The following is a 57,671-nucleotide window of genomic DNA, read 5'->3' on the forward strand; positions in this document are numbered from 1 at the left end:
GTGAGCGACGTTGGCAGTCCCTTGATGATCAGCGTGCCGGCTTCTTCGTCGTACTCGATTTTCGAACCCAGCAGGTGCGCTTCGAAGCTGATGGACAGGCCTTCGGCGCGGCCGGTGAAACGGCGGAACTGGTTCAGGGTGCGTTTATCAGCCGGGATTTCTGGCGACAGGCCGTAGTCCTTGTTGCGGATATGGTCGTAGAAGGCTTTCGGGCGGTCTTCGTCAATCAGTTCCGATAACTCTTCCAGGCCCATCGGTTCGCCGAGCTTGGCCTGGCTGCTGGCGTAATCCACCAGGGTCTTGGTTTTCTCGCGCGCGTCGTCTTCGGGCAGGTCTTCGCTTTCGACGAAGTCACTGAAGGCCTTGAGCAGGGTTCGGGTTTCACCGGGGCCGTCAACGCCTTCCTGGCAACCGATGAAGTCGCGGAAATACTCCGAAACCTTTTTGCCATTCTTGCCTTTGATGAACGAAATGTACTGCTTGGACTGCTTGTTGTTCTGCCACTCCGACACGTTGATTCGCGCCGCCAGGTGCAACTGGCCCAGGTCCAGGTGACGGGAGGGGGTCACGTCCAGTTGTTCGGTCACCGCGACGCCTTCACTGTGGTGCAGCAGGGCGATCGCCAGGTAATCGGTCATGCCTTGCTGATAGTGGGCGAACAGCACGTGGCCGCCGACCGAGAGGTTGGACTCTTCCATGAGTTTTTGCAGGTGTTCCACCGCCACGCGGCTGAAGGCGGTGAAGTCTTTGCCGCCATCGAAGTACTCCTTCAGCCAGCCGCTGAACGGATGCGCCCCGGATTCGGCATGGAAGAAACCCCAGGCCTTGCCTTGTTTGGCGTTATAACTTTCGTTGAGGTCGGCAAGCATGTTCTCGATGGCGCTGGACTCGGCCAACTCGGAGTCCCGAGCGTGCAGAACTGCAGGTGTGCCGTCGGGTTTTTTGTCGATCAGGTGGACGATGCAATGACGGATCGGCATGGGCTTCTCGGCTGAAGGAAGACGGGAGGGCGTGCTCCCCGAAAAAGCGCCCAGTGTACCGCAACCACTGGTTTTGGCGCGGTGCGAACGGCAATTGCGGGGCGACCGGTGGTGCTTATGCGTTTTTTTGCCGATTTAGAGCAATAAAGCTGACCAATTGGGTAGCTAGAGGCGGATATTTCCCCGCCTCTGTGCTAGTTTTGCGCGGTCTTACGCGTAGTCACTGCGTTAAGCGTGCATTCAGCATTTGTCAGGTCGAACCAAACCCTGATTTCGGAATCTATAACCCCGATCCCGTGGTTATTTGGCCGAGGGTGCCGGATCCAAAAGATCGGGCTCGATGGCTGACACTGCACTCTGCAATCCATATGAATTTGATAGGGAAGGAACACTACATGGCTCTTACTAAAGACCAACTGATCGCCGACATCGCTGAAGCTATCGACGCGCCAAAAACCACCGCGCGTAACGCTCTGGACCAACTGGGCCAAATCGTTGCCGATCAGCTGGAAAACGGCGGCGAAATCACTCTGCCAGGTATCGGCAAACTGAAAGTGACTGAGCGTCCTGCCCGTACTGGCCGTAACCCTTCGACTGGCGCCGCCATCGAAATCGCTGCCAAGAAAGTGATCAAGCTGGTTGTGGCTAAAGGCCTGACCGACGCTGTTAACAAGTAAGACTTGTTAAAAAAAAACCGTGCGCCGGAGCGATCCGGGCACGGTTTTTTTGTGTCTGCGATTCTGTGGCGGGTTATGGGGTAATGACAAAATCCGTTGGAGAGACTGCAAAGAAGATATTGTCCTCGCAGCTCACAGAGAGGCGAGCCTTTACTGTGTTCACAAGAGGAAGTTTTACCGCTGCACTCCCATTGTTTAACCGCTTGGTAACCAAAGGCTCCTTCAGAAAGTTATGACTACCGTCGATTGACAGATGTACGGCAACTCGAAGACAACTGATGGGTTGAACATCTGTCCCGGCCACGTCCCAGGCAATGTCATAGATTTCGCCTGCTTTCCAGTTCACGGAGCTGCTCGGTACTGTTACAGCAAACGCTGTACCTGTGTCCACAACCCCGACCTTGACGTTCGCTTTAGCAGTGGTTGGATGCACGGCCTGGTTATCCCGCACTGTCAGGTTGAAGTTTAAATCACGGGATTTTTTCGGATACAGGTCGCCAGGGGTGGGTAATTTTTCGTTCAATATTACCGGGAGAGAGGGGTAGGCTCGTTCATTCGATGACGATGGGAGTAGAGGTATAGAAAGATTTCCATATCCGGGATCATCTGTTATTTCGGTAGGTAGGGGCCCATTCATCGGGTCCCACGCGTACGTTAGTGCTGCGTTGGGGACGCTGTGCAGCACTGTTGCTGATAATCTGAACGGAGTGTTAGCGGGAATACGCATATGAGGCACGGGCAAAGAGTCGTGATCGATCCATGGGGCGTTGACTGGATTTAATGTTTTGGTGGCACATTGACCACCGAGGGACTGTAGCCAAGCGTGCATTTCATCAAGGGACAAGGCATGGAAGTATGCATATCTTGGACTGCCGTAGCCCATTATCTGATTCCCCTCGAAAACATGTTGAGCACCGAGTTTGTGCCCGAACTCGTGCACGGTGGTCTCAAAAAACTTCGGGGCGTTTACTGGATCGTGGTGTCCTGAATCTCCGTAAGCCGTATGCTTTTTGGGCGCGGGAGTGCCTCCCTCAACAACGCAGGTGTTGCCTATTCCCCCCGCACTGCCGCCTTCATGTGGCGTAAACATGAAGCCAACATCATAGCTATTTGCACCTATCAACCGGTCCATCAGCTTTCTGTTTGACTCGTGCCAGGTAAAACCATCGTTGATGGGGTCCAGCGCGGGGTCCGTCAAGATGAGTTTGTCATTTTCATCAGTCAGCGTGAAACTCACTCCCAAATCTCGTTCAAAAACCCGATTGACTCGATTGACCGTATTGACGACTGCGAACAGACCATCTTCGACAGTGCCACCAAAAGCTTGGGTGAATCCGCTGTTTGAAGTAATTGCCACTCGAAAGTTATAGAGAATATTTCCCCGGGGCACGCCATATGGCGGTGTGGCGGTGGATGGCTCGCGCTCTGAGTCGATTGCTGGTTTTTCCGGTGGTATATCAAATTGACTGAAGCTGAAGTAACGGGTTGCCTCTTCAGCCGTCGCCTGGGTATTGCCCTGTGCATTCCAGGCTCGCTGAATCAGCCACACGTCCTGACCGTTTGAAATGGAAGCGCGCAGCGACTTGCTTGACAGGTCAAGACTTACCAAGCGACCACTACTATCGCTCCCCTTGAAACTGAGTATGTTTGGGAAACGCTTGGCGAGAGCGGTGGGTATGACACCTGATTCAAGCAAGTTGAATTGGCTGAATCCGCCCTGAGGTAAGGGCAGGCTCACCTGACGCGACGATGATCCTTCCTGGCCGGATTTACCGGTAGCGGACAGATATTGATGAAGGCCTGGCAGGTCTAGATGGAGTTCTCGGTAGTGCGAGGGAATAGCTGATCCCTCGTTTGTCTGGGGTTGGGCAGGAGCCGAATCGACCGGTTTGACTTCGTGCCAAAAACTTTCGCTCTCGCTAGCGGAAGCGGGCAGCATCGAAGCGCTGCTCAGGCAAAATGCATACAGGCATCTACGGATCGGTGTCGCGAGTGTTTGCAGGCGCATGTTGTGGACTCCAGAGCTTTCCTGATGGTCCATTACAATGCAGCTGAATTTTTCGGGGTGATACTGTCATAAATAACAGTCAGTCTCCTCTGGAGACCGGAAGTTGTTCTAAAATATGCTTTTACTTCTGAATAACAAACGCCCCGGTATTTCGGGGCGTTTGTAGCCTGTTGGCTTTCAGAAAAATGGCTTGCCAGCCTACATTCAACTAGTGCGAGCCCAACGCTGACGCCAGACTTGTTGTTCGGATTTTGTCTGAAAGGTCCAGGCCACAAAGCGACTCTGTTTCTGGCCCTGGGACATTTCCACCACCTGGCTTTCCAATGCGCCAGCCTTTTTCAGGGCCGTCTGGATGGCTGGCAGGTTCGACGCTTTCGATACCAGGGTACTGAACCACAACACCTGCTGACCCACCTGCGCGCTCTCGCTGATCAGTTGGGTGACGAATCGCGCTTCACCGCCCTCACACCACAACTCCGCCGCCTGACCGCCAAAATTCAGTACTGGCAGTTTGCGTTTCGGATCGGCCTTGCCCAGCGCGCGCCATTTACGGCTGCTGCCTCGGGTGGCTTCCTCCAGCGAGGCGTGGAAGGGCGGGTTGCACATCGTCAGATCAAAGCGCTCGGCGCTCTCCAGCAGACCCAGCAAAATATGCTTGCGGTTGCCCTGCTGGCGAATCTGGATGGCCTTGTTCAAACCGTTGGACTGGATGATGGCCCTGGCGGCGGCGATGGCGGTGGCGTCGATTTCCGAGCCGAGGAACTGCCAGCGGTAGTCGCTATGACCGATTAACGGATACACGCAGTTGGCGCCCATGCCCACGTCCAGCACCTTGACCGCGGCGCCCCGGGGAATCTCGCCATCATTGCCGCTGGCCAGCAGGTCGGCGAGGAAGTGCACGTAGTCCGCACGACCCGGAACGGGTGGACACAGATAGTCGGCCGGAATGTCCCAGTGGGCGATGCCGTAGAACGACTTGAGCAGCGCCCGGTTGAACACCCGCACCGCGTCCGGGCTGGCGAAGTCGATGCTTTCCTTGCCGTAGAGGTTGATGATCACGAACTTCGCCAGTTCCGGCGTGGTCTTGATCAGCGCCGGGAAGTCGTAACGACCCTGGTGGCGGTTGCGCGGATGCAAGCTGGCCTTTTCGCGCGGCTCCACGGCTTTGGCCGGGGTCGCGGATTCGGGCTTTTTACGCGCAGGTTTGGGTGTGCGGGGGGCGGTCATGGGTGTGATCGATTCGGGTATGGCTAAAAGTGGCGGCTATTGTCCCACATCCAACCGTAATCGGTGCGCCCCTGTAGGAGCAGCCTGCGGCAGCTCCTACAGGGGGATTTGCGGTGGACATAAAAAAGGGAGGCCACTTGGGCCTCCCTTTTTCATTGCGATTTGCCGTTACAGACTGGCAATCCGCGCATGCTGCTCGGCCAGCTTGCCCAGAGCCTGTTCGGCTTCGGCCAGTTTGGCGCGTTCCTTGTCGATAACTTCGGCCGGAGCCTTGTCAACGAACCCGGCGTTGGACAGCTTGCCACCGACGCGCTGCACTTCGCCTTGCAGGCGCTGGATTTCCTTGTCCAGGCGCGCAAGCTCGGCACCTTTGTCGATCAGGCCAGCCATTGGCACCAGCACTTCCATCTCACCGACCAGGGCAGTGGCGGACAGCGGTGCTTCTTCGCCAGCAGCCAGCACGGTGATCGATTCCAGGCGCGCCAGCTTCTTCAGCAGGGCTTCGTTCTCGGTCAGGCGACGCTGGTCTTCTGCACTGACGTTCTTCAGGAACAGCGGCAGCGGTTTGCCCGGGCCGATGTTCATCTCGCCACGGATGTTACGCGTGCCGAGCATCAGGCCCTTGAGCCATTCGATGTCGTCTTCGGCGGCCTGGTCGATGCGCGCTTCATTGGCCACTGGCCAAGGTTGCAGCATGATCGTCTTGCCTTCGATACCGGCCAGCGGCGCGACGCGCTGCCAGATTTCTTCGGTGATGAACGGCATGAACGGGTGCGCCAGGCGCAAGGCAACTTCGAGCACGCGAACCAGGGTGCGACGGGTGCCGCGCTGGCGTTCGACCGGGGCGTTTTCGTCCCACAGCACTGGCTTGGACAGTTCCAGGTACCAGTCGCAATACTGGTTCCAGATGAACTCGTACAAGGCTTGCGCGGCCAGGTCGAAACGGAACTGGTCGAGCTGGCGGGTGACTTCGGCTTCGGTGCGTTGCAGCTGCGAAATGATCCAGCGGTCAGCCAGAGAGAGCTCGTAGGCTTCGCCGTTCTGGCCGCAGTCTTCGCCCTTGTCCAGCACGTAGCGCGCGGCGTTCCAGATCTTGTTGCAGAAGTTGCGATAGCCTTCGACGCGGCCCATGTCGAACTTGATGTCGCGACCGGTGGACGCCAGCGAGCAGAAGGTGAAGCGCAGGGCGTCGGTGCCGTAGCTGGCGATACCCTCGGCGAACTCTTCACGGGTCTGCTTCTCGATCTTCTTCGCCAGTTTCGGCTGCATCATGCCGGAGGTGCGTTTCTGCACCAGCTCTTCGAGCTCGATACCGTCGATGATGTCCAGTGGGTCCAGGACGTTGCCCTTGGACTTGGACATCTTCTGGCCTTGGCCATCACGCACCAGGCCGTGCACGTACACGGTCTTGAACGGCACCTGCGGTGTGCCGTCTTCGTTCTTCACCAAATGCATGGTGAGCATGATCATCCGGGCAACCCAGAAGAAAATAATGTCGAAGCCGGTGACCAGGACGTCGGTGGAGTGGAATTTCTTCAGGAATTCGGTCTGTTCCGGCCAGCCGAGCGTGGAGAAGGTCCACAGGCCCGAGCTGAACCAGGTGTCGAGTACGTCGTTGTCCTGTTGCAGCGCGACGTCCGGGCCGAGGTTGTGCTTGGCGCGCACTTCGGCTTCGTCGCGACCGACGTAGACTTTGCCCGACTCGTCGTACCAGGCTGGAATCCGGTGGCCCCACCACAGCTGACGGCTGATGCACCAGTCCTGGATGTCACGCATCCACGAGAAGTACATGTTTTCGTACTGTTTCGGCACGAACTGGATGCGACCGTCCTCGACGGCGGCAATCGCAGGTTCGGCCAACGGCTTGGTGGACACATACCACTGGTCGGTCAGCCACGGCTCGATGATGGTGCCGGAACGGTCGCCTTTCGGTACTTTCAGGGCGTGATCGTCGACGCTGACCAGCAGGCCCGCGGCCTCGAACGCCGCAACGATCTGTTTACGCGCTTCGAAACGGTCCAGGCCGGCATACTCGGCCGGGATCTTGCCGTCGATCGTTTCGTTCAAGGTGCCATCGAGGTTGAACGCCTGGACGGCTGGCAAGACATGGGCGTTCTTGTCGAAGATGTTCAGCAGCGGCAGGTTGTGGCGCTTGCCGACTTCGTAGTCATTGAAATCGTGGGCCGGGGTGATTTTCACGCAGCCGGTGCCGAATTCGGGATCGCAGTAATCGTCGGCGATGATCGGGATGCGGCGGCCGACCAGCGGCAGCTCGACAAATTTACCGATCAGGGCTTTGTAGCGCTCATCGTTCGGGTTAACCGCGACGGCGGAGTCGCCGAGCATGGTTTCCGGGCGGGTGGTCGCGACGATCAGGAACGGGTTGCCTTCAGCGGTCTTGGCGCCATCGGCCAACGGGTACTTCAGGTTCCACAGGAAACCTTTTTCGTCGTGGTTTTCCACTTCAAGGTCGGAAATCGCCGTGTGCAGCTTGGTGTCCCAGTTGACCAGGCGCTTGCCGCGGTAGATCAGGCCGTCTTCGTGCAAGCGCACGAACGCTTCCTTCACGGCTTCCGAGAGGCCGTCATCCATGGTGAAGCGCTCGCGGCTCCAGTCCACGGACGAGCCGAGACGACGGATCTGACGGCTGATATTGCCGCCGGACTGATCCTTCCATTCCCAGACTTTCTCGAGGAATTTGTCGCGGCCCAGGTCGTGGCGATTCTGGCCCTGGGCTTCGAGTTGACGCTCCACCAGCATTTGCGTGGCGATACCGGCGTGGTCGGTACCCGGTTGCCACAGGGTGTTGCGACCCTGCATGCGGCGGAAACGGATCAGGGCGTCCATGATCGCGTTGTTGAAGCCGTGTCCCATGTGCAGGCTGCCGGTGACGTTCGGCGGCGGGATCATGATGGTGTAGGACTCGCCCGCGCCTTGCGGGGCGAAGTAATTCTCTGACTCCCAGGTGTTGTACCAGGAAGTTTCAATGGCGTGCGGCTGGTAGGTCTTATCCATGCGCGGCGGGACCCTATTGGCATTAATTCAGGAAAAGCCGACGAGTATAGCGGGGCATCAAGGATAGGGCGAGCAGGTGCAGACAGGCGCAGAGCGAATGTGGGAGCGAGCCTGCTCGCGAAAGCGTTGTGCCAGTCGACTTAAAGGGTGACTGTTACACCGCCTTCGCGAGCAGGCTCGCTCCCACAGGGGGGGGGGCAGTGTGTGGCTCAGTCGTTGTACTGACTGAGAAGCCGTTCCATGCGCGCGCTGAGGCGGCGTTTGATTTCGGTTTCGATGTGCGGCGCGAAGTCGTCGATCACGTCTTGCATGATCAATTGCGCAGCGGCGCGCAGTTCGCTGTCGAGGTAGAGCAGGGCGTCGGCGTTCTGATTGGCGCTCGGCGCGGGTTCGGCAGCAGGTTTGAGGGGTGTTGGTGCGACGGCCGGCGCGGGTTCGCGGACGGTGTCGAACAACATCGGGATCTGTTCCTGGTCACCTTCCTCGACCGTGTCGGTCAGCAGCGGTGGTTGCAGGTTGTCATCGCCGAGCAGTTGGCGGATCGACTCGAGGTCGTCCAGCAGGTGCGCGGATTGTTGCAGCGGTTTTGGAGTGTCCATCGGAATGCTCAGAGTCGCTGTAAACGGTGATCTTGCAGAGGATAGCCCTGTTCGCGGTAGAAACGGAAACTCTCCCGCGCAGCCGTGCGTATGACCGGATCTTCAACCACCACTTCCGCCACGCGGGCGAAACGCTGGGCAAAGGCCGGTACTTTCAGGTCGAGATTGACCAGCAGGTCCTGATGCGAACCGCAGTCATCGCCAACGCCCAGCACGATCAGGCTGTCGGGCTCATTTTCAGCGGGGCCGTGGGGCACGAAGCTTTCACCCTTGAATGCCCACAGGCGCGCATCGAGATCGTCACGCTGGGCCGCATCGCTGCAATGCAGGTAGACGCGATGGCCCATGCGCCAGGCTTTTTCGGTGAGCTTGCAGGCGAAGTCCAGCCGCGCCGAAGGATCGGCGCTGGGCAGGATATAAAAGTCGACTTTGGTCATTGCGGTTCCTGAGCCCGGGTCGACGTCGCCCAAAAGTGACGTCGCCCCAGGGTCATTGGTTTCAGGCTTTGGCACGGTCCAGCAGGTATTGGGTCAGCAGCGGAACCGGACGACCGGTGGCGCCCTTGTCCTTGCCGCCGCTGGTCCAGGCGGTGCCGGCGATGTCCAGGTGCGCCCAGTTCAGGTTCTTGGTGAAGCGCGACAGGAAGCAAGCCGCGGTGATGGTGCCGGCTTTCGGACCGCCGATGTTGGCGATGTCGGCGAACGGGCTGTCCAGCTGCTCCTGGTACTCATCGAACAGCGGCAGTTGCCAGGCGCGGTCGTCGGCAGCCTTGCCGGCGCTGAGCAGTTGGTCGATCAATTGCTCGTTGTTGCCCAGCAGGCCCGAGGTATGGGAGCCCAGTGCAACCACGCAGGCGCCGGTCAGGGTGGCGATGTCGATCACCGCTTGCGGCTTGAATCGCTCGGAGTAGGTCAGGGCGTCGCACAGCACCAGACGGCCTTCGGCGTCGGTATTGAGGATTTCCACGGTCTGGCCGCTCATGGTGGTAACGATGTCGCCCGGGCGCGAAGCGTTGCCGCTGGGCATGTTCTCGGCGCAAGCCAGGATGCACACCAGGTTGATCGGCAGTTTCAGTTCGAGCACGGCACGCACGGTGCCGAACACGCTGGCGGCGCCGCCCATGTCGTACTTCATTTCATCCATGCCGGCACCCGGCTTGAGGCTGATGCCGCCGGTGTCGAACGTGATGCCCTTACCGACCAGGGCGTAGGGCTTCTCGGACTTCTTGCCACCGTTATATTGCATGACGATCAGGCGTGGCGGTTGGGCGCTGCCCTGGCCGACGGCGTAGAACGAGCCCATGCCCAGGGCCTTGATCTTTTTCTCGTCGAGGACTTCGACTTTCAGGTCCTTGAATTGCTTGCCGAGGTTTTTCGCTTGCTCGCCGAGGAAGGTCGGGTGGCAGATGTTCGGCGGCAGGTTGCCCAGGTCACGGGTAAACGCCATGCCGTTGGCGATGGCGGTGGCGTGGGTCACGGCGCGTTGCACTTCAGCCTCGGCGGCCTTGATGGTCACCAGGGTGATTTTCTTCAGCGCGCGCGGCTCGGCTTTCTGGCTCTTGAACTGGTCGAACTGGTATTCGCCGTCCACCAGGGTTTCGGCCAGCAGGCGGGTCTTGCCATAGCTGTCGCGGCCCTTGACCACGATTTCGTCCAGGGCCAGCACGGCGTCGCTGCCACCCAGGCCTTTGAGCGTGTTGAGGATGCCGGCAACGATTTTGCGGAACGGGCGGTCACCCAGTTCTTCGTCCTTGCCCACGCCGACCAGCAATACGCGTTCGGCTTTCAGGTTCGGCAGGCTGTGCAGTAACAGGCTCTGGCCAACCTTGCCGGCCAGGTCGCCGCGCTTGAGTACGGCACTGATGGCGCCAGCGCTGAGTTCGTCGAGCTGTTTGGCAACGGCGCCGAGCTTGCGGCCCTCGCCGACGGCAACCACCAGCGTGGCGGTTTTCAACGTTTGCGGGTTGACGCTTTTTACAACCAGTTCCATGTCCGGATCCCTGAATTGATGGTCAATAGCAAGCGCTGGACAAGGTATGGGCAGCGCTTGCTTATAAATAGAAAGGCGCCAGGATCGACCGGCGACGAAGGCGGCAGTTTGAACCTCGCCAGCGGCGCCTGACAACCCTCGTCTGAACGATCTACGCGGTTTGTGGCCAACTGTGGACCACTGTAGGAGCTAGCCTGCTAGCGAGAAACCTGAGAGCGCCACGGGGTGTCAGGCTTCCCGCGTTATCGTTGACGACCATCGCGAGCATGCTCGCTCCTACGCATCCCGTACCCATGCATTGCGCAGTGACAGGCGCACCCAATCACAGGATAATGCGCAATCTTTTTTTCGGCGGCCCTGCCTTGCGGGCTGTCTGACGTGTTTGCTTGTTTGGCCGCCATAGCCTGACAACCCTGGAGTGTCTGGTTTGATCGTCTTTCGTTATCTATCCCGCGAAGTCCTGTTGACCTTGAGTGCCGTCAGTGCGGTGCTGCTGGTCATCATCATGAGTGGACGCTTCATCAAGTACCTCGCGCAGGCCGCTTCGGGTCAACTGGATCCGGGCTCACTGTTCCTCATCATGGGTTTTCGCCTGCCGGGATTCCTGCAACTGATCCTGCCGCTGGGCCTGTTTCTCGGGATACTGCTGGCCTACGGCCGCCTGTACCTTGAAAGCGAGATGACCGTGCTGTCGGCCACGGGCATGAGCCAGCAACGCCTGTTTCGCATGACCCTGTTTCCGGCCACCCTGGTTGCGCTGGTCGTTGCCTGGTTGAGCCTGAGCCTGGCGCCACAAGGCGCCAATCAGTTCCAGCTGCTGCTGAACAAGCAGGACGCCCTGACCGAGTTCGACACCCTGGAGCCTGGCCGTTTCCAGGCCCTGCGCGATGGCACGCGGGTGACCTATACCGAGCAGTTGTCTGATGACCGCATCCATCTGGCGGGGGTCTTCATCTCGCAAAAGAACCTCGGTTCCGACAACAAGGATCGCGGGATCTCCGTGCTGGTGGCGGAAAAAGGCCGCCAGGAAATCCGCCCCGACGGCAACCGCTACCTGATCCTCGATAACGGCTACCGTTATGACGGCAATCCGGGGCAGGCCGATTACCGGGCGATCAAGTACGACGAATACGGCGTAATGCTGCCCAAGCCGGACGTCAGCGACGAAGTCACCGACCGTGACGCGATGCCCACGAGCTCCTTGCTGGGCAGCGATGACCTGCGTTCGCGCACCGAGCTGCAATGGCGCCTGTCCCTGCCGTTGCTGGTGTTCATCGTCACCTTGATGGCGGTGCCGTTGTCGCGGGTCAACCCGCGCCAGGGACGTTTCCTCAAGTTGTTGCCGGCAATCCTTCTTTATATGGCCTACCTGACTATCCTGATTGCCGCTCGCGGTGCGCTTGAAAAGGGCAAGATCCCACCGGCGCTGGGCTTATGGTGGGTGCATGGGATATTCCTGGCCATTGGCCTGGGTCTGCTCTATTGGGAGCCTTTGCGCTTGAAGATGGCGAGTCGCCGCAGTGCGCTGGAGGTGGCCCGTGGTTAAGCTCGACCGCTACATCGGCAGCAGTGTGTTCATGGCGATCCTGGCGGTATTGGGGATTATTCTCGGCCTGGCCACGTTGTTTGCGTTCATCGACGAGATGGGCGATGCCAGTGATACCTATACATTGCTCGACGTCATGAGCTACGTGCTGCTGACGGCACCACGCCGGCTCTACGACATGCTGCCGATGGCAGCCTTGATCGGTTGCCTGATCGGTCTCGGCAGCCTGGCCAGCAACAGTGAACTGACCATCATGCGTGCGGCTGGCGTGTCCATCGGGCGGATCGTCTGGGCGGTCATGAAGCCGATGCTGGTGCTGATGGTGGTGGGAGTGCTGATTGGCGAATACGTCGCGCCGGCGACTGAAAGCACCGCCCAGGCCAACCGCTCGCTGGCCCAGGGCAGTGGCGATGCGCAAAGCGCCAAACACGGTTTGTGGCATCGCCAGGGTGACGAATTCATCCACGTCAACTCCGTACAACCCAATGGCCTGCTGTACGGCGTGACCCGCTACCACTTCGACAAGGAGCGGCACATGCTGTCGGCGAGCTTCGCCAAGCGCGCCGAGTTCGACAAGGATCACTGGCAGTTGTCCGATGTCACCACCACGGTGTTCCACGAAAGGAACACTGAAGTGGTGAGCGCCCCGGTCGAGCGCTGGGATGTGGCATTGAGCCCGCAGTTGCTGAGCACCGTGGTCATGGCGCCGGAATCGCTGTCGATCTCGGGGCTGTGGGGCTATATCCACTATCTGGCTGAGCAGGGGCTGAACAATGGCCGTTACTGGCTGGCATTTTGGGTCAAGGTGTTGCAGCCGCTGGTTACCGCTGCCCTGGTGCTGATGGCGATCTCCTTCATCTTTGGTCCGTTGCGCTCGGTGACCCTCGGTCAGCGGGTATTTACCGGTGTGCTGGTCGGTTTCACCTTCCGCATTGCCCAGGATTTGTTGGGGCCTTCAAGCCTGGTCTTCGGTTTTTCGCCACTGTTTGCGGTGCTCGTGCCAGCCGGTGTCTGTGCCCTGGCGGGGCTGTGGTTGCTGCGTCGCGCCGGTTGATGGCGACTTGTTCATCGCTTCGCTGCTGATAAAAAACGCCCCTGTCACAAGACCGGGGCGTTTTTGTACGGGCCGTCTGGCCTGCAAACGTGACGCTTGCGCCGTGGATCAGGTACAATTCCCGGCTATTTTTCGGCGGGCTATGCCTGCAGCCTTTTTGAGTGTTGATCCGTGAGTGATTTGAGTCATATCCGCAATTTCTCCATCATCGCCCACATTGACCATGGCAAGTCGACGCTGGCCGATCGCTTCATCCAGATGTGCGGCGGCCTGGCCGAGCGTGAAATGGAAGCCCAGGTACTGGATTCCATGGATCTTGAGCGCGAGCGCGGGATCACCATCAAGGCGCACAGCGTCACGCTTTACTACAAGGCTCGTGATGGCGTCACTTACCAGCTGAATTTCATCGATACTCCAGGTCACGTTGACTTCACCTATGAGGTGAGCCGATCGCTGGCCGCCTGTGAAGGCGCGCTGCTGGTGGTCGATGCCGGTCAAGGCGTTGAGGCGCAGTCGGTTGCCAACTGCTACACGGCGATCGAACAGGGCCTGGAAGTGATGCCGGTGCTGAACAAGATCGACCTGCCACAGGCTGATCCGGACCGCGTAAAAGAAGAAATCGAAAAAATCATCGGCATCGATGCCACCGACGCGGTCACTTGCTCTGCCAAGACCGGCCTGGGCGTCGATGAGGTGTTGGAGCGTCTGGTTACCACCATTCCTGCACCCACCGGCAACATCGAAGATCCGCTGCAAGCGTTGATCATCGACTCCTGGTTCGACAACTACCTGGGCGTCGTGTCCCTGGTGCGCGTGCGTCACGGCCGCGTGAAGAAGGGTGACAAGATCCTGGTCAAGTCCACCGGCAAGATCCACCTGGTGGACAGCGTCGGTGTATTCAACCCGAAACACACCCCTACCGCTGACCTGAAGGCCGGTGAAGTGGGCTTCATCATCGCCAGCATCAAGGATATTCACGGTGCCCCCGTGGGCGACACCCTGACCTTGAGTTCGACGCCGGACGTCGATGTGCTGCCAGGTTTCAAGCGCATCCAGCCGCAGGTCTACGCCGGTCTGTTCCCGGTCAGCTCCGACGACTTCGAAGATTTCCGTGAGGCCCTGCAAAAGCTCACCCTGAACGATTCGTCGCTGCAGTACACCCCGGAAAGCTCTGACGCCCTGGGCTTCGGCTTCCGTTGCGGGTTCCTCGGCATGCTGCACATGGAAATCATCCAGGAGCGCCTGGAGCGCGAGTATGACCTGGACCTGATCACCACGGCGCCGACGGTAATCTTCGAGCTGCTGCTCAAGACCGGCGAGACGATCTACGTCGATAACCCGTCGAAGTTGCCGGACCTGTCTTCCATCGAGGACATGCGCGAGCCGATCGTGCGCGCCAATATCCTTGTGCCGCAAGAGCACTTGGGTAACGTCATTACGTTGTGCATCGAAAAACGTGGTGTGCAGGTCGACATGCTGTTCCTGGGCTCCCAGGTACAAGTGACCTACGACTTGCCGATGAACGAAGTGGTCCTGGACTTCTTCGATCGCCTGAAATCCACCAGTCGCGGCTATGCTTCGCTGGATTACCATTTCGATCGTTACCAATCGGCTAGTCTGGTGAAACTGGACGTGCTGATCAACGGCGACAAGGTCGACGCGCTGGCGTTGATCGTGCACCGTGACAATGCGCACTACAAAGGTCGCCAGTTGACCGAGAAGATGAAAGAACTGATTCCGCGGCAGATGTTCGACGTGGCAATCCAGGCCGCCATTGGCGGGCAGATTGTGGCGCGTACAACCGTCAAGGCGCTCAGAAAGAACGTATTGGCCAAATGCTACGGCGGTGACGTCAGCCGTAAGAAAAAGCTGCTGGAAAAGCAAAAGGCCGGTAAAAAACGCATGAAGCAGGTCGGCAACGTGGAAATTCCACAAGAAGCCTTCCTTGCCGTGCTCAGGTTGGATAGTTAGGTCCTATGTCACTAAATTTCCCGCTGTTGCTGGTCATCGCCGTATTCGTCTGCGGCCTGTTGGCGTTGCTTGATCTGTTGATCCTGGCGCCGCGTCGGCGTGCCGCCATCGCCTCCTATCAGGGCAGCGTCAGCCAGCCTGATGGGGTGGTGATCGAGAAACTGGGCAAGGAACCGTTGCTGGTCGAATACGGCAAGTCGTTCTTCCCGGTGCTGTTCATCGTACTGGTGCTGCGTTCGTTCCTGGTGGAACCGTTCCAGATCCCATCGGGCTCGATGAAACCGACCCTGGACGTCGGCGACTTCATTCTGGTGAGCAAGTTTTCCTACGGGATTCGCTTGCCGGTGATCGACAAGAAAATCATCGAAGTCGGTGAGCCACAGCGTGGCGATGTGATGGTGTTCCGCTATCCGAGTGATCCGAACGTCAACTACATCAAGCGTGTAGTGGGGCTGCCGGGCGATACGGTGCGGTACACCGCTGACAAGCGTCTGTTCGTCAACGGTGAGTCGATTGCCGAAAAGCTGGTCGGCTCCGAGCCGGGCACGCTGGGCAGTGCCGAGCTCTACAAGGAAAAACTCGGTGTCGCCGAGCACTTGATCCGCAAGGAAATGAGTCGCTATCGCGCAACACCGGACCGTACATGGACAGTGCCTGCCGGGCACTACTTCATGATGGGCGACAACCGCGACAACTCCAACGACAGTCGCTACTGGGATGATCCAGCCATTCCCAAGGATCTGCTGGGCATGGTTCCCGACAAGAATATCGTCGGCAAGGCCTTCGCGGTCTGGATGAGCTGGCCGGAACCCAAACTCAGTCACCTGCCGAATTTCTCGCGGGTTGGCCTGATCCAGTAATCAAGCACGGCGCTGTTGAACACAGCGCCGAATGCATTTCTGGAGTCGGCACAATCGGCGACAGAGGCATGAAAACAACGATATTCAGGACGTTATTTTTGAACACAGCGTTAATTGTCCCAGGCCTGCGCCGACTCCCGGCGATGGCGGTGGAATCCAACCACGAACTCAGCGTGGGTAAACCGTGAGCGTCTCCTTAAGCCGTCTCGAGCGTCAGCTCGGCTATACCTTCAAGGATCAGGAACTGATGGTCCTGGCCCTGACTCACCGCAGTTTTGCCGGGCGTAACAACGAACGCCTGGAATTCCTCGGTGATGCCATCCTCAACTTCGTTGCTGGCGAGGCGCTGTTCGATCGCTTCCCGCTGGCCCGCGAAGGCCAGTTGTCGCGTTTGCGCGCACGCCTGGTCAAAGGTGAGACCCTGGCCGTACTGGCCCGTGGTTTCGATCTGGGCGAGTACCTGCGCCTGGGCTCCGGCGAACTGAAAAGCGGCGGTTTTCGTCGCGAGTCGATTCTGGCCGATGCCCTGGAAGCGCTGATTGGCGCGATCTACCTGGACGCCGGCATGGAAGTGGCGCGCGAGCGCGTGCTGGCCTGGCTGGCCGGGGAGTTCGAAGGCCTGACGCTGGTCGACACCAACAAAGATCCAAAAACCCGCCTGCAGGAATTCCTGCAGTCCCGTGGTTGCGAGCTGCCGCGTTACGAAGTGGTGGATATCCAGGGTGAACCGCATTGCCGGACGTTCTTCGTCGAATGTGAAATCATCCTATTGAATGAAAAAAGCCGAGGTCAGGGTGTGAGCCGTCGTATTGCCGAACAGGTAGCGGCCGCCGCAGCACTGATTGCCCTGGGTGTGGAGAATGGCAATGACTGATACAAACGCAACGCGCTGTGGCTATGTTGCCATCGTCGGCCGTCCGAACGTGGGCAAGTCCACGCTGCTCAACCACATCCTCGGCCAAAAGCTGGCGATCACCTCGCGCAAGCCGCAAACCACCCGTCACAACATGCTCGGCATCAAGACCGAGGGTGATGTGCAGGCGATCTACGTCGATACGCCCGGTATGCACAAGGGCGGCGAAAAAGCCTTGAACCGCTACATGAACAAGACTGCCTCGGCGGCATTGAAAGACGTCGACGTGGTGATCTTCGTGGTGGATCGCACCAAGTGGACCGACGAAGACCAGATGGTCCTCGAGCGCGTGCAATACGTCACCGGCCCGCTGATCGTTGCGCTGAACAAGACCGATCGCATCGAAGACAAGGCCGAGCTGATGCCGCACCTGAGCTGGTTGCAGGAGCAGTTGCCGAACGCACAGATCATCCCGATTTCGGCGCAGCACGGGCACAACCTCGACGCGCTGGAAAAGGTCATCGCTGATCATCTGCCGGAAAACGATCACTTCTTCCCGGAAGACCAGATTACCGACCGCAGCAGCCGTTTCCTCGCCGCCGAGCTGGTACGCGAAAAAATCATGCGCCAGTTGGGCGCCGAGCTGCCATACCAGATCACTGTCGAAATCGAAGAGTTCAAGCAGCAGGGCAAGACCCTGCATATCCATGCCTTGATCCTCGTCGAGCGTGATGGCCAGAAAAAGATCATCATTGGCGACAAGGGCGAGCGCATCAAGCGCATCGGCACTGAAGCGCGCAAGGACATGGAGCTGTTGTTCGACTCCAAGATCATGCTCAACCTGTGGGTCAAGGTGAAGGGCGGCTGGTCCGACGACGAGCGTGCCTTGCGTTCGCTGGGTTACGGCGACCTGTAAATCGTCAGGCCGCGCATAGATCTACTGTGGGAGCGGGCTTGCTCGCGAAGGGGATGTAACATTCAGCATTCATGTTGACTGATACACCGCTTTCGCGAGCAAGCCCGCTCCCACATTGGTTTTGGGTGATTTGTAAAATCGCGTTCCTTCATCGAGAACTCCATGTCTCAAGCCCCAACTGCCCAACCCGCCTACGTCCTCCATTCCCGTGCCTACCGCGAAAACAGCGCCTTGGTGGACTTCCTCACGCCGCAAGGGCGGCTGCGGGCGGTATTGCGCAGTGCGCGGGGCAAGGCCGGGACGCTGGCGCGGCCGTTCGTGCCGCTGGAGGTCGAGTTTCGCGGTCGTGGCGAGCTGAAAAATGTTGGGCGCATGGAGAGCGCCGGCATCGCCACCTGGCTCAACGGTGAGGCACTGTTCAGCGGTCTTTATCTCAATGAGCTGTTGATTCGCCTGCTACCCGCCGAAGACCCTTTCCCTTCGGTGTTCGATCACTACGCCGCGACCTTGCTCGCCCTGGCCGAAGGTCGGGCGTTGGAGCCGTTACTGCGTTCGTTCGAATGGCGCTTGCTGGATGACCTGGGCTACGGCTTTTCATTGACTACCGATATCCACGACGAACCCGTTGCGCCAGACGGTCTCTACCGTTTGCAGGTGGATGCGGGGCTGGAGCGGGTCTATCTGCTGCAGCCCGGTTTGTTCAACGGCGCCGAATTGCTGGCCATGGCTGAAGCTGACTGGAGTGCCCCTGGTGCATTGTCAGCGGCCAAGCGTTTGATGCGCCAGGCACTGGCTGTTCACTTGGGCGGTCGTCCACTGGTCAGTCGCGAGCTGTTTCGCAAGCCGTAGTCTCCCCGTATGCTGTGCACCGAACTTTTTCTTATTCTGGAGCGCTTCCGTGACCACCAGCACCCGCATTCTTCTTGGCGTGAACATCGACCACGTTGCCACCCTGCGTCAGGCCCGGGGCACGCGCTACCCGGATCCGGTCAAGGCGGCACTGGATGCGGAAGAGGCGGGCGCGGATGGCATCACCGTGCACCTGCGCGAAGACCGCCGGCACATCCAGGAGCGCGACGTGCTGGTGCTCAAGGACGTGCTGCAAACCCGCATGAACTTCGAAATGGGCGTCACTGAAGAAATGATGCAATTCGCCGAGCGCATCCGTCCGGCGCATATCTGCCTGGTGCCGGAAACCCGCCAGGAGTTGACCACCGAAGGTGGGCTGGACGTGGCGGGGCAGGAGGCGCGGATCAAGGCTGCTGTGGAGCGCCTGTCGAGGATTGGCTCTGAAGTGTCGCTGTTCATCGATGCCGACGAACGGCAAATCGAAGCATCGCGTCGCGTCGGTGCGCCAGCCATCGAACTGCACACCGGTCGTTATGCCGATGCCGAGACGCCGACCGAAGTGGCTGAAGAGCTCAAGCGCGTCGCCGACGGCGTAGCGTTCGGCCTGGCGCAGGGCCTGATCGTCAATGCCGGCCACGGTCTGCACTATCACAACGTCGAGGCGGTGGCCGCGATCAAGGGCATCAACGAACTGAACATCGGCCATGCGCTGGTAGCCCATGCGTTGTTCGTGGGCTTCAAGTCGGCGGTTTCGGAGATGAAGGCGCTGATTCTGGCGGCTGCCCGGTAGGAGCGAGCATGCTCGCGAAAAACCTGAGGGCGCCGCGGGGCATCAGGTTTTTCGCGTCCTCATTGACGACCATTGCGAGCAAGCCGGCTCCCACATTTGATTGAGGTGTCTGTTAGAGCGGGGCAGGTTCCTGGGCCGGCTTGGTCTTGTCGATGCCCGGCACATGCAGGTTGCCCTCGGCGACCTGATCGCCTTCAAGCTGCGGCTGCGTTACCCAGGTCAGGATGTCGTAGTAGCGACGGATGTTCGCCACGAAATGCACGGGCTCGCCGCCACGGGCGTAGCCGTAACGGGTTTTGCTGTACCACTTCTTCTCGGACAGGCGCGGCAGGATTTTTTTCACGTCCAGCCATTTGTCGGGATTCAACCCTTCCTTGGCCGCCAGCTTGCGGGCGTCATCAAGGTGACCGCTGCCGACGTTGTAGGCGGCCAGGGCAAACCAGGTGCGATCCGGTTCCTGGATCGACTCGTCGAGCTGATCCTTTATGTAGGCCAGGTACTTGGCGCCGCCCATGATGCTCTGCTTGGGATCGAGGCGGTTGGACACGCCCATGGCTTGCGCGGTGTTCTGGGTCAGCATCATCAGGCCGCGCACACCGGTCTTGGACGTCACGGTCGGTTGCCACAGGGACTCCTGATAACCGATCGCCGCCAGCAGGCGCCAGTCGACCTGTTCTTTCTTGGCGTAGGCCTTGAAGTGCGGTTCATACTTGGGCAGGCGCTGCTGCAAGTGCTGGGCGAACGTGGTCGCGCCCATGTAGCCGAGTACATCGACATGCCCGTAATAACGCTCCTTCAGGCGTTGCAGGGTGCCGTTTTTCTTGACCTTGTCCAGATACTCGTTGATCTCGTTGAGCAGGCTGTTGTCGTCGCCCGGCGCCACGGCCCAGCTCTGGTTGCTGGCGTCACCCAGGTCGAAGGCAACGCGGATGTTGGTGAAGTACACCTGGTTCATCGCGACTTCATTGGAGTCTACCAATGTCAGATCGATCTGACCTTCGTCGACCATGCGCAGGAGATCCACGACCTCGACCGCGTCGGATTCTTCGTATTCGATACCGGGAAATTTCTGTTTCAGCTGTGCGAGCTGCTCGGCATGGGTGCTGCCCTTGAGCACCATGATCTTCTTGCCGACCAGGTCTTTCGCGTCGGTAGGGCGCGACTTGCCGTTGCGGTAGATGACCTGTGGGGTGACTTCCAGGTAGGGATGGGAGAACCGCACCTGTTTTTTGCGTGCTTCGCTGCTGACCAGGCCGGCAGCCGCCAGGACCGGGCCATTGGGCTTGCCCACCTGATTGAACAGGTCGTCGAGGTTGTCGGCCGTCTCGATCTTGAGATCGACCCCCAGATCGTCGGCGAAGCGCTTCACCAGCTCGTATTCGAAGCCGGTTTCACCGTTGCGATCCTGAAAGTAGGTGGCGGGGCTGTTACGGGTAACCACCCGCAGCACACCATCCTCCTTTACGCGCTCCAGTGTGTTGGGTTTATCAACACAGCCACTGAGCATCAGGAAGAGTCCGGTTGCGATCAGCCATTTGGCGTACCGCGGACGCAAAGCCGTTGGGGAAAACATTTGCGCAGTATACGCAAAGGACCACGAGCGCCATATCTCGACAGCAACAGGGTAGTCTGCTAGAGATCGCAAAAGCCGCCAAAACCCCACTGGAACGGGCCTTTTCAGCATTTTGATACAGTAAAAATAAGCTGTCGTCACCCGGCGGGTTAACCTGACTTTCGGGGCAGAAACACAGATCGGCACTCGAGTGCAACCGTGCGTAGCGTTTCGGGTGCTGTCGCTGGCTGTTTAGGCTAGAATGCACGGCCTCAAAGCACACCCCTTCCCGAGGCTGTCCCGAAGATGTTGATCCTGCGCGGCGCTCCTGCCCTTTCTGCCTTTCGCCACAGCAAGCTCCTTGAGCAACTGAGCCAGAAGGTTCCGGCTGTCAGTGGCCTGTATGCTGAATTCGCTCACTTCGCCGAAGTTACCGGCGACCTGACCGGCGACGAACAGCAGGTGCTTGCGCGCCTTCTGAAGTACGGTCCAAGCGTTCCGGTCCAGGAGCCGACCGGTCGTCTGTTCCTGGTGTTGCCACGTTTCGGCACCATCTCGCCCTGGTCGAGCAAGGCCAGCGACATCGCTCGCAACTGCGGCCTGACCAAGATCCAGCGTATCGAGCGCGGCATTGCCTTCTATGTGGCTGGCCAGTTCAGCGACGCTGAAGCCCAGTTGATCGCCGACGCACTGCACGACCGCATGACCCAGATCGTCCTGGGCAACCTCGAACAGGCTGCCGGCCTGTTCAGCCACGCCGAACCCAAGCCCCTGACCGCGATCGACGTGTTGGGTGGCGGCCGCGCCGCGCTGGAAAAAGCCAACACCGAGCTGGGCCTGGCCCTGGCTGAAGACGAAATCGACTACCTGGTCAACGCCTTCGTCGGCTTGAAGCGCAACCCGCACGACATCGAACTGATGATGTTCGCCCAGGCGAACTCCGAGCACTGCCGTCACAAGATCTTCAACGCCAGTTGGGACATCGACGGCGAAAGCCAGGAAAAAAGCCTGTTCGGCATGATCAAGAACACCTACGTGATGCACAGCGAGGGCGTTCTGTCGGCTTACAAGGACAACGCCTCGGTGATCGTCGGCTCCGTGGCCGGGCGTTTCTTCCCGGACCCCGAAACCCGCCAGTACGGCGCGGTGCAGGAGCCGGTGCACATCCTGATGAAGGTTGAAACCCATAACCACCCGACCGCGATTGCCCCGTTCCCGGGCGCGTCCACCGGTTCCGGTGGCGAGATTCGTGACGAAGGCGCGACCGGTCGTGGCGCCAAGCCAAAAGCTGGCCTGACCGGTTTCACCGTGTCCAACCTGCAGATCCCGGGCTTCTTACAGCCGTGGGAAGTGCCGTACGGTAAGCCCGAGCGCATCGTTACCGCGCTGGACATCATGATCGAAGGCCCACTGGGCGGCGCTGCGTTCAACAACGAATTCGGTCGTCCGGCACTGACCGGCTACTTCCGTACCTTCGAACAGTCGATCAGCACCCCGCACGGTGATGAAGTGCGCGGTTACCACAAGCCGATCATGCTGGCTGGCGGCATGGGCAACATCCGTGAAGAACACGTCAAGAAAGGCGAGATCGTGGTCGGCTCCAAGCTGATCGTGCTCGGCGGCCCGGCGATGTTGATCGGCCTGGGCGGCGGCGCGGCTTCTTCCATGGCCACCGGCACCAGTTCGGCAGACCTGGACTTCGCCTCCGTGCAGCGTGAAAACCCTGAGATGGAGCGTCGCTGCCAGGAAGTCATCGACCGTTGCTGGCAACTGGGCGACAAGAACCCGATCAGCTTCATCCACGACGTGGGTGCGGGCGGCCTGTCCAACGCCTTCCCGGAACTGGTCAATGACGGCGACCGTGGTGGCCGTTTCGAACTGCGCAACATTCCAAACGACGAGCCGGGCATGGCCCCGCACGAAATCTGGAGTAACGAATCCCAGGAACGCTACGTGCTGGCAGTCGGCCCGGCCGACTTCGATCGCTTCAAGGCGATCTGCGAACGTGAGCGTTGCCCGTTTGCCGTCGTCGGCGAAGCCACGGCCGAGCCGCAGCTGACCGTCACCGACAGCCACTTCGGCAACAGCCCGGTGGACATGCCGCTCGAAGTGCTGTTGGGCAAAGCCCCGCGCATGCACCGTTCGGTAGTGCGTGAAAACGAGCTGGGTGACGATTTCGATCCGTCGACCCTCGACATCGGCAACTGCGTCGAGCGCGTCCTGCATCACCCGGCTGTCGCGAGCAAGAGCTTCCTGATCACCATCGGCGACCGCACCATCACCGGCCTCGTGGCCCGTGACCAGATGGTCGGCCCATGGCAGGTGCCGGTGGCCGACGTTGCCGTCACCGCCACCAGCTTCGACGTCTACACCGGTGAAGCCATGGCCATGGGCGAGCGCACTCCGCTGGCACTGCTGGACGCTCCGGCGTCGGGCCGCATGGCCATCGGCGAAACCCTGACCAACATCGCCGCTTCGCGCATCGGCAAGATCTCCGACATCAAGTTGTCGGCGAACTGGATGTCCGCCGCCGGTCACCCGGGTGAAGACGCACGTCTGTACGACACCGTGAAAGCGGTCGGCATGGAATTGTGCCCTGAGCTGGGCATCACCATTCCAGTGGGCAAGGACTCGATGTCCATGGCCACTCGCTGGAACGATGAAGGCGTGGACAAGGCCGTGACCTCGCCAATGTCCCTGATCGTGACCGGTTTCGCGCCAGTGACTGACATCCGTCAGACCCTGACCCCGCAACTGCGCATGGACAAGGGCACCACCGACCTGATCCTGATCGACCTGGGCCGTGGCCAGAACCGCATGGGCGCCTCGATCCTGGCCCAGGTGCATGGCAAGCTCGGCAAGCAGGCTCCGGACGTCGACGACGCCGAAGACCTGAAAGCCTTCTTCGCGGTGATCCAGGGCCTCAACGCCGACGGTCACCTGCTGGCTTACCACGACCGTTCCGACGGTGGTCTGCTGACCAGCGTGGTGGAAATGGCCTTCGCCGGTCATTGCGGCCTGAGCCTGAACCTCGACGGCCTGGCAGAAACGTCTGCTGACATCGCCGCGATCCTGTTCAACGAAGAACTGGGCGCCGTGATCCAGGTTCGCCAGGACGCTACCGCCGACATCCTGGCGCAATTCAGCGCTGCCGGCCTTGGCGAGTGCGTGTCGGTGATCGGCCAGCCGATCAACAATGGCCAGATCAACATCACCTTCAACGGTGACACCGTGTTCGAAGGCCAGCGTCGTCTGCTGCAACGCCAGTGGGCCGAGACCAGCTACCAGATCCAGCGTCTGCGTGACAACGCCGACTGCGCCGATCAAGAGTTCGACGTGCTGCTGGAAGAAGACAACCCGGGCCTGAGCGTCAAGCTCAGCTACGACGTCAACCAGGACATCGCCGCGCCTTACATCAAGAAAGGCATCCGCCCACAGGTTGCCGTGCTGCGTGAGCAGGGCGTCAACGGTCAGGTGGAAATGGCTGCCGCGTTCGATCGCGCTGGTTTCAACGCGATCGACGTGCACATGAGCGACATCCTGGCCGGTCGTGTCGACCTGAACGAGTTCAAGGGCCTGGTTGCCTGCGGAGGCTTCTCCTACGGTGACGTACTCGGCGCCGGTGAAGGCTGGGCCAAGTCGGCGCTGTTCAACAGCCGCGCCCGCGATGCGTTCCAGGGTTTCTTCGAGCGTAACGACAGCTTCACCCTCGGCGTGTGCAACGGTTGCCAGATGATGTCCAACCTGCACGAGCTGATCCCGGGCAGCGAGTTCTGGCCGCACTTCGTGCGTAACCGTTCCGAGCAGTTCGAAGCGCGCGTGGCGATGGTGCAGATCCAGGAGTCGAACTCGATCTTCCTGCAGGGCATGGCCGGTTCGCGCATGCCGATCGCCATCGCCCACGGTGAAGGCCATGCCGAGTTCGCCAGCGAAGAAGCGTTGCTGGAAGCTGATCTGTCCGGTTGCGTGGCGATGCGTTTCGTCGACAACCATGGCAAGGTCACCGAAACCTACCCGGCCAACCCGAACGGCTCGCCGCGCGGGATCACCGGATTGACCAGCCGCGACGGGCGCGTGACCATCATGATGCCGCACCCGGAGCGTGTGTTCCGTGCCGTGCAGAACTCGTGGCGTTCGGAAGACTGGAACGAAGACGCGCCTTGGATGCGTATGTTCCGTAATGCGCGTGTGTGGGTGAACTGATAGCTGTGTACAAGCTCGCTTTCTTCGTTCCCGACAGCCATGTCGAAGTGGTCAAAAGTGCCGTATTCGCCGCCGGTGGCGGGCGGATCGGCACTTACGATCACTGTGCCTGGCAGGTGTTGGGCCAGGGCCAGTTTCGTCCACTGGATGGCAGTCAGCCATTCATTGGCGAGGCGGGGCAGGTCGAGCGGGTGGAGGAATGGAAGGTCGAGCTTGTGGTGGCCGATGAGTTGATTGGCTCGGTGGTGGCGGCTCTGAAACAGAGTCACCCCTACGAGACGCCGGCATACGAAGTGTGGCGGTTGGAGGATTTCTGATCCTTTGGTCGCGGCAATAAAAAACCCGCTGATTCGTCAGCGGGTTTTTTATTGCCTGCATTTTTCTTCGGGCGTAAAAAACCCGGCATGAAAGCCGGGTTTTTCAGGAGCGTCGAGCTTAAGCGGTGAAGGTTTTGCCTTCGAACTGCTCAGCCACGAACTTCCAGTTAACCAGGTTCCAGAACGCCTCAACGTACTTCGGACGCAGGTTGCGGTAGTCGATGTAGTAAGCGTGTTCCCAAACGTCGCAGGTCAGCAGCGGGGTGTCGCCGTTGGTCAGCGGGTTGCCGGCACCGATGGTGCTGGCCAGGCCCAGGGAGCCGTCAGCCTTTTTCACCAGCCAGCCCCAACCGGAACCGAAAGTGCCGATGGAAGTCTTGCTGAACTCTTCCTTGAACTTGTCGAACGAACCGAAGGCTGCGTTGATGGCGTCAGCCAGCGCGCCGGTTGGTTGACCGCCAGCGTTTGGCGCCAGGCAGTTCCAGTAGAAAGTGTGGTTCCACACTTGAGCGGCGTTGTTGAAGATGCCGCCCGAGGAAGTCTTGACGATTTCTTCCAGGGTCTTGCCTTCGAACTCGGTGCCAGGCACCAGGTTGTTCAGGTTCACGACATAGGTGTTGTGGTGCTTGTCGTGGTGAAATTCCAGGGTTTCCTTGGAAATGTGCGGCTGCAGGGCATCGTGTGCGTACGGCAGCGGCGGCAATTCGAAAGCCATTATGATTCTCCTAATCAGGTCAGTTGCGGTGAGCGCAAGGCCGATCACGGGCGGCCAGACAAGCGCCGGGGAGTTTGTACTCTTTGCGGCGCATCGGGTCGGATCATAGCACCGGGGGTGCGGCATAACCACGCAACATCTGTGTGGAATAGAGGTTCCAGAGCCTTTTGGAATAAATCAGCCGGCGCTGATCAGCTGTAATGCTACGGCGAACATCATCACCGCCACCAACAGGTCAAGAATTCGCCAGGTACTTGGCCGCGCCAGCCACGGCGCTAGCCATGCCGCACCGAGTGCCAAGGTAAAGAACCACAGCAATGACGCACTGGCCGCCCCAACTACATAAGCTCCGGGCTCCGTTTGCTGGGCGCCGAGGGAGCCAATCAACAGAACGGTGTCCAGGTAAACGTGCGGGTTGAGCAGGGTAACCGCCAACGCACTGAGCATCACCGCGCGCAACGAACGAACGGTCTGGTTCTCACCTTGTTGCAGACTCTGTCTGGAGCAGGCCCGACGCAACGCCTGGCTGCCATACCACAACAGAAACGCCGCGCCGCCCCAACGGGCAATGGCGAGCAGGGTCGGGTTTTGTGCCAGCACCGTGGCCAGGCCGAATACCCCGGCGGCCACCAGTAATGCATCGCAGGCCACGCAGAGTGCCGCCACCGGCAGGTGATGTTCACGTCGCAGGCTTTGCGCCAGTACGAATGCGTTCTGCGTGCCGATCGCCATGATCAGGCCGAAGGCCACCAACAGGCCGTTGATATAGCTTTGCCACATTATTTTTTACTCCGCGTTGGCTGCCAGGTCGCGCAGCACTTGCATCGCGCGTTCGGCGTCGGCCTGGCCGACAAACAAATGGTCGTGGTAGTAACCGGCGATCACATTGCAGCTGATGCCGGCATGGCCCAGGGCCGTGGCGAACGCGGCGGTCAGTCCGACGGCTTCGAGGGCCGAATGCACGTTCAGGGTGATCCACGCGGCGATGTAGTCGAAGCTGTATCCAGCCTGTTCTGCATGGGAGCGTTCGAGAATTACGGTCAGGCCTTCCTGCTCGCGAAAGCTGCCGATGATTTCCAGGCCCGCGGGCAATTGGCCGTTGGCCAGGGTGCAGAACACGTACTCGCCGGCATTGAGTTGCGGGCTCATGCTGCGCAGTAGCGTTGCCAGTGAAGTTTCGCCAGCCATGAGGAGGATCCTTGTGCAAGAGTTCGTGCTGGCCATTTTCCAGTAGTAACCTGTATAAGAAAAACCAATATTGCTGATCGCTCATTAGGAAAAATGATGTTCGACTATAAATTGCTTTCTGCTCTGGCTGCGGTGGTCGAGCAGGCCGGTTTTGAACGGGCAGCCCAGGTGTTGGGTTTGTCGCAATCGGCTATCTCCCAGCGCATCAAATTGCTTGAGGCGCGGGTCGGCCAGCCGGTGTTGGTGCGCGGCACGCCGCCGTCACCGACCGAGATCGGCCGGCGGCTGCTCAACCATGTGCAGCAGGTACGTCTGCTTGAACGGGATTTGCAGACGCTGGTGCCGGCGCTGGACGAAGAGGGCCTGCCGGAACGCCTGCGAATCGCCCTGAATGCCGACAGCCTCGCGACCTGGTGGGCCCAGGCGGTGGGGGAATTTTGCGCGCAACACCACCTGTTGATGGATCTGGTGGTCGAGGACCAGACCGTCGGCCTCAAGCGCATGCGCGCAGGTGAAGTCGCGGCGTGCCTGTGTGCCAGTGAGCGCCCGGTAGCCGGTGCGCGCAGCGTATTGCTCGGGGCGATGCGTTACCGTGCATTGGCCAGCCCGGCCTTCATTGCGCGGCACTTTCCCCAAGGCGTGCGCGCCGATCAGTTGGCCCGGACTCCTGCGCTGGTGTTCGGCCCGGACGACTTCCTGCAGCATCGCTACCTGGCATCCCTGGGCGTCGATGGCGGTTTCGAACACCATCTTTGCCCATCGTCTGAAGGCTTTATCCGCCTCACCGAGGCCGGGCTTGGCTGGGGCCTGGTGCCGGAACTTCAGGTGCGCGAACAACTGGAGCGCGGCATTTTGCTGGAGCTTTTGCCAGATAAACCGATCGACGTGCCGCTGTACTGGCATCATTGGCGCAATGGCGGTCAGTTGCTGGGGTTGCTGACCGAGCAATTGGTGCAGGTGTCCCGGCAATGGTTGGTGCCGTTGGGCTGACAGGCAGCGTCAAGACCTCACGCAATACGCAAAAAACGAAATATTCGGAGCACTACATGAAGATTCTGGTCACCGGCGCAAGCGGCTTCATTGGCGGGCGCTTTGCGCGTTTCGCCCTGGAGCAGGGCCTGGACGTGCGGGTCAACGGTCGCCGGGCCGAAAGCGTCGAACATCTGGTGCGCCGTGGCGCGGAGTTTATCCAGGGCGACTTGTGCGATCCGCTGCTGGCACGCGACCTGTGCTCCGAGGTCGAGGCCGTGGTGCATTGCGCCGGTGCCGTTGGCCTGTGGGGGCGTTATCAGGATTTTCACCTGGGCAACGTCCAGGTCACCGAAAACGTGGTTGAAGCCTGCCTGAAGCAGCGGGTTCGGCGCCTGGTGCACTTGTCGTCGCCGTCGATCTATTTCGATGGTCGCGATCATCTGGGATTGACCGAAGAGCAGGTGCCTAAACGCTTCAAGCACCCGTACGCCGCGACCAAGTACCTGGCCGAGCAAAAAGTTTTCGGCGCCCAGGAGTTTGGCCTCGAAACCCTGGCGCTGCGCCCGCGTTTCGTGACCGGGGCCGGTGACATGAGCATCTTCCCGCGGTTGCTCAAGATGCAGAGCAAGGGACGCCTGGCGATCATTGGCAACGGTTTGAACAAGGTCGACTTCACCAGCGTGCACAACCTCAATGAAGCGTTGCTCAGCAGTTTGCTGGCCACTGGTTCAGCCCTGGGCAAGGTGTACAACATCAGCAACGGCGCGCCGATCCCGTTGTGGGATGTGGTCAATTACGTCATGCGTAAAATGGAAGTCCCACAAGTCACGCGCTACCGTTCCTACGGCCTGGGCTACAGTGTCGCGGCGCTCAATGAGGGGTTCTGCAAGTTGTGGCCGGGTCGTCCCGAACCCACCCTGTCGCGACTGGGCATGCAGGTCATGAAGAAAAATTTCACCCTGGATATCAGTCGCGCCCGGCATTATCTGGACTACGACCCCAAGGTCAGTCTCTGGACGGCGCTCGATGAATTCTGCGCCTGGTGGAAGGCCCAGGACATTCGCTGAAATCGGCTTCACTGAACCGAGGTTGGGGTTCGGGGTCAATCGTTGCGGCCGTGGGGGGTTATACTGCGCCGCATCAAGCCAACACCGTGTTTCACAAAGGTTGACTCAATGTCCATGCGTAACGATGCCAACGATGACTTCGACGATGTACCGAGCCTGCGTGCAGACATCCTCGATGATGATTTCCCGAAGAACACCCGCACCTCCGTGCACTCGCGCACGCCGCCAGTGGTCAAGGTCAAGGCGGCGAGTACCGGCCCGTTGTGGGCACTGGTCGGCGCCCTGTTCTTTGCCTTCGCAGGCCTTGCCTGGTGGAGCTTCCAGCAAATTTCGCTGATGGAGCAACAGCTGGTGGCAACCCAGGAAAGCTTTGCGCGAATCAGTGAAGAAGCGGCGGGGCGCCTGCAGGATATTTCCGGCAAGGTGGTCGCCAGCCAGACTAACGTCAGTACCGACAGCGAAGCGCTGAAGCTGCAAATCCGGCAGCTGCAAAATCAGCTGCAGGATCAGGGCAAGCAACAACAGGGCGTCGCCGGCCAGGCCTCGGACCTGGACAAGCGCCTGGCGCAGATGACCGCGCAGACCAGCGACCTGGACAAGCGCCTGGCCGAGATGGCCGCCCAGGACACCGAGCAGCAAAAGGCCAATGCGCAAGTGCAGGAGCAGGTCAAAGCCTTGGGCAGTGAACTGGCCACGCTGAAAAATACCCCGGCGGATACCGAGAAATTCGATGCGCAACTGAAGAGCCTGGGCGCCGACATCACGGCGCTGAAGAAACAGGGCAATCCGAACGCTGCCATCGATCGCCTGGAGCAGGACATCGTGGTTCTCAAAAGCCAGCAGGACAACCGTCCAGGCACCTCTCAAGGCGCAAGCACTGCTGAGTTCGATGCCTTCCGCAGCCAGGTCACCCGAACCATCAACAGCCTGCAAGCGCAGATCCAGAACCTGCAACAGCAGCTGCGCACTCGGCAGTAAGCCCTGCCTCATTCCCGGTTCGCCGGGAATGATCCCCGCCTCGATTCGCTGAATGTCCCTGCATGCGCCATTGCCGTCTACGCTCTTGAAACATCAAGAGAACGGGGGGACGTGCCATGGGAGTTGTGCAAAAGTTGGCCTGTTTGGGGGGCATGCTGTTGATGTGCCTGGGCCAGGTTCAAGCTGCCGAAACGGAAAAGGCCGACAGCCAGGCGGCCATTGCTTTGCTGGAAAAAGCCCTGGCCTACTACCACGACAATGGCGACAAGGCATTCGCCGCCTTCAGCCGTCAGGGCGAGTTTGTCGACCAGGACCGGTATGTCTTCGTGGTCGATACCAAGGGCGTGATGCTCGCCAGCGGTGGGCCGTCGGCTGCATTGATTGGCCGGGATGTGTCGGATGTGCTCGGGCCGGATCTGCAGAAGGCCTTCAAGGATGCGCTCAAAGTGCCCGAGGGCAATGGCATCCAGCAAGCGGAGTACCGTTGGCAAAACTGGTCCGACGGCAAGGTCGAGCGCAAGCATGTCTACTATCAGCGAGTCGGCCAGCGAATCCTCGCGGTCGGTTACTACCTGCCACGGGCTTCAGCGGAGCAAGCCATGGCCTTGCTGAACAAGGCGGCGGCCGACCTGGCCAAGGACGAGAAGGGCACCCTGAAAGCCATCAACTCTCTGAAGGGCGGTTACCTGCAGGATGACCTGTATGTCTTCGTCGTCGACCTCGATACCCGGCGCTATGTCGCCCATGGCACCAACTTGCGATTGATCAACACGGATTTCAGCAAGATCAATGATCCGGATGGCAAGCCGGTGGGGGAGCCGATGCTGGCGCTGATCGCGAAACAGGATTACGGCGAGTATGAATACCGCTGGAAAAACCCGGTGACCGGTAAGGTCGAGAACAAGCATGCCTATCTGAAGAAGGTCGGGCATTTCCTGGTGGCGGTGGGGTATTACAGCCCTTGAATGGTATTGCCTGATACACCGCATTCGCGAGCAGGCCGCTCCCGCATTGAATCTCCAGTGATCACACATTTTGTGTACTCTGGAAATCATTGTGGGAGCGAGCCTGCTCGCGAATGCGGGCGACTCGGTCTCTCTACCGGACCTTGTCCTCGCGCCCGCGGAGCACCCTGTCCGGCATGGCGATCGCCGCCGCCAACCCCAGCAGCGACACCGCCCCACTTACCATCAACAGATGCCTGAACGTCAGCAACAGTTCAGCGCGCAGGGCATCCTGCGCGTCACCCTGCGCGGCGTTCAGGCCATCCAGCAAGACATTCCCCGATTGACCCTCGGCCAACAGCGAAGAGCCAGCCAGGTGGGCGAAGCTCGAATCCTGCAACAACGCCAGCAACAGCGCCGACATCAGTGCCACGCCCACCGCTCCGCCCAATGAACGGAACAGGTTGGTGGTGCTGGTGGCAACGCCGATGTCTCGCTGTTGCACCGAGTTCTGCGTGCCGACCAGGGAGGTCGGAAACTGCATGCCCGAGGCGATACCGCAGAACAGCATGAACAGGCTGCTCAGCCAAAAGGACTGTGGCGGGCTGAACGCCATACCGAGAATCGACAACGGCATGAGCAGGGCGCCGGTCAGGATCATCGGTTTGTAGCGTCCGGTCACGGAGGTACGGCGGCCGGCGAAATATGCGCCAATCGGCAAGCCCATGGCCAGGGGCAACAGGTGCAGGGCGGCGCTATCGGCACCTGCACCGGTGACACTCTGGAAACGCAGGGGCATCAGCACGATCAACGAGATGGCCTGGAAACTGGTGAAGAAAATCGTGCACCAGCACAGAATCGCATTGCGGTTGGTGAACAGGTGCATCGGCAGCAATGGCTCCGATGCGCGTCGTTCATGCAGCACGAACAGGCCCAGCACCGCTGCCGCACAAGCCAGTAACCCCAATACTTCGGTACTGCGCCAGGAGTGCCCCTGACCGAATTGGGTGATACCCAGCAGCAACGCCGTCAGTCCGATGATCATCAACAATGTACCGAGGTAATCGATCACCGGTTTGCGTTGCGGAATCGGCAAGCCGACCAGCGTGCGATTGGCCACCAGCCACGCTCCCACGCCCAGCGGCAAATTGATCAGGAAGACCCAACGCCAGGAAAGGTATTCGGTCATGTATCCGCCCAGCACCGGGCCGGCGACGCTGGCCACCGCATACATGCTGCTGAAATAGCCCTGATAACGGCCGCGCTCACGGGGCGGCACGATGTCGCCGATGATTGCCTGGCTGACGGAGATCATTCCACCGGCTCCGATCCCCTGGAGAATTCGCGCCAGCACCAGTTGCTCCATGCTCTGGGCCATGCCACAGAACAGCGACGCCAGGGTGAATAACCCCATGCCAAACAGCATCAATTTGCGCCTGCCGTACAGATCGCCCAGCTTGCCATAGATCGGCACCGCCACCGTCATCGCCACCATGTAGCCGGAAATCACCCAGGCCAGCAAACTGACGTCCTTGAACTGTGCGGAAATGGCTGGCATCGACACAGCAACGATGGTTTGGTCCAGCGCACCGAGGAAAATAGCCAGCATCAGCGCGATCAGCACGCTGCGGATGGCCGGTTTGGGCAATTCAGGCTGGTGGAAAGTGGTCACGAATAAACCTGCGGCAGTGAATGACCCGCCAGTCAAGGCGAGCGGGATGCTCGCCAGTGTAAGTCGATAGGAGGCTATTCGATAGCCTCATATGGAAGGCCTGGCCCGTCGTTTTGCAAACCTTCGACCTGACGAGCGGCCATCAGGTCGCTGATGACTTCGGTCTGGCCGTAGACCATCACCGTTTTGCAACGGGTCAGCCCTTGCAGATCCCACGCGGCGGGGGGCTGTGATTGATTTTTATGGGGCGAGTGCTTGCAATTTTCCCTTGCGGGTCGGTCAATTGAAGGTGAAAACTGAGCGGGTAGCTGTACATTCTGCCATTCGGTGCGATTATCGCCCGTCGTCCATTCCGAAACCTGGATTGAAGTGATGAACAAGCCTGACCTGCCTTCGATTCCGGTGTTCAAGCTCTACGGTGAAAGCCTGGATTGGCCGACCCCGGACTTGCTGCACTGTGAAACCATTTCCAACCGCAGTCGCGAACACCAATGGGAAATCAAACCCCACCGCCACGCCGATTTATGTCAGTTGCTCTTCGTGTTCAAAGGTCAGGCAGAGCTTGAAATCGAAGGCAAACGTTCGCAACTGACTGAACCGGCGATCCAAATCCTGCCGCCGTTGTCGGTGCATGGTTTTCGGTTCAGCGAAGACGTCGAGGGGTTCGTGGTCACCCTCGCGGCACCGCTTATCGCGCATCTTCAGGCGCAATTGGGGCATTCGGTGAATGCCCTGGCCCAGGCCGAGAGCTACCCGGCAGGCCAGGACGCCGCGTACCTCAACAGTCTGTTCAGCGCGTTGCAGAACGAATACACCGGCCACCAACCGGCGCGGGAAATGATCATGCATTCGCTGGTCAGCGTGATCATGGTGTGGGTCAGCCGCCAGGTGATCCAGCGCCGGTCAGCGGGTCAACGACCGCAGCGGGCGCGGGAATACCTCAATGGCTACATCCAGTTGGTGGAAGAAACCTACCGCCAGCACGTCAAGGTTGAAGACCTGGCCCATCGGCTGGGGATTTCGGTCTCTCACCTCAATGGCACCTGCCGCGAGTTGGCGGGGCAACCGGCATTGCAGATCATGCACGAACGGCAGTTGTTGGAGGCCAAGCGCTTGCTGACCTACACCAGCATGACCATCTATGAAATGTCCGACGTGTTGGGGTTCTCTGATCCTACCAACTTCACGCGCCTGTTCCGACGCCGCGTTGGCATCTCGCCAAAGGCGTTCCGCGATCGCTTGAAGGCCGATCAGGACAAAGAAGGCTGATCCGCTCCTTAGCGCAGTGCGTTAAGGGTGGCGTTGTGTGGAATGCAGCGCTCGAAGTTGCAACTGGCAGCCTCCCGGGGCAAGTTGCGTAGCTGCTCGACACGCCACGCAGCAGCGCCATACAACCCGAGCGTGACCGCGCAGGTGATGAAGATGGCGAGGTACCTTCTTGTTTTGATGTTCATGGCGTAGACCTCTGAACGAATACCCTTCGGTATTACCTTGAGCATAGGTCAGATGCGTAGGAGCTGCCGGAGGCTGCGATCTTTTGATCTTGATTTTCAGCGGCGTTGAGAAGATCAATATCAAAAGATCGCAGCCTGCGGCAGCTCCTACAGGCCGATATCCCACGCCGGTTTTTCGGGAAACCTCACCACCAGAAAATCCAGCAAGCAACGCAGCGCCGATGGCATGTGTTTGCGTGAGGCGTATACCGCGTACACGTTCATCTGCCTTGGCTCGGCCCGGGGCAGCAGGCGCACCAGCTCACCGCTGTGGATGTACACGCCGGCCTGATAAGTGGGGAGCATGGCCACGCCTGCGCCGGCCAGGGTGGCGCGAAGTAGCGTGCTGGCTTCGTTGGCGCTGATGTTGCCTTGCACGGGCATCGCCACCTGTTCGCCATCGAGTTCAAAGTGCCACAGGTTTTTGCCGAAGTACGAGTGGGTCAGGCAATTGTGCAGGCTCAAATCCTCGATCCGCCGGGGTGCAGGGTGTTCGCGCAAATAGGCGGGGGCGGCGCAGATCACCGAGCGACACACCGTCAACCGACGGGCGATCAGGTTCGGGTCCAGGTCATTGCTGGTGCGAATGGCCAGGTCGATGCGCTCGTCCACCAGGTTCACCGTGCGGTCAAGCATCTGCAGGTCAATGCTGACAGTCGGGTAGCGCTTGACGAATGCCGCCATGGCATCGGCCAATTGCGCCTGGCCGAACGAGGTGCTGACGCTGATTCGCAGCAGGCCGCGAGGTGTATCGTCCGGCACGCTGACGGTAGCTTGCATGTCCGTGGACAGGTCGAGCATCTGCCGGCAGCGGGGCAGTATTTCGCTACCGGCGGTGGTCAGGCTCAATTTGCGCGTGGTGCGGTGCATCAGGCGTGCGCCAACCCAGTTTTCCAGTTCCGACAGATAACGCGAGACCACCGGCCGTGACAGTTCCAGATGATCGGCGGCGGCCGACTGACTGCCAAGATCGATCACCGTGACGAACACCCGCATTGCTTGTAGACGATCCATGATTTGCCCGGTTTCAGAAACAAACTATGTCCAAGCATCGCATTTTTTGTACTGAAGCAGGCAACTAAGCTCTGTTCCCATTCCGGCCTTCCCTGGCCTGCAAACAACGGAGCAACAGATGATCGGTTTCACCACACTTAAACGCGTTTTGCTGGCGACCGCTGTCCTCGGCTTCGCCGCCCACGCAGCCGCGTCGACATTGACGCTGGATGTCTATAACCCCGGCGATAAAGCGATATTCCCGGTGACCTCGGTACTGGTCAGCGGCGAGAAAGAGGCAATCCTGGTGGACGCCCAGTTCGGCAAATCCCAGGCCGCGCAAGTGGTGGAAAAAATCCGCGCCAGTGGCAAGCAACTGACCACTATCTACATCAGCCACGGCGACCCGGATTATTACTTCGGCCTCGATACCCTGACGGCTGCATTCCCCAATGCAAAAGTGCTCGCTTCGCAGCCGACCGTTGATCACATCAAGCAAACCGTCGACGGCAAACTGGCGTTCTGGGGGTCGAAATTGGGAGCTGACGCGCCCGCCAAAACGGTTGTGCCGGATGTGCTCAAGGGCGACAGCCTGATGCTCGAAGGGCAGAAGCTGCAAGTGATCGGCCTTGAAGGCAAGCAACCGGATCGCAGCTTCGTGTGGGTTCCGTCGATCAAGGCCGTGGTCGGTGGTGTGGTCGTGGCAGAAAACATCCACGTCTGGATGGCCGATACCCAGTCTCCCCAGTCCCATGCCGATTGGTTGGCGACGCTGCATTCAATTGAAACCCTGAAGCCGAACACCGTCGTGCCGGGCCATTACCTCGGCGATAGCGCCCGATCCCTGGCCGCCGTTAAATTCACCGCCGATTACATCAAGGCCTTCGATGAGGAAACCGCCAAGGCCAAAGATTCGGCGGCACTGATCGCGGCGATGAAAAAGCGCTACCCAGCACTGGGCGAGGAAAGCTCGTTGGAGCTGAGCGCCAAGGTCGCCAAGGGCGAGATGAAGTGGTAAATCTGCCAATGGGACGCAGAGCGTCCCGGGCTGCATTCCCACGCAGAGCGTGGGAACGATCATACGAGTACACCCCTGCAGGTTTCGATTACCGGGATTGCGCCTGTTCCACCAGCCAACCCATCAACTCGCGCAACTTCGGAGAAGGTGCGGGTTTTTCCGGGAAAACCAGGTAATACGCCAGCCCTGTTTTCACCTTCAATTCAAAGGGCATGACCAGCCTCCCGGCACTCAGGTCATCGCCAATCAACGACCAGTCACCGATCGCCACCCCCGTGCCCTGGGACGCCATCGACATGGCCAGGTCCAGCGTTTCGAAATGCTGGCCCTTGCTCACGTTGCTCAAGCGAATATCCGCAGTGGCCAGCCAGGCCTTCCAGTCCCGTTCATCCCGGGTCGGGTGGAGCAACATGTGTTGCTCCAGGTCCTTTGGCGATTGGAGCGGCACCGAACCTTCGAGCAATGGCTGGGAACACACCGGCGTCAGTTGCTCATCGAAGAGTTTTTGCGACAGCAGTGAGCTGTCCGGCGGCGCGCCATACATCACCGCGGCATCGAACTGCTCGCGATGAAAATCCACGCCGTGCTTGACCGTGGTGGTGAGCTCTACCGGCACGTCCGGGCGTTCCCTTTGCCATTGCAACAGGCGTGGCAGCAACCAGCGCATGACGCAGGTCGGAGCCTTTAGCTGGAGGGTTTCGCGCTTCTCGCCGATCTGTTCGACCGCTTCGTCGATCAAGCCGAAAATCTGCTGGACCCGTGGCAGCCATTCCCGTCCTTCGGCGGTCAGGTCCAGGCCTCGAGCCTGACGGATAAACAATTCGTAACCCAGGAAATCTTCCAGCCCGGCGATCTGCCGACTCACCGCGCCCTGGGTGATAAATAGCTGTTCAGCAGCACGGGTGAAATTGCAGCACTGCGCGGTAATCAGGAATGTGTGCAGCGCCGGCAGGGGAGGCAGTCGTTTCATCGGGATCCAAGGTATGACGTGAGGACATGGCTAGTATGACTTTTTATCCATTGTTGCGGCTATGTGTCGCCCGTTCCAATGAGGCCATCCCTGGACCTGCGAACCCATCATAAACACTGCGCAGGCCCGGCGTCTCAAACGAACAAGAAGGGCAATGACATGGCGACGTGTGGCGAAGTATTGGTCAAGTTACTCGAAGGTTATGGAGTCGAGCAGGTGTTCGGCATTCCCGGGGTTCATACCGTGGAGCTGTATCGCGGGCTGGCCCGTTCGAGCATCAACCACGTCACCCCGCGTCACGAACAGGGCGCCGGCTTCATGGCTGACGGCTATGCCCGCACCAGCGGCAAGCCGGGTGTGTGCTTCATCATCACCGGCCCTGGCATGACCAACATCACCACGGCAATGGGCCAGGCCTATGCCGACTCGATCCCGATGCTGGTGATCTCCAGCGTACAGACCCGCAACCAACTGGGCGGCGGTCGCGGCAAGCTCCACGAACTGCCGAACCAGAGCGCACTGGTCGGTGGCGTGGCGGCGTTCTCCCATACCCTGATGTCGGCGTCCGAATTGCCGGACGTGCTGGCCCGTGCCTTCGCGCTGTTCCAGGCCGGGCGCCCGCGCCCGGTGCACATCGAAATTCCGTTGGACGTACTGGTTGAAGAAGCCGACGACCTGCTCGCCAGCATCCCGGTAAACATCGACCGCGCCGGTGCCGCACCGTCCGCCGTGAGCCGCATGACCGAGCTGCTGGCCGGTGCCAGGCGTCCGTTGATCCTCGCCGGTGGTGGCGCCATCGATGCCGCCGCCGAATTGACCGAACTGGCCGAATTGCTGGACGCGCCCGTAGCGCTGACCATCAATGCCAAGGGCATGCTGCGCTCTGCTCACCCGTTGCTGATCGGTTCGACCCAGAGCCTGGTTGCCACGCGCGCACTGGTCGCCGAGGCCGATGTGGTGCTGGCCATCGGTACCGAGCTGGCCGAGACCGACTACGACGTGACCTTCGCCGGTGGTTTCGAGATTCCTGGCAAGCTGCTGCGCGTCGACATCGATCCGGACCAGACCGTACGCAACTACCCGCCACACGTGGCCTTGGTCGCCGACTCGCGCAACGCTGCCCAAGCCTTGCTCAGCGCGCTGTCGCACAAGCCACTGGCCGAGCGCCGCAACGATTGGGGCCAGGTGCGCGCCGCCCGTTTGCGCGAAGAACTGGCCGCCACCTGGGACGCGCCGACCCTGGACCAGAGCCGCTTCCTGGAAACCGTTCTGCACGAACTGCCGAACGCGGTATTCGTCGGTGATTCGACCCAACCGGTGTACACCGGCAACCTGACCTTCAACCCGGAACGCCCGCGTCGCTGGTTCAACTCCTCCACCGGTTACGGCACCCTCGGTTACGCCTTGCCAGCGGCGATTGGCGCCTGGTTGGGCGGCACCGTCGAAGGCGGCGCACGTCCTCCAGTGGTGTGCCTGATCGGCGACGGCGGCCTGCAGTTCACCCTGCCGGAACTGGCCAGCGCCGTTGAAGCGCGCACCCCGGTGATCGTGCTGCTGTGGAATAACCAGGGTTACGAAGAGATCAAGAAGTACATGGTCAACCGTGCCATCGAGCCGGTGGGGGTGGACATCTACACCCCGGACTTCATCGGTGTAGCCAAGGCATTGGGTTGTGCAGCCGAGGCAGTCAATGGTGTTGAACAATTGCGTACGGCATTGCGTGTTGCCACCGATCGCCAGGGCCCGACCCTGATTGAAATCGATCAGGCCGCGTGGACGAAGGCGGTGTCGAAATGAGCTTTTCCACGACTTTTCCGACGACTTTGGATGGCCTTTTCATCGACGGTAAATGGTCGGCGGGCAAGGAACACTTGCGCGTGATCAACCCGGCGACCGAAGCGTTGTTGACCACGGTGAATGGCGGCGATGAGCGCGCCGTCGATCAGGCGGTCAGCGCAGCGAGCAAAGCCTTTGCCGACTGGTCGAAGACCACCGGCGCCGAACGTGGCGCGATCCTGCGCAAAATCGCCGCGGGTGTGCAGGCCGGTCGCGACCAGTTGATGCACTTGCAGTCGAGCAACAACGGCAAGCCATTGTTCGAAGCAGCCATCGATGTTGATGACGTGATCGCCACGTTCGAATATTACGCCGGCCTGGCTGAAGGTCTGGACGCGAAACAGGACAGCCCGGTAGAGCTGCCGACCGACGATTTCAGTGCGCGCCTGCGCCGTGAACCTTGCGGTGTGGTCGGCCTGATCGTGCCGTGGAACTTCCCGATGGTCACCACTGCGTGGAAACTCGCCCCGGCCCTGGCCGCCGGTTGCTGCGTGGTGCTCAAGCCCTCGGAAGTGACGCCGCTGCCGGAGCTGGAACTGGCGAGGATCATTGCCCAGGCCGGCTTGCCTGCTGGTGTGTTCAACCTGGTGTGCGGCACTGGCCTGGCCGTTGGCGCACCGTTGTCGGCAGACCCGCGCATCGCCAAGGTGTCGTTCACCGGCAGCAACGCGGTCGGTGTGCAGGTCATGCAGCGGGCAGCGGAAACCGTCAAGGGCGTGAGCCTGGAACTGGGCGGCAAATCTTCCTTGCTGGTGCTGGCCGATGCCGATCTCGACCTGGCGGTGGAAGTGGCCTGCGGTGGCGGTTTCTTCAACGCCGGGCAGATGTGCTCCGCGACCAGCCGCGTGCTGGTTGCCGATGAGCTGGCCGATGAGTTCCTCAGTCGTGTGAAGGTCCGCGCCGAAGCCATTCGTGTGGCCGACCCGTTCGACCCGAACGTGGAGATGGGCACGCTGGTCAATCAGGCGCAGTACCAGCGCGTGCTCGGCCACATCGATCGCGGTTTGAGCGCTGGTGCCAAACTGGTTTGCGGCGGCAATCGTCCTGCAGACCTGCCGCGTGGATATTTTTTGCAGCCGACCGTTTTCACTGATGTGCCCCTGGACAGTGCGCTGTGGTGCGAAGAGATTTTCGGCCCGGTGATTTGCGTGCGTCGTTTCGCCTCTGAGGCTGAAGCGATTGCCCTGGCCAACGACAGCCAGTTTGGTCTGGTCGCCAGCGTGGTTACGCGTAACGCAGAAACGGCGGATCGCGTCGCCAACGCTTTGCAGGCGGGGCTCGTGTGGATCAATGCGCCGCAAGTGATCTTCCCGCAGACCGCCTGGGGTGGCTACAAGCAGAGCAGTATCGGCCGCGAATTGGGGCCATGGGGCTTGCAGGCTTTCCAGGAAATCAAGCACGTGATTCGCGCTGTCTGATGCCTCTCCCGTAGGAGCGAGCATGCTCGCGATGGACGTCAACGATAACGCGGGGCATCAGACAGCCCGTGTCGTCCATGCGTCCATCGCGAGCATGCTCGCTCCTACAGTGAGGCATGCGCCGACGTCATGGCTTCAATGAATTTTTATCGATAGTCAGGTGTTTTACACGACCTCAGGATGAACCCGCTGGCTCAGTAAAGCCCCCGAACATACGAGGGGTAAACGCTGAACCGGCCGCGCGGATGCAACAGTTTCGACCTGCCTTATACCTACAAAAACAAAGGGAGTCCGTAATGGGCGAGCATGATCTGAACAGACGTCAATTCATCAAGACCGTGGGCGTAGCCTCGGTTGCCGCGGCGGCCATGAGCCTGCCGTTCGTCAAGGCCAACGCCAGCGACACCCGCTTTCAAGGCAAGACCCTGCGCCTGCTGACCTGGTCCGACGATACCGGCCTGGCCGCACTGCGCAACATCGCCGCGACCTTCGAAGACAAGTACGGCTGCAAGGTCATCGCCGACCGCACCGGCAGTACCTCGGAAATGGTCGCCAAACTCAAGGCCGGCGGTGATCGTCCGCAGTACGACATCATCACCCTGGCCGGCGTCGGCGCCGAAGGCCTGGCCGCCGCCAACCTGCTGGAAAAGCCCGACCTCAACCGCATCCCTAACCTGGTCGACGTACCGGAGAAATACCGCACCGGCGCCAATGGCCACGGTATCGGCTACCTGCTCTGGTGCAACAGCCTGGTCTACAGCACGCGCACCATCAAGCAGGCACCGGACAGCTATGCCGCCCTGTGGGACGCCGACCTGTCGCCGAACATCTTCCTGCCGCCGCCGAACTGGACCGAGGCCATGGATCTGATCATCATCGCCGCCAAACTGGCCGGTGGTGACGAGCACAACATCGAGCCGGGCTTCAAGAAACTCGCCGAGCTCAAGGATCGTGTGGTGACCCTGGGCGAGAACCCGAACCAGATTGCCGAACTGTTCCGCACTGGCTCCCTGGACATGGGCGGCCTGTACGCCCCGGCGTTTTTCCCGAAACAGATCCGCGATCCGAACTACGGTCTGGGCGCCACCTTCGGCATGAAGGAAGGTTTCTACACCGACCTGATGCTCTCGGTGATGCCGAAGAATCGTCCGGGCGATACCGACCTGACCTACGCCTTCATCAACCACTCCCTGGACCCGCTGGTGCAGGGCAAGATGGCTGAAGACATCTACAACGGCCCGGTCAACGCCAAGGCGATCATCTCCGCCGAAGCGCGCAAGAGCCCGTACATTCTCACCCCGGAGCAGATTGCCGAGAAGGCGATCATGCACGACAACGCCTTCCTGGCCACCGTGCATGACCAATGGATTCGTCGTTACACGGAAATCTTTTCTTCCTGATCTTCGACCACTGAAGATCCCCTGTGGGAGCGAGCCTGCTCGCGAATGCGGTCTGACATTCACCCTTGATGTCGACTGACAAATCGCTTTCGCGAGCAGGCTCGCTCCCACAAGGGAATGATGTGTCTGGAAGATCTGTGTTTCAGCTGCTTTCCATTGACGAGACCTTTGCTATGGAACACCAACCTTTGACCCATTCGGTCAGTGTCGCCGAGCCGCGCCCGAACCGGGGTGTTTCGCCGACGGCCCGTGCCTGGTTTTTCCTCACGCCGTCGATGCTGTTTCTTGGCGTACTGATTGCCGCCAGCCTGCTGGTGCTGCGCATGAGCGTGGGCACCAAAGGCGCGGAATGGTCCGGGTTCAGCCTGGCCAGCTACGCCCAATTGCTTGAACCCTACTACCTCAAATCGCTGATGCTGACCCTGCGCCTGGCGCTGATCAGCGCGGTGATCGCGGTGATACTGGCGATCCCGGTGGCCTACACCATGTCGCGCCTGACTTCGCCGTTTGTGCGGCGGATCTTTCTCGCCGCAGTGCTGTTGCCGTTGCTGGTCAACCTGCTGCTGCAAAGCTACGGCTGGCTGGTGATTCTCGGTCCCGGCGGCATGCTCAACCAGGCACTGATGGGCCTGGGCCTGATCAAGCGCCCGATCATGCTGTTGTACAACCAGAACGGCGTGTTGATGGGCCTGGTGCAAACCGCCTTCCCGCTGGCCGTGCTGCCGATTGCCAGCGCCATGCGCGGCGTCGCCCGCAGCTACGAAGAAGCAGCCGCCACCCTCGGCGCCAGTCGTTTCCAGGTGTTCCGCCAAGTGGTCTTGCCTATGAGCCTGCCGGGGATCATCACCGGCGCGACGCTGGTGTTTGCCTACAACGCCAGCAGCTTCGTGGTGCCGCTGCTGCTCGGTGGTCGACGCGTGCCGATGCTGGCGGTGATGGTGCATGACCAGATCGCCCCGCTGATGAACTGGCCCGCCGCGTCCGCCGCCGGCGTGGTGCTGATCGTCACCACCCTGGCGATCATGACCTTGTCCGAATTCATCACTGGCCGTCGTCGGCGCATGCTGGAGGCTTCCCAATGAGCACCCTGACCAAGAAGCGATATGGGCTGTTGCCCGGCGAGACCGGCAAGTTTGCCGGCATCCTTTCGGGCTTCATCCTGCTGCTGGCGGTATTGCCGATCCTGACCATGATCGTGATGTCGTTCAGCGGCGCGTCGAACCTCGACTTCCCGCCCAGCAGCTATAGCCTGCAATGGTACAAGGCAGCCTGGCACACCTTCGTATCGCCGGACGCCAGCGATGTGCTGAGCCTGGGCAAGGCCATGACCACCAGCCTGATGGTGTCGTGCCTGACCATGGTCTTCGCGACCATCATCGCCGTGCCGGCGGCCTATGCCCTGACCCGTTGCGAGTTCCGTGGCAAGGCCGTGGCGCTGCAATTGATGTCGCTGCCCCTGGTGTTCCCGATGGTGGTGCTGGGCCTGGCGTTGCTGCTGGTGTTCGACAGCCTGCCGTTCCAGATGACCACTTCGCGGCTGGTGATCGCCCACGTGATCCTGGCACTGCCGTTCGTGGTGAAGAACTGCACGGCGGCCATGCTCTCGATCGGCAGCGAAGTCGAAGAAGCCGCGCAAATGCTAGGTGCTTCGCCGCTGCGGGCGATTGTCGACGTGGTGGTGCCGTTGATGAAGTCGGGGATCCTGGCAGGCATGTTGCTGGCGTTCATCGTCTCGTTCAACGAGTTCACCGTGACCTATTTCCTCTACACCATCGATGTGATGACCGTGCCGATCTGGATGTACAGCCGCACCGTGTCGTCGCTCGATCCAACCGTATTTTCGTTTGCCGTGCTGATCGTGCTGATCGACTTCGTCCTGATCTGGGCGCTGGAGAAGCTGGTCGGTGAAGGTGGCGTTTCGTTCTGATTTCTTGAGGTGATTCTTATGTCTGGTCTGATTCTGGAAAACGTCGAGAAATATTACGGCTCGGCCTGCGCGGTAAAAGATGTGAACCTGCATTTGCCCGAGGGCAAGCTGGTGTGTTTCCTGGGCCCGTCCGGTTGCGGCAAAACCACCTTGCTGCGCATGATCGCCGGCCTGGAAACCCTGAGCGGTGGCGAGATTCGCCTGGACGGCGAGGACATCGGCCATACCCCGGCGCACCTGCGTAATTTCGGCATGGTGTTCCAGTCCCTGGCGTTGTTCCCGCACATGACCGTGGGGGAAAACATCGCCTATCCACTGAAACTGCGCGGGGTCAGCAAGGCTGACCAGCAGGCGCGGGTGGTGGAGTTGCTGGAGTTGATTCAGCTGCAAGCGATGATCGATCGCCCGGTAGCGAAACTCTCCGGCGGCCAACGGCAACGCGTGGCGATTGCCCGGGCGATTGCCAACCACCCGAAAATCCTGTTGCTCGACGAGCCGCTGTCGGCGCTGGACGCCAAGCTGCGTGAGTCGATGCAGGTGGAAATCCGTCAGTTGCAACAGCGTCTGAACATCACCACCATCATGGTGACCCACGACCAGCGCGAGGCCATGACCATGGCTGATATCGTTGTCGTGCTGGGCGAGCACAAGGTGCAGCAGGTGGGTACGCCGATCGAAATCTACCGCCACCCGGCCAACGAGTTTGTCGCGGACTTCATCGGCTCGGGCAACATCTTCCCAGCCACGGCGCTGGGCGACGGCAAGGTCAGCCTGCCGGGCGGCGATGCGTTGCAAGTGCCAATCTGCAGCAGCATTGTGGTCGGTGAAAAAGTGAAGATGCTGATTCGCCCGGAAGACCTGCAACTGTCGGCGCCGCAAGCCACGGCGGGTAACCGCTTGCTGGGCAAGGTGACCTTCGTGCGCGATATCGGCGCGACCATCGAGACTACGGTGGAGTGTTCCGGGGTGTCGTTTACCGCGCTGAGTACACCGTGCCAGGGGTTTGGCTTGAGCGTTGGGCATCCGGTGTCGGTGACATTGCCGGCAGAGGCTTGCCGCGTACTCGGCGCCTGACTGTACTGGCCTCTTCGCGAGCAGGCTCGCTCCCACAGTGGATCTTCTGTGAACACAGCATTTGTTAACACCAAAGATCAAATGTGGGAGCGAGCCTGCTCGCGAAAGGGCCGGCACACCCCACACAAATCTCAGCTAGACACTCAGGCGCAACCGCGCCAGGTCCCGCAACGGCGGCGCGCCGAACAACCGGCTGTACTCCCGGCTGAATTGCGAAGGGCTTTCATAGCCGACCCGATACCCCGCCGCCGAAGCCTCCAGCCCTTCGGCCAGCATCAAGCGCCGCGCCTCCTGCAGGCGTAGCTGCTTTTGATACTGCAACGGACTCATTGCCGTCATCGCTTTGAAGCGGTGATGCAACGTCGACACGCTCAAGTTCACTTCTTTGGCCAGGTCATCGATACGCAGCGGCTGCTCATAGTTGCTGTTGAGCCACTTGATCGCCTGGCTGATGCGATGACTCTGACTGTTGGCAATGGCAATTTCATACAGCCGATGCCCCTGCTTGCTGCGTAATAACCGGTAGAGAATTTCCCGACGAATCAGCGGCGCGAGCATGGTGATGTCTTTCGGCGTGTCGAGCAATCGCGCCAGGCGCAGCACGGCGTCGAGCATTGCGCTGTCGAGACGTTCGACATACAACCCGCGTCCGGTTGGCCGGGTGGGTACGCCGAGGGGACCGGCGTCGGCGATCAGCGCGGTGATCTCCGCGGGGTCAATGTCCAGCCGCAAGGCCAGGATCGGTTCCTCGGTCGAGACATTGACCACCCGCCCGCTCAGCGGCATCGAGACCGAGACCACCAGGTAGTTCAGCGGGTCGTAATTGAAATACTCGTTAGCCAGCTGAACTTCTTTGCGTCCCTGGGCCATGATGCACAGCGCTGGTTGCGCCAGTACCGGGGCGAACTCGTGGGACTGGCTGTGGCGCGACATGAACAGTGAGCCGATGGCAGTGGCATAACTGCCATCTTCGGCAGTGTTGCGACGGATGATCGCCGCCAGTTCCGTGCGCTGCTTTTCCATGTCGGTGTCCAGCGGGGTTTGCGGCGGGTGTGAAAAGTGATCGAGAGACGACATGCAAGGCATCCTCGGCAAGGCATGGGTGATGGGGCAGAGCATATGTTTGTGCAAGCAACAGCGGTAGACACATCCTGCCAGATGCTTGCCTGATTCTGCACGGGGTTGTTTCCGTGCACGGGCAATGCGGGATGCAGACGGGAAAACTTGCTTGAAACTCGCATGGCAGAACCGTGACAGGATTTTCCATGTTGTTACAGCCAGTTCATGCACGTTCGCAGGATTGTGCAACGCGCCGGCAGGAATCGACTAACGACACAGGCACATCGGCCTTTAACCTTGGATCCTGTCGCAGCCCGTTCCGCTGGCTGCCTCGCGACTCCCCGGGAGGGTTGAACATGTCAAAGCAGATCCCCGTCAGTCATATGGCCTTTGTCCGGGCACGCCCGGGGCGTTCTCAAGAACTGGGAGTGCGCCTGAGCGCGCTGATCGAGCCGTCGCGGGCCGCACCAGGCTGCCTGAGCTTCGCCTTGCAGCAGTCGCAATGCGATCCGCAGTTGTGGCTGGTGTCCGGTTTTTGGGTCAACCAGCAGGCCATGAACGCGTACTTCAGCACGCCGGCCATGGAGGTTTTTGCCGAGCTGGTGCAGGAACTGGTGGTCGACAGCCTGGATTTTCACACCTTCAAGGACGTGTCGGCGACGCAGGCGTTGCGACAGTCCGGGGCAGCGGTACACAAACTGGCCGGTTGAGGGTTTAATGGCAGCATTCTCAACTAGCCAGGATGCGCGACATGGCACGCAAAGCCTTTGAACACTTCGAAGCCGTTTCAGCTGTAGTACCGGGCGAGGGTGGCTACCACGCCGCAATCGCAGTCAAGGCATTGGGTGGTTCCGGCGCCCCGCGTTTTCACAAAGTGTTGGAAGGCCAGACCTTCAAGACCGCTCACGAGGCCGATGATGCGGCCGCGAAGGAGCTGACTCGCCTCAAGGACGTCAAGGAAAACACCGACCTGCTCTGGTAATCACTTCACCGCCCCCGGGCGATACATCTTGAACAATGCCTCAGGCCCCAGCTGGAAATAATCCGCCGGCCCGCCGCCGCGCAGAATCGGTTCTGCCGCGGCGGTGTCGTACACCCCATCCTTCAATAGCCACTTGGCGATATGCACGGCGACGACTTCGCCGAGAATCAGCCAGCTCGGCACCACATTTCCGTCCGCCCGCTGCAGCTGAATAATCTGGGTGACCTTGCATTCGAAAGACACCGGGCTTTCGGCGACCCGTGGCACCTGAATGACTTTCGAGGGGACGGTGGTCAGGCCTGCCAGTTCGAACTCGTTGACCTGCGGTCCGACCATGGCACTGCTCTGGTTCATCTGCTCGGCCAGTGGCCGGGTGGCGAGGTTCCAGGCGAATTCACCCGTCTGTTCAATGTTGTTCAGGCTGTCTTTGCGCCCGACGCTGGAAAATCCAATGATCGGCGGGATGTAGTTGAAGGCGTTGAAAAAGCTGTAGGGCGCCAGGTTCAAGCGGCCTTCGCCATCCTGTGAAGAAATCCAGCCGATGGGGCGCGGGCCGACGATCGCGTTGAACGGGTCGTGGGGCAGGCCGTGGCCATTGGCGGGTTCGTAGTAGTGGATGTCATCGGGCATGGAGAAAATCCTGGGGCTTTCGATAGGCGGTCATGGTGCTGGGACCGGCACTATTTTTCCAGCCAATAAACATCTCGTAGGAGCTGCCGCAGGCTGCGATCTTTTGATCTTGCCGTTGGAAATCAAAAGATCGCAGCCTGCGGCAGCTCCTACAGGTGTTGTGACAGTGCGCATGTTTTTGCTGTGCTCCAGAAATGACTAAGCCCGGCCGAAGCCGGGCTTTGGTGCCAATCTTGCGGATTAGCTGACGGAAGCACCGCCAGTGCGGTCGTAACCATCTTCAGCGACAGTGGCGCCGCCGGTGCGGTCGTAGCCATCTGCGGCGACGGTAGCGGAACCCGTGCGGTCATAGCCGTCTGCTGCAACAGCGGAACCAGTGCGGTCGTAACCGTCGGCAGCGAAGGTGTTGGCGGCCAGTACGGACAGGGCGATGGCGAGGAACAGTTTGGTTTTCATTTCATTTCTCCAGGTTCTTTGGCGTTTTGTCTCTCGGGCATGGGTTTCATGCTACGCCAATTAAACTGATTAAAAAGCGCAAAATAATGCTAAAAACAATCGATTAAGTAGATGTTAAGGCCGTGAGGCTTTACTGCTTTCAGAGACTAGTGAACGCATCGCATTTAACCGATCAGGCAAACTCAGGATGGCGGCCGGGCATTAACTCGTGATTAATCCATTGGATGGCGATTCTGTTTTCCAAGACCCTGGGCACCGCGCTTGGCGATTACCTGGCTGATGACTCGGGGCTTGGCTTTGCCGGTGGCGCGCTATTGATCGGCTCGACCATTGCGTTGGTCGTGCTGCTCAAATACTTCACGAAGATTTCGTCGGTGCTGTTGTTCTGGGTGGCGTTCGTGCTCACCCGGCCGTTCGGCGCGACATTGGGTGATTTCCTGACCAAGCCACATGAAAAGGGTGGGCTGGACTTTGGCACCATTGGTTCGACGCTGGTGCTGGCGGGGATTCTGGTGGTGATGATTGCGGGGGCTTCGTACGCGCAGAACACGTACGCGAATCGGGCGGTAGTCGAGTTGACTTGATACCGAGGCGTCCCCTTCGCGGGCAAGCCTCGCTCCCACAATGGATCCGAGTGAATCAGCCCTTGTGGGAGCGAGCCTGATCGCGAAGAGGCCGGTATGACCGACCTCGATGCGACTGTCAGTCAGTGACGATCCGCGAATGCTTGCGGGTGTCTTTCATGGTGACGTACACCAGCAGGGACACGGCGATGCACGCCGTGACATACCAGTAGTAACCGGTTTCCATGCCAATGCTCTTGAACCACAGCGCGATGTATTCAGCGGTGCCGCCGAAGATCGACACGGTCAGGGCATACGGCAGGCCTACGCCCAAGGCGCGGATTTCGGTCGGGAACAGCTCGGCTTTGACCACCGCGTTGATCGAGGTGTAGCCGCTGACGATGATCAGTGCCGCCATGATCAGGAAGAACGCGCCCCACCAGGTCGTGATGGTGTGCAAGGTGGTGAGGATCGGCACGGTGAAAATCGTGCCCAGTACGCCAAAGGCGATCAGGATCGGACGTCGGCCGATCTTGTCCGACAGGCCACCGATGATTGGCTGCAGGCACATGAACAGGAACAGCGTGGCGGCAGAGATGGTGGTGGAGTCGGAAATGCTCATGCCGACGGTGTTCACCAGGTATTTCTGCATGTAGGTGGTGTAGGTGTAGAACGCCAGGGTCCCGCCCATGGTCAGGCCAACCACGGTCATCAGCTCTTTCGGATGGCGCATCAGGGTGCGCATCGCGCTTTCCTTGGCCTTTTCTTTCTTGGTGAACGACTCGGTTTCTTCCATGCCACGGCGCAGGTACAGTGCGACCACGGCACACAGCGCGCCGATCGCGAACGGGATGCGCCAGCCCCAGGCGTATAGCTCTTCGGTGGTCAGTACGTTCTGCAGGACGATCAGTACACCCAGTGCTATGAGTTGACCGGAGATCAGGGTCACGTACTGGAAGCTGGAGTAGAAACCGCGACGTTCCTTGGTCGCCATCTCGCTCAGGTAAGTAGCGGAGGTGCCGTATTCGCCACCGACCGACAGGCCTTGCAGCAAGCGGGCGAACACCAGCAGGATCGGCGCACCGATACCGATGATTTCATAGCCCGGGCTCAGGGCGATCAGGAGCGAACCGAAGCACATCAGGTACACCGAGGCCATCAGGGCTTTCTTGCGTCCGACTTTGTCAGCGTACAGGCCCATCAGCCACCCGCCGATCGGGCGCATCAGGAAACCCACGGCGAAAATCGCAGCGGTATTCAGCAGTTGTGCGGTGGTGTCGCCTTTGGGGAAAAAGGTCTTGGCGAAATAGAGCGAGAAAGCGGCGTAGACGTACCAGTCATACCACTCGACCATGTTGCCGACAGAACCGCTGAAGATAGATTTGATACGGCTGGAAGTGGTTCGTTCTTTTGCCGGCGCGGCAACCGACCCACGGGGCAGGGTATTGGAGTTATCCATTGAAGGATCCTTCGTTTAATTATTTTTTGTGGAGCGCGCATAAACGCAGCCTGCGGGGGCTATAGCAGGAGCTGTGCCAAGAGGGAGAGGGCCGGTTTAGAGGGGGATTGAGGTTTGAGTGAGCGGAAATCCGCTTATTCTGGAGAGGGTGTGAGCGAAAAACCGCTTAACGCTTTGATCGTTCCCATGCTCCGCGTGGGAATGCAGCCAGGGACGCTCTGCGTCCCAAAAGCCGAACGCGGAGCGTCCGTCGAGGCATTCCCACGCAGAGCGTGGGAACGATCATTCACCGAGAAACATCTCTCGGTTAAGCCCATGCCGCTGCATCTTTTCATTGAACGTCCGGCGCGGCAGCTGCAGTTCTTCAAGCACCGCCTTCACATCACCCTTGTGCCGGGTCAATGCTGCGCGCAGGCACTGCGCTTCAAACGCTTCCTGCTGCGCTGCCAGTGACTGTCCCGGCTCGATGCCCGCCGGCACAGGCTCGCCAAGCCCCAACACCTGGCGCTCGGCTACGTTTGCCAGTTCGCGCACATTGCCTGGCCAGTCGTGACTCAACAGATGGCTCAACTGGGGCCCGCTCAACGGCGCAAAGGTTCGCCCCAGTCGCTCTGCAGCACTTTGGGCAAAGGCCTCGTACAACAACGGAATGTCTTCGCGACGGTCACGCAGCGGTGGCAGGCGCAATTCGGCGACGTTCAAACGGTAAGCCAGGTCCTCGCGGAAACGTCCGGCCCGTGCTTCGTCGAGCAAGTCCGGCTTGGTTGCGGCGATGATGCGCAAATCCACTCGAATACTCTGGTTCGAGCCCAAGCGCTCAAGCTTCTGCTCCTGTAGCACCCGCAGCAATTTCACTTGCTGGGCCAGGGGCATGCTTTCGATTTCATCGAGAAACAACGTGCCGCCATCGGCGTATTCGAGTTTGCCGATGCGCTTGCCTTGGGCACCGGTGAATGCGCCGCTTTCGTGGCCAAACAGTTCTGCTTCGAACAATTGTTCGGGGATGGCCGCGCAATTCAAGGCGACGAAGGGTTTATCGGCGCGCGGCCCGAAATCGTGCAGGCAGCGGGCAACCAGTTCTTTGCCGCTACCGGTTTCACCGCGGATCAATACGTTGACCGGCAACGCCGCCAAATCAAGAACCTGGCGACGTAGCGTCTGCAAGCCACGGGACACACCCAGCAGCGTCGCGTCGAGTTTGGCGCGGTTGTCGGCCTGCTCGTGCAAGGCGCGGTTTTCCAGCACCAGCCGGCGCTTGTCCAGCGCGCGGTGCAGGCTGCCAAGCAGGGTTTGCGGGCTGAAGGGTTTTTCCAGGAAGTCGTAAGCGCCATCGCGCATCGCATCGACAGCCATCGGCACGTCGCCATGGCCGGTCAGCAGAATCACCGGCAAGTCGGCATCGCGGCGCTGGACTTCAGCCAGCAGTTCCAGCCCGGACATGCCGGGCATGCGCACGTCGCTGAGGATCACTCCGGGGTAATGCGCGGGCAGTTGCGCCAGGCATTCGTCGGCGCGGCTGAACAGTTGCACCTGGAAACCCGACAGGCCCAACCACTGCTCGACGGCGCTGCGGATGCTGCTTTCGTCGTCGACCACCATCACTGAATTGAGCATGTGCCAGGAGCCTCCGGATCGATGGGCAAGGTGAGTGTGAACACCGCGCCGTTGTCGTGATTATCGGCGCTCAGGCGTCCTCCCGATTCGTGAACGATGGCAAAGGATACGGCCAGACCGATGCCCAGGCCATCACCCACCGGTTTGGTGGTGAAAAAGGGATCGAAGACCTTCGACAGGTTTTCTTCGGCGATGCCGCCGCCGTTGTCGATGACGCTCAGGCGCCACAGTTGTTCGTCGGCTTCCAGGCGGATTTCCAGGCGTTTGCAGGGTTTGTCCTGCATCGCATCCAGAGCGTTGCGTAGCAGATTGATCAACACTTGCTCCAGGCGAATTGCGTCGCCGCGCACCCACGCCGGGCGCGCCAGGTGCAGCACGGTGCTGACCTGTTCGTCGCGCAGGCGAGTGTCGAGCAGCTCAAGCGATTGGTCCACCACCGATGCCAGGTCCAGGCGTTCGCGCAAACCGCTGGGGCTTTTGCGGGCGAAGGTTTTCAGGTGGCCGGTGAGGGCGGCCATGCGCGTCAGCATGTCATCCACCGGCTTGAGAGCCTTGTAGGCGTCGTCGACCCGGCCGTGGTCGAGCAACAGTCGCAGCGTCGCCAGCTGCATGCGCTGGGCGGTCAGTGGTTGATTGATTTCATGGGCCAGCGCCGCCGACATCTGGCCGAGGGCCGCGAGTTTGGCCGATTGCACCAGACCCTCCTGGGCGGTGCGCAGGTCGCGGGTACGCTCTTCCACCAGCTGTTCGAGCTCTTCGCGACTACGCTGGCGCATTTTTGCCAGGCGCCAGCGCTGATTGAGGAACAGCAGCAGAAACACCAGTGTCAGCCACAGGCCGGCTGCGGCGAGGGCGGCGTTGCGACTGTCTTCGAATGCTACTTGCGGACGACGCAGCAGGTGCAGCGTCCAGCCCTCGGCGGCCAGCGGCAGGGATTCCCACAGGTAATCCGTCTTGCCGTCCGGACCGTCGACCCGCGCCAGTTCGCTGTTGTCGTCGAAGCGGCGCAACGATTGATAGTCGAGCCGCGTCAGCGGCTGCTTGTCGTATTGGCGGGTGGCCTTGAGCTCGGCAAGGTCGCTGTCGCTCAACGGTTTCAATTGGCGATAGCGCCAGCCCGGCTGATTGGCGATGAAGATGATGCCGCGTGCATCGCTGACCAGCAGCGTGTCGTTGCCCTGGCGCCATTCGCGTTCCAGTTCGGGAAATTCGAGCTTCACTACCATGGCTCCGAGAAACTGCCCGTCGTCGTTGGTCACGGCACTGGACAAGAAGTAGCCCGGTATCCCGCTGGTCACCCCCACGGCATAAAAACGCCCGGTGCCCTGGGTGCGGGTCTGGTTGAAGTAAGGGCGAAAGCCATAATTGTGGCCGACGTAACTGCTGGGCAAGCGCCAGTTGCTTGCTGCCACGGCGAGACCGGTGCGATCGAGCAGTTCCAGGGTCGAGGACTCGGCGGCGCCATTGATCTTTTCCAGCTTGCGGTTCAGCACGTCCTGTTGCTCTGGGTTGACCGGGCCTTTGAGCGCGTCACGCAGCTGCGGGTCCAGCGCCAGCACCGAGGGCAGGGCGCGGTAGCGTTCGATCAGGGTGTGCAGGGATGTGGCATACAGCGCCAATTGCTGATTGGCACGGGCCGCATCTTCAACCAGGGACTGGCGCACGGTGTGGCGCATGGCCAGGGTGGCAGCAATGGCGGCACCGGCGATGATCAGCACGGTGTACAGCGGCAGGCGCAGGGATCGGGAAGTCAGCGGCATGCAGTGGACAACAGGAAAAAATGAGGGGGAGCACAATACCATGTGGAGGGCAGTCATCTCTCGCCGGTACCCATGCGCTGGCGCTGGTTTTACCGTGATGGTCGATCCCAGGCGTTTCAGTTTGTTACCAGCCAAAAAAAACCGGCGGGTCGTTGCCGACCGGCCGGTTTGTTGGGGTTTCAGTGCAGCTTACTGCACTTCCACCGCCAGGCTTTCACTGATCTTTTGCTGCCAGATGGCAGGACCGGTGATGTGTACCGACTCGCCCTTGCTGTCGACTGCGACAGTCACTGGCATGTCTTTCACGTCGAACTCGTAGATCGCTTCCATGCCCAGTTCGGCGAATGCCACCACGCGGGATTTCTTGATCGCTTGCGCCACCAGGTAAGCCGCGCCGCCCACTGCCATCAGGTAAACGGCCTTGTGGTCCTTGATCGCGTCGATTGCGGTCGGGCCGCGCTCGGATTTGCCGATCATGCCCAGCAGGCCGGTTTGCTCGAGAATCTGACGGGTAAACTTGTCCATGCGCGTGGCGGTGGTCGGGCCAGCCGGGCCTACCACTTCTTCGCGCACCGGATCGACCGGGCCGACGTAATAGATGAAGCGACCCTTCAGGTCCACCGGCAGGGTTTCACCCTTGTTCAGCATCTCGACCATGCGCTTGTGCGCAGCGTCGCGACCGGTAAGCATCTTGCCGTTGAGCAGGACGGTTTCGCCCGGCTTCCAGCTCTGCACTTCTTCCGGGGTCAGGGTGTCGAGGTTGACGCGACGGGCCGACGGACCCGCTTCCCAGACGATTTCCGGGTAGGCGTCCAAAGGTGGCGCTTCCAGGGATGCCGGGCCAGAACCGTCGAGCACGAAGTGCGCGTGACGGGTAGCGGCGCAGTTCGGGATCATGCACACCGGCAACGAGGCGGCGTGGGTCGGGTAATCCATGATCTTCACGTCGAGCACGGTGGTCAGGCCGCCGAGGCCCTGGGCGCCGATGCCCAGCTGGTTGACCTTCTCGAACAGCTCCAGGCGCATTTCTTCGATGCGGTTCTGCGGGCCGCGGGCCTTAAGCTCGTGAATGTCGATGGACTCCATCAACACTTCCTTGGCCATCACCGCGGCTTTCTCGGCGGTGCCGCCGATGCCGATGCCGAGCATGCCCGGTGGGCACCAGCCGGCACCCATGGTCGGAACGGTCTTGAGCACCCAGTCGACGATCGAGTCGGACGGGTTGAGCATGGCCATTTTCGACTTGTTCTCGGAACCGCCACCCTTGGCTGCCACGTCCACTTCCACGGTGTTACCCGGAACGATGGAGTAGTGGATGACGGCCGGGGTGTTGTCCTTGGTGTTTTTACGAGCGCCCGCCGGGTCGGCGAGGATCGAGGCGCGCAGGACGTTTTCCGGCAGGTTGTAAGCCCGGCGCACGCCTTCGTTGATCATGTCGTCCAGGCCCATGGTGGCGCCATCCCAACGTACGTCCATGCCTACGCGAACGAAAACGGTGACGATGCCGGTGTCCTGGCAGATCGGGCGGTGGCCGGTGGCGCACATCCGCGAGTTGATCAGGATCTGCGCCATGGAGTCACGGGCCGCTGGCGATTCTTCGCGCAGGTAGGCTTCGTGCATCGCCTGGATGAAATCCACGGGGTGGTAATAGGAAATGAACTGCAGGGCGTCGGCAACGCTCTGAATCAGGTCGTCTTGCTTGATCACGGTCATGAGTCGCGCTCCTCTAAAAGACGGGAACATTCAATAAGGTGCTTGCAGCTTGGGTACTTCGGTCGGTTGCAAGCACCTTTCAAGGCACGCCGGGCATGCTGGCGCGACGCTAAAAAGGCGCGGCAGTATACCGCGCATCAAAGGCAGGTACACGCGCCGGCGGTCAAACCTTGGTCTGATTGTCGTGCCCGATCCCCGTAGGAGCTGTCGAAGGCTGCGATCTTTTGATTTTGTTTTTAAGATCAAGATCAAAAGATCGCAGCCTGCGGCAGCTCACAGTGAAATTGTGTCACCCGAAAATTGAATGGTTATTTATCGGCCGCACCACTAAAGTGACATTCGGTCTGTAGAGTAGGACGCTCTGTCAGTCTCCTTTCATAGGGTGAGTCAACGATTGACCCATAACGCCATCCAGCGCCTGTTGCTCAAACGTTTTTCCCTCGCAGCCGGCACCTACGCCCTGGCCCTGCTACTGCTGTGGCTGGCGTTTTTTACCGGCCACTACGATGAGTCGCTGGCCAACGTCGCCGTCGGCAGTGGGCTGGTGGTCATCAGCCAGGCGGCGTTGTTCGTAGTGTTTTACAGCGGCTGCAACCTGCGTTTTTCCGACCCCAGCCTGACCGAGACGCAGGTGCTGCTGGGGCTGGGTTGGCAAACCTGGCTGATTGCCAATCTGGATGAGGCTCGTGGCGCGTTTCTGGTGTTCTACGTGCTGATTCTGTTGTTCGGGCTGTTTCATCTGTCGCGCCGTGCATTTGCGCGCTGTGCGTTGCTGGTCTTTTTCAGTTTCAGCGCGATCACGCTGTGGGAGGGCTACCACTTCCAGCTGGCCGACCCGGCGCTGGCCGCATTGCAGGTATGCGTACTGTTCATCGTGCTGGTCTGGCTTGAGCTGTACGCCCGTTACGTCCAGGCCTCCCGCCTGCGCATGCGTCAACGCCGCTTCGCCTTGCAGGCGCACCAGGACACGTTGCGCGGGATGATGCGCCAGCTCGAGGATCTGGTCGCTACCGACGAGTTGACCGGACTGTTCAATCGCCGGCATTTCCTGCGCCTGGCTTCACGCGAACTCAAGGCCATGGACGCCAGCGTCGTGCATGGCCTGGCGCTGATCGACCTCGATCACTTCAAGCGCATCAACGATATTCACGGCCATGCGGCTGGCGATCAGGTATTGCAGGCATTTGCCGGCGTGGCGTCGGCCTGCCTGCGCGACGGTGATGTCCTGGCGCGCTACGGCGGAGAAGAGTTTGTGGTGTTGCTGCCTGATTGCGATGCCGGTCGATTGACCGCTTGTTGCGAGCGGCTGCGCCTCGCCTTTATCGATGTCGAGCTGATCGGCTTGAAAGTCGGCAGTCTCAGCCTGTCCGCCGGCATGACCCTGCTGTTACCGGGTGATGATCTTGACGAGGCCTTGCAGCGGGCTGACCAGGCGCTTTATCGGGCCAAACGTGACGGCCGCAACCGTTGCGCTGCAGCATGGGAAAACGTCGATGCCTGAGTTGCGCGTCGGTGACCGCCAATGGTCGGTGCCAGTTGGCAGTAATCTGCTTGATGCCCTGAATCAGAACGGCGTGTCGGTGCCTTACAGCTGTCGTGCCGGCAGTTGCCATGCGTGCCTGGTGCAATGCGTGCAAGGGCTGCCGAGCGACAGCCGGCCCGATGCCTTGAGTGCGCAGCAGCGCCAGCAAGGCTGGCGGCTGGCATGCCAGTGCCAGGTGGTCGAGGATTTGCAAGTGCACACCTTCGACCCGCAGCAGGATGGCAGCCCGGCCGAAGTCGCGGCCGTCGATTGGTTGAGCGCCAGCGTATTGCGCTTGCGCCTCACCCCGCAGCGTCCATTGCGCTATAGCGCAGGTCAGCATCTGGTGTTGTGGGCCGGTAATGTGGCGCGGCCGTATTCCCTCGCCAGCCTGCCGGAGGAAGACCGCTTCCTGGAGTTCCACCTCGATTGCCGCCTGCCAGGTGAATTCAGTGACGCGGCGCGTCAGCTGAGCATTGGCGATCCAGTCCGCCTCGGCGAGTTGCGGGGCGGGGCATTGCATTACGACCCGGACTGGCATGCCCGGCCGTTGTGGCTAATGGCCGCCGGCACCGGCCTGGGACCATTGTTTGGCGTGTTGCGCGAAGCATTGCGTCAGGATCATCAGGGTGCCATCCGTGTGATTCACCTGGCCCATGATGCCAATGAGCATTATCTGGCCAAACCCCTGCAAGCCATGGCAGCCAGTCGTCCGAACCTCAGTATCGAGCTCTGGACCCCAGCCGGGTTGCCAGCGGCATTGGCGCAAATGCGCCTTGTCTCTCGGCAAACCCTCGCCTTGGTCTGTGGAGCCCCCGATAGCGTTGACGCCTTCGCCCGGC

General features: G+C 60.2%; 50 protein-coding genes and 2 pseudogenes (2 of these 52 running past the window's edge). 28 read left to right on the plus strand and 24 right to left on the minus strand.

Annotated features, from left to right (window positions below):
* Positions 1 to 980, minus strand: the 5' portion of a protein-coding gene (yejK, locus tag PSUM_RS26465) for a nucleoid-associated protein YejK (protein ID WP_020799836.1). The gene continues 25 nt to the left of window position 1, outside the view; only the first 980 of its 1,005 coding nucleotides appear in the window; it begins with the start codon at positions 978 to 980; the stop codon falls past the left edge of the window.
* A 395-nt stretch (positions 981 to 1,375) separates the two neighbouring features.
* On the opposite strand from yejK, the gene PSUM_RS26470 reads away from it, so the two are divergent.
* Positions 1,376 to 1,657, plus strand: coding sequence for an HU family DNA-binding protein (locus tag PSUM_RS26470; protein ID WP_007905514.1), 282 nt, complete (start codon positions 1,376 to 1,378; stop codon positions 1,655 to 1,657).
* Positions 1,658 to 1,730: 73 nt separating this feature from the next.
* Here the strand turns inward: PSUM_RS26470 and PSUM_RS26475 are convergent, their stop codons facing one another.
* The 7 genes and pseudogenes from PSUM_RS26475 to PSUM_RS32725 form a co-directional block, all read right to left on the minus strand.
* Positions 1,731 to 3,665 (minus strand): reprolysin-like metallopeptidase, encoded by a 1,935-nt coding sequence (locus tag PSUM_RS26475; RefSeq protein ID WP_162276368.1) that lies wholly within the window; start codon positions 3,663 to 3,665, stop codon positions 1,731 to 1,733.
* 204 nt (positions 3,666 to 3,869) lie between these two features.
* Positions 3,870 to 4,892 (minus strand): 23S rRNA (adenine(1618)-N(6))-methyltransferase RlmF, encoded by a 1,023-nt coding sequence (gene rlmF / locus PSUM_RS26480; RefSeq protein ID WP_083349697.1) that lies wholly within the window; start codon positions 4,890 to 4,892, stop codon positions 3,870 to 3,872.
* A 168-nt stretch (positions 4,893 to 5,060) separates the two neighbouring features.
* A complete protein-coding gene (locus PSUM_RS26485; RefSeq protein WP_020799449.1) occupies positions 5,061 to 7,907 on the minus strand; it encodes a valine--tRNA ligase in 2,847 nt (948 codons plus the stop codon).
* Positions 7,908 to 8,116: 209 nt separating this feature from the next.
* Positions 8,117 to 8,506, minus strand: coding sequence for a hypothetical protein (locus tag PSUM_RS26490; RefSeq protein ID WP_020799450.1), 390 nt, complete (start codon positions 8,504 to 8,506; stop codon positions 8,117 to 8,119).
* A gap of 8 nt (positions 8,507 to 8,514) precedes the next feature.
* A complete protein-coding gene (locus PSUM_RS26495; protein ID WP_020799451.1) occupies positions 8,515 to 8,943 on the minus strand; it encodes a DNA polymerase III subunit chi in 429 nt (142 codons plus the stop codon).
* Positions 8,944 to 9,004: 61 nt separating this feature from the next.
* Complete coding sequence (locus tag PSUM_RS26500; RefSeq protein WP_033039432.1) at positions 9,005 to 10,495, minus strand: leucyl aminopeptidase; 1,491 nt, start codon at positions 10,493 to 10,495, stop codon at positions 9,005 to 9,007.
* Positions 10,496 to 10,673: 178 nt separating this feature from the next.
* A pseudogene (locus PSUM_RS32725) lies at positions 10,674 to 10,790 on the minus strand (outer membrane lipoprotein carrier protein LolA); the annotation flags it as partial.
* 132 nt (positions 10,791 to 10,922) lie between these two features.
* On the opposite strand from PSUM_RS32725, the gene lptF reads away from it, so the two are divergent.
* The 8 genes from lptF (at position 10,923) to pdxJ (ending at position 19,334) form a co-directional block, all read left to right on the plus strand.
* On the plus strand, positions 10,923 to 12,041 hold the full coding sequence (gene lptF, locus PSUM_RS26505) for an LPS export ABC transporter permease LptF (protein WP_083349696.1): 1,119 nt from the start codon (positions 10,923 to 10,925) through the stop codon (positions 12,039 to 12,041).
* Positions 12,034 to 13,095, plus strand: a complete 1,062-nt coding sequence (gene lptG / locus PSUM_RS26510) for an LPS export ABC transporter permease LptG (RefSeq protein ID WP_020799455.1) — start codon at positions 12,034 to 12,036, stop codon at positions 13,093 to 13,095. The genes lptF and lptG overlap by 8 nt, the downstream gene beginning before the upstream one ends.
* 171 nt (positions 13,096 to 13,266) lie before the next feature.
* Positions 13,267 to 15,066: a translation elongation factor 4 gene (gene lepA / locus PSUM_RS26515; protein ID WP_020799456.1), complete on the plus strand. Its 1,800-nt coding sequence runs from the start codon at positions 13,267 to 13,269 to the stop codon at positions 15,064 to 15,066.
* A 5-nt stretch (positions 15,067 to 15,071) separates the two neighbouring features.
* On the plus strand, positions 15,072 to 15,926 hold the full coding sequence (lepB, locus tag PSUM_RS26520; RefSeq protein WP_020799457.1) for a signal peptidase I: 855 nt from the start codon (positions 15,072 to 15,074) through the stop codon (positions 15,924 to 15,926).
* A gap of 184 nt (positions 15,927 to 16,110) precedes the next feature.
* Positions 16,111 to 16,800 (plus strand): ribonuclease III, encoded by a 690-nt coding sequence (gene rnc / locus PSUM_RS26525; RefSeq protein WP_018927089.1) that lies wholly within the window; start codon positions 16,111 to 16,113, stop codon positions 16,798 to 16,800.
* Complete coding sequence (gene era, locus PSUM_RS26530) at positions 16,793 to 17,695, plus strand: GTPase Era (RefSeq protein WP_020799458.1); 903 nt, start codon at positions 16,793 to 16,795, stop codon at positions 17,693 to 17,695. The genes rnc and era overlap by 8 nt, the downstream gene beginning before the upstream one ends.
* A gap of 162 nt (positions 17,696 to 17,857) precedes the next feature.
* Complete coding sequence (recO, locus tag PSUM_RS26535) at positions 17,858 to 18,544, plus strand: DNA repair protein RecO (RefSeq protein ID WP_083349695.1); 687 nt, start codon at positions 17,858 to 17,860, stop codon at positions 18,542 to 18,544.
* 49 nt (positions 18,545 to 18,593) lie between these two features.
* A complete protein-coding gene (gene pdxJ / locus PSUM_RS26540; RefSeq protein WP_033039429.1) occupies positions 18,594 to 19,334 on the plus strand; it encodes a pyridoxine 5'-phosphate synthase in 741 nt (246 codons plus the stop codon).
* Positions 19,335 to 19,446: 112 nt separating this feature from the next.
* Here pdxJ and mltF read toward each other — a convergent pair whose 3' ends face one another.
* Complete coding sequence (gene mltF / locus PSUM_RS26545; RefSeq protein ID WP_083349694.1) at positions 19,447 to 20,907, minus strand: membrane-bound lytic murein transglycosylase MltF; 1,461 nt, start codon at positions 20,905 to 20,907, stop codon at positions 19,447 to 19,449.
* A gap of 285 nt (positions 20,908 to 21,192) precedes the next feature.
* Here mltF and purL point away from each other — a divergent pair, with 285 nt between their 5' ends.
* On the plus strand, positions 21,193 to 25,089 hold the full coding sequence (gene purL / locus PSUM_RS26550; RefSeq protein ID WP_020799462.1) for a phosphoribosylformylglycinamidine synthase: 3,897 nt from the start codon (positions 21,193 to 21,195) through the stop codon (positions 25,087 to 25,089).
* A gap of 5 nt (positions 25,090 to 25,094) precedes the next feature.
* On the plus strand, positions 25,095 to 25,406 hold the full coding sequence (locus PSUM_RS26555; RefSeq protein ID WP_083350192.1) for a YqfO family protein: 312 nt from the start codon (positions 25,095 to 25,097) through the stop codon (positions 25,404 to 25,406).
* Positions 25,407 to 25,524: 118 nt separating this feature from the next.
* Here PSUM_RS26555 and PSUM_RS26560 read toward each other — a convergent pair whose 3' ends face one another.
* The 3 genes from PSUM_RS26560 to PSUM_RS26570 all read right to left on the minus strand — a co-directional run bounded on the left by PSUM_RS26560 (position 25,525) and on the right by PSUM_RS26570 (position 27,309).
* A complete protein-coding gene (locus tag PSUM_RS26560) occupies positions 25,525 to 26,121 on the minus strand; it encodes a superoxide dismutase (RefSeq protein ID WP_033043443.1) in 597 nt (198 codons plus the stop codon).
* Positions 26,122 to 26,298: 177 nt separating this feature from the next.
* The gene (locus PSUM_RS26565) at positions 26,299 to 26,901 is read right to left on the minus strand and encodes a LysE/ArgO family amino acid transporter (protein ID WP_033043445.1); all 603 of its coding nucleotides are present in this window, start codon (positions 26,899 to 26,901) and stop codon (positions 26,299 to 26,301) included.
* Positions 26,902 to 26,907: 6 nt separating this feature from the next.
* Positions 26,908 to 27,309 (minus strand): ACT domain-containing protein, encoded by a 402-nt coding sequence (locus tag PSUM_RS26570; protein ID WP_083349693.1) that lies wholly within the window; start codon positions 27,307 to 27,309, stop codon positions 26,908 to 26,910.
* A gap of 96 nt (positions 27,310 to 27,405) precedes the next feature.
* Here PSUM_RS26570 and PSUM_RS26575 point away from each other — a divergent pair, with 96 nt between their 5' ends.
* From PSUM_RS26575 to PSUM_RS26590, 4 genes are all read left to right on the plus strand, one after another.
* Complete coding sequence (locus PSUM_RS26575) at positions 27,406 to 28,299, plus strand: LysR family transcriptional regulator ArgP (RefSeq protein WP_020799468.1); 894 nt, start codon at positions 27,406 to 27,408, stop codon at positions 28,297 to 28,299.
* 56 nt (positions 28,300 to 28,355) lie between these two features.
* Positions 28,356 to 29,348 carry an NAD-dependent epimerase/dehydratase family protein gene (locus PSUM_RS26580; protein WP_083350191.1) on the plus strand — a complete coding sequence of 331 codons (993 nt, stop codon included), beginning with the start codon at positions 28,356 to 28,358 and terminating at the stop codon, positions 29,346 to 29,348.
* A 108-nt stretch (positions 29,349 to 29,456) separates the two neighbouring features.
* Entirely contained in the window at positions 29,457 to 30,326 is an 870-nt protein-coding gene (locus PSUM_RS26585; protein ID WP_083349692.1) for an ATPase, read from the plus strand.
* A 116-nt stretch (positions 30,327 to 30,442) separates the two neighbouring features.
* Complete coding sequence (locus PSUM_RS26590) at positions 30,443 to 31,291, plus strand: cache domain-containing protein (protein ID WP_033043449.1); 849 nt, start codon at positions 30,443 to 30,445, stop codon at positions 31,289 to 31,291.
* Between the two features lie 133 nt (positions 31,292 to 31,424).
* On the opposite strand, the gene PSUM_RS26595 is transcribed toward PSUM_RS26590, so the two are convergent.
* Positions 31,425 to 32,942: an MDR family MFS transporter gene (locus PSUM_RS26595; RefSeq protein WP_083349691.1), complete on the minus strand. Its 1,518-nt coding sequence runs from the start codon at positions 32,940 to 32,942 to the stop codon at positions 31,425 to 31,427.
* A gap of 74 nt (positions 32,943 to 33,016) precedes the next feature.
* On the minus strand, positions 33,017 to 33,322 hold the full coding sequence (locus tag PSUM_RS31575) for a hypothetical protein (RefSeq protein WP_141195519.1): 306 nt from the start codon (positions 33,320 to 33,322) through the stop codon (positions 33,017 to 33,019).
* On the opposite strand from PSUM_RS31575, the gene PSUM_RS26600 reads away from it, so the two are divergent.
* Entirely contained in the window at positions 33,315 to 34,211 is an 897-nt protein-coding gene (locus PSUM_RS26600; RefSeq protein WP_083349690.1) for a helix-turn-helix domain-containing protein, read from the plus strand. The genes PSUM_RS31575 and PSUM_RS26600 overlap by 8 nt on opposite strands.
* Before the next feature lie 8 nt (positions 34,212 to 34,219).
* Here the strand turns inward: PSUM_RS26600 and PSUM_RS31890 are convergent, their stop codons facing one another.
* Together PSUM_RS31890 and PSUM_RS26610 are read right to left on the minus strand one after the other, a co-directional pair.
* Positions 34,220 to 34,396, minus strand: a complete 177-nt coding sequence (locus tag PSUM_RS31890; protein ID WP_020799474.1) for a hypothetical protein — start codon at positions 34,394 to 34,396, stop codon at positions 34,220 to 34,222.
* 147 nt (positions 34,397 to 34,543) lie between these two features.
* Positions 34,544 to 35,449 (minus strand): LysR family transcriptional regulator, encoded by a 906-nt coding sequence (locus PSUM_RS26610; protein WP_211289152.1) that lies wholly within the window; start codon positions 35,447 to 35,449, stop codon positions 34,544 to 34,546.
* A gap of 118 nt (positions 35,450 to 35,567) precedes the next feature.
* Between PSUM_RS26610 and PSUM_RS26615 the strand changes: the two genes are divergently transcribed.
* Positions 35,568 to 36,446 carry an MBL fold metallo-hydrolase gene (locus PSUM_RS26615; RefSeq protein WP_020799476.1) on the plus strand — a complete coding sequence of 293 codons (879 nt, stop codon included), beginning with the start codon at positions 35,568 to 35,570 and terminating at the stop codon, positions 36,444 to 36,446.
* 88 nt (positions 36,447 to 36,534) lie between these two features.
* On the opposite strand, the gene PSUM_RS26620 is transcribed toward PSUM_RS26615, so the two are convergent.
* Positions 36,535 to 37,416 (minus strand): LysR substrate-binding domain-containing protein, encoded by an 882-nt coding sequence (locus PSUM_RS26620; protein ID WP_020799477.1) that lies wholly within the window; start codon positions 37,414 to 37,416, stop codon positions 36,535 to 36,537.
* Between the two features lie 159 nt (positions 37,417 to 37,575).
* Between PSUM_RS26620 and PSUM_RS26625 the strand changes: the two genes are divergently transcribed.
* The 6 genes from PSUM_RS26625 (at position 37,576) to PSUM_RS26650 (ending at position 45,071) form a co-directional block, all read left to right on the plus strand.
* Positions 37,576 to 39,213 carry a 5-guanidino-2-oxopentanoate decarboxylase gene (locus tag PSUM_RS26625; protein ID WP_083349688.1) on the plus strand — a complete coding sequence of 546 codons (1,638 nt, stop codon included), beginning with the start codon at positions 37,576 to 37,578 and terminating at the stop codon, positions 39,211 to 39,213.
* The gene (locus PSUM_RS26630) at positions 39,210 to 40,670 is read left to right on the plus strand and encodes an aldehyde dehydrogenase family protein (protein WP_020799479.1); all 1,461 of its coding nucleotides are present in this window, start codon (positions 39,210 to 39,212) and stop codon (positions 40,668 to 40,670) included. The genes PSUM_RS26625 and PSUM_RS26630 overlap by 4 nt, the downstream gene beginning before the upstream one ends.
* A gap of 296 nt (positions 40,671 to 40,966) precedes the next feature.
* Positions 40,967 to 42,070, plus strand: a complete 1,104-nt coding sequence (locus PSUM_RS26635; RefSeq protein ID WP_020799480.1) for an extracellular solute-binding protein — start codon at positions 40,967 to 40,969, stop codon at positions 42,068 to 42,070.
* A gap of 173 nt (positions 42,071 to 42,243) precedes the next feature.
* On the plus strand, positions 42,244 to 43,152 hold the full coding sequence (locus PSUM_RS26640) for an ABC transporter permease (protein WP_033041993.1): 909 nt from the start codon (positions 42,244 to 42,246) through the stop codon (positions 43,150 to 43,152).
* A complete protein-coding gene (locus PSUM_RS26645) occupies positions 43,149 to 43,997 on the plus strand; it encodes an ABC transporter permease (RefSeq protein WP_007986104.1) in 849 nt (282 codons plus the stop codon). Before PSUM_RS26640 ends, PSUM_RS26645 begins: the two co-directional genes overlap by 4 nt.
* 18 nt (positions 43,998 to 44,015) lie before the next feature.
* A complete protein-coding gene (locus PSUM_RS26650; protein ID WP_033041989.1) occupies positions 44,016 to 45,071 on the plus strand; it encodes an ABC transporter ATP-binding protein in 1,056 nt (351 codons plus the stop codon).
* Positions 45,072 to 45,206: 135 nt separating this feature from the next.
* Here PSUM_RS26650 and PSUM_RS26655 read toward each other — a convergent pair whose 3' ends face one another.
* Positions 45,207 to 46,148, minus strand: coding sequence for an AraC family transcriptional regulator (locus PSUM_RS26655; protein ID WP_020799484.1), 942 nt, complete (start codon positions 46,146 to 46,148; stop codon positions 45,207 to 45,209).
* A gap of 338 nt (positions 46,149 to 46,486) precedes the next feature.
* Here PSUM_RS26655 and PSUM_RS26660 point away from each other — a divergent pair, with 338 nt between their 5' ends.
* Positions 46,487 to 46,840 (plus strand): putative quinol monooxygenase, encoded by a 354-nt coding sequence (locus PSUM_RS26660; protein ID WP_033041757.1) that lies wholly within the window; start codon positions 46,487 to 46,489, stop codon positions 46,838 to 46,840.
* Positions 46,841 to 46,881: 41 nt separating this feature from the next.
* On the plus strand, positions 46,882 to 47,112 hold the full coding sequence (locus tag PSUM_RS26665; RefSeq protein WP_020799486.1) for a hypothetical protein: 231 nt from the start codon (positions 46,882 to 46,884) through the stop codon (positions 47,110 to 47,112).
* Here the strand turns inward: PSUM_RS26665 and PSUM_RS26670 are convergent, their stop codons facing one another.
* The gene (locus tag PSUM_RS26670; RefSeq protein WP_020799488.1) at positions 47,113 to 47,742 is read right to left on the minus strand and encodes a flavin reductase family protein; all 630 of its coding nucleotides are present in this window, start codon (positions 47,740 to 47,742) and stop codon (positions 47,113 to 47,115) included. It lies immediately after the preceding gene.
* 240 nt (positions 47,743 to 47,982) lie between these two features.
* Positions 47,983 to 48,198: a hypothetical protein gene (locus PSUM_RS26675; protein ID WP_008061934.1), complete on the minus strand. Its 216-nt coding sequence runs from the start codon at positions 48,196 to 48,198 to the stop codon at positions 47,983 to 47,985.
* A 212-nt stretch (positions 48,199 to 48,410) separates the two neighbouring features.
* Between PSUM_RS26675 and PSUM_RS26680 the strand changes: the two are divergent.
* Positions 48,411 to 48,782 (plus strand): annotated as a pseudogene (locus PSUM_RS26680) (COG4705 family protein); the annotation flags it as partial.
* A gap of 118 nt (positions 48,783 to 48,900) precedes the next feature.
* Here the strand turns inward: PSUM_RS26680 and PSUM_RS26685 are convergent.
* The 4 genes from PSUM_RS26685 to PSUM_RS26700 form a co-directional block, all read right to left on the minus strand.
* Complete coding sequence (locus PSUM_RS26685) at positions 48,901 to 50,220, minus strand: MFS transporter (protein ID WP_033044967.1); 1,320 nt, start codon at positions 50,218 to 50,220, stop codon at positions 48,901 to 48,903.
* Positions 50,221 to 50,502: 282 nt separating this feature from the next.
* Positions 50,503 to 51,834: a sigma-54-dependent transcriptional regulator gene (locus PSUM_RS26690; protein WP_033044968.1), complete on the minus strand. Its 1,332-nt coding sequence runs from the start codon at positions 51,832 to 51,834 to the stop codon at positions 50,503 to 50,505.
* Entirely contained in the window at positions 51,819 to 53,594 is a 1,776-nt protein-coding gene (locus tag PSUM_RS26695) for a sensor histidine kinase (protein ID WP_083349687.1), read from the minus strand. The genes PSUM_RS26690 and PSUM_RS26695 overlap by 16 nt, the downstream gene beginning before the upstream one ends.
* Positions 53,595 to 53,783: 189 nt before the next feature.
* The gene (locus PSUM_RS26700) at positions 53,784 to 55,307 is read right to left on the minus strand and encodes a fumarate hydratase (RefSeq protein WP_008061943.1); all 1,524 of its coding nucleotides are present in this window, start codon (positions 55,305 to 55,307) and stop codon (positions 53,784 to 53,786) included.
* Between the two features lie 394 nt (positions 55,308 to 55,701).
* Here PSUM_RS26700 and PSUM_RS26705 point away from each other — a divergent pair, with 394 nt between their 5' ends.
* Both PSUM_RS26705 and PSUM_RS26710 read left to right on the plus strand, forming a co-directional pair.
* The gene (locus PSUM_RS26705; RefSeq protein WP_083349686.1) at positions 55,702 to 56,808 is read left to right on the plus strand and encodes a GGDEF domain-containing protein; all 1,107 of its coding nucleotides are present in this window, start codon (positions 55,702 to 55,704) and stop codon (positions 56,806 to 56,808) included.
* A protein-coding gene (locus PSUM_RS26710) for an iron-sulfur-binding ferredoxin reductase (RefSeq protein ID WP_020797865.1) crosses the window boundary here: on the plus strand, positions 56,801 to 57,671 show its 5' portion. Its footprint extends 65 nt past the window's final position; 871 of the gene's 936 nt are visible here — the first part of the coding sequence; the start codon lies at positions 56,801 to 56,803; its stop codon lies beyond the right edge, outside the window. The genes PSUM_RS26705 and PSUM_RS26710 overlap by 8 nt, the downstream gene beginning before the upstream one ends.

Source organism: Pseudomonas umsongensis, from assembly GCF_002236105.1.
Classification (GTDB): domain Bacteria; phylum Pseudomonadota; class Gammaproteobacteria; order Pseudomonadales; family Pseudomonadaceae; genus Aquipseudomonas; species Aquipseudomonas umsongensis.

Bases quoted from the DNA above. Each gene is read 5' to 3' on its own strand.
- PSUM_RS26470 (WP_007905514.1), top strand. From the start codon at position 1,376: ATGGCTCTTACTAAAGACCAACTGATCGCCGACATCGCTGAAGCTATC.
- PSUM_RS26475 (WP_162276368.1), bottom strand. From the start codon at position 3,665: ATGCGCCTGCAAACACTCGCGACACCGATCCGTAGATGCCTGTATGCA.
- rlmF (WP_083349697.1), bottom strand. From the start codon at position 4,892: ATGACCGCCCCCCGCACACCCAAACCTGCGCGTAAAAAGCCCGAATCC.
- PSUM_RS26485 (WP_020799449.1), bottom strand. From the start codon at position 7,907: ATGGATAAGACCTACCAGCCGCACGCCATTGAAACTTCCTGGTACAAC.
- PSUM_RS26490 (WP_020799450.1), bottom strand. From the start codon at position 8,506: ATGGACACTCCAAAACCGCTGCAACAATCCGCGCACCTGCTGGACGAC.
- PSUM_RS26495 (WP_020799451.1), bottom strand. From the start codon at position 8,943: ATGACCAAAGTCGACTTTTATATCCTGCCCAGCGCCGATCCTTCGGCG.
- PSUM_RS26500 (WP_033039432.1), bottom strand. From the start codon at position 10,495: ATGGAACTGGTTGTAAAAAGCGTCAACCCGCAAACGTTGAAAACCGCC.
- lepB (WP_020799457.1), top strand. From the start codon at position 15,072: ATGTCACTAAATTTCCCGCTGTTGCTGGTCATCGCCGTATTCGTCTGC.
- era (WP_020799458.1), top strand. From the start codon at position 16,793: ATGACTGATACAAACGCAACGCGCTGTGGCTATGTTGCCATCGTCGGC.
- recO (WP_083349695.1), top strand. From the start codon at position 17,858: ATGTCTCAAGCCCCAACTGCCCAACCCGCCTACGTCCTCCATTCCCGT.
- mltF (WP_083349694.1), bottom strand. From the start codon at position 20,907: ATGTTTTCCCCAACGGCTTTGCGTCCGCGGTACGCCAAATGGCTGATC.
- purL (WP_020799462.1), top strand. From the start codon at position 21,193: ATGTTGATCCTGCGCGGCGCTCCTGCCCTTTCTGCCTTTCGCCACAGC.
- PSUM_RS26560 (WP_033043443.1), bottom strand. From the start codon at position 26,121: ATGGCTTTCGAATTGCCGCCGCTGCCGTACGCACACGATGCCCTGCAG.
- PSUM_RS26565 (WP_033043445.1), bottom strand. From the start codon at position 26,901: ATGTGGCAAAGCTATATCAACGGCCTGTTGGTGGCCTTCGGCCTGATC.
- PSUM_RS26570 (WP_083349693.1), bottom strand. From the start codon at position 27,309: ATGGCTGGCGAAACTTCACTGGCAACGCTACTGCGCAGCATGAGCCCG.
- PSUM_RS26575 (WP_020799468.1), top strand. From the start codon at position 27,406: ATGTTCGACTATAAATTGCTTTCTGCTCTGGCTGCGGTGGTCGAGCAG.
- PSUM_RS26580 (WP_083350191.1), top strand. From the start codon at position 28,356: ATGAAGATTCTGGTCACCGGCGCAAGCGGCTTCATTGGCGGGCGCTTT.
- PSUM_RS26585 (WP_083349692.1), top strand. From the start codon at position 29,457: ATGTCCATGCGTAACGATGCCAACGATGACTTCGACGATGTACCGAGC.
- PSUM_RS26590 (WP_033043449.1), top strand. From the start codon at position 30,443: ATGGGAGTTGTGCAAAAGTTGGCCTGTTTGGGGGGCATGCTGTTGATG.
- PSUM_RS26600 (WP_083349690.1), top strand. From the start codon at position 33,315: ATGAACAAGCCTGACCTGCCTTCGATTCCGGTGTTCAAGCTCTACGGT.
- PSUM_RS31890 (WP_020799474.1), bottom strand. From the start codon at position 34,396: ATGAACATCAAAACAAGAAGGTACCTCGCCATCTTCATCACCTGCGCG.
- PSUM_RS26610 (WP_211289152.1), bottom strand. From the start codon at position 35,449: ATGGATCGTCTACAAGCAATGCGGGTGTTCGTCACGGTGATCGATCTT.
- PSUM_RS26615 (WP_020799476.1), top strand. From the start codon at position 35,568: ATGATCGGTTTCACCACACTTAAACGCGTTTTGCTGGCGACCGCTGTC.
- PSUM_RS26620 (WP_020799477.1), bottom strand. From the start codon at position 37,416: ATGAAACGACTGCCTCCCCTGCCGGCGCTGCACACATTCCTGATTACC.
- PSUM_RS26625 (WP_083349688.1), top strand. From the start codon at position 37,576: ATGGCGACGTGTGGCGAAGTATTGGTCAAGTTACTCGAAGGTTATGGA.
- PSUM_RS26630 (WP_020799479.1), top strand. From the start codon at position 39,210: ATGAGCTTTTCCACGACTTTTCCGACGACTTTGGATGGCCTTTTCATC.
- PSUM_RS26635 (WP_020799480.1), top strand. From the start codon at position 40,967: ATGGGCGAGCATGATCTGAACAGACGTCAATTCATCAAGACCGTGGGC.
- PSUM_RS26640 (WP_033041993.1), top strand. From the start codon at position 42,244: ATGGAACACCAACCTTTGACCCATTCGGTCAGTGTCGCCGAGCCGCGC.
- PSUM_RS26645 (WP_007986104.1), top strand. From the start codon at position 43,149: ATGAGCACCCTGACCAAGAAGCGATATGGGCTGTTGCCCGGCGAGACC.
- PSUM_RS26650 (WP_033041989.1), top strand. From the start codon at position 44,016: ATGTCTGGTCTGATTCTGGAAAACGTCGAGAAATATTACGGCTCGGCC.
- PSUM_RS26655 (WP_020799484.1), bottom strand. From the start codon at position 46,148: ATGTCGTCTCTCGATCACTTTTCACACCCGCCGCAAACCCCGCTGGAC.
- PSUM_RS26660 (WP_033041757.1), top strand. From the start codon at position 46,487: ATGTCAAAGCAGATCCCCGTCAGTCATATGGCCTTTGTCCGGGCACGC.
- PSUM_RS26665 (WP_020799486.1), top strand. From the start codon at position 46,882: ATGGCACGCAAAGCCTTTGAACACTTCGAAGCCGTTTCAGCTGTAGTA.
- PSUM_RS26670 (WP_020799488.1), bottom strand. From the start codon at position 47,742: ATGCCCGATGACATCCACTACTACGAACCCGCCAATGGCCACGGCCTG.
- PSUM_RS26675 (WP_008061934.1), bottom strand. From the start codon at position 48,198: ATGAAAACCAAACTGTTCCTCGCCATCGCCCTGTCCGTACTGGCCGCC.
- PSUM_RS26685 (WP_033044967.1), bottom strand. From the start codon at position 50,220: ATGGATAACTCCAATACCCTGCCCCGTGGGTCGGTTGCCGCGCCGGCA.
- PSUM_RS26690 (WP_033044968.1), bottom strand. From the start codon at position 51,834: ATGCTCAATTCAGTGATGGTGGTCGACGACGAAAGCAGCATCCGCAGC.
- PSUM_RS26695 (WP_083349687.1), bottom strand. From the start codon at position 53,594: ATGCCGCTGACTTCCCGATCCCTGCGCCTGCCGCTGTACACCGTGCTG.
- PSUM_RS26700 (WP_008061943.1), bottom strand. From the start codon at position 55,307: ATGACCGTGATCAAGCAAGACGACCTGATTCAGAGCGTTGCCGACGCC.